General features: G+C 64.9%; 55 protein-coding genes and 1 tRNA gene (2 of these 56 cut by a window edge). 22 read left to right on the top strand and 34 right to left on the bottom strand.

All coding sequences use genetic code 11. The features are described from left to right. Both QRN13_RS02465 and QRN13_RS02460 read right to left on the bottom strand, forming a co-directional pair. Positions 1-619 carry the 5' portion of a crotonase/enoyl-CoA hydratase family protein gene (locus QRN13_RS02465; RefSeq protein ID WP_284876714.1) on the bottom strand. 179 nt of this gene lie to the left of the window's left edge, so 619 of the gene's 798 nt are visible here — the first part of the coding sequence; it begins with the start codon at positions 617-619; its stop codon lies beyond the left edge, outside the window. 116 nt (positions 620-735) lie between these two features. Continuing rightward, positions 736-888, bottom strand: coding sequence for a hypothetical protein (locus QRN13_RS02460; RefSeq protein ID WP_017505113.1), 153 nt, complete (start codon positions 886-888; stop codon positions 736-738). 156 nt (positions 889-1,044) lie between these two features. Here QRN13_RS02460 and QRN13_RS02455 point away from each other — a divergent pair, with 156 nt between their 5' ends. Then, complete coding sequence (locus tag QRN13_RS02455; RefSeq protein ID WP_205681539.1) at positions 1,045-1,266, top strand: DUF1289 domain-containing protein; 222 nt, start codon at positions 1,045-1,047, stop codon at positions 1,264-1,266. A 75-nt stretch (positions 1,267-1,341) separates the two neighbouring features. Beyond that, the gene (locus tag QRN13_RS02450) at positions 1,342-1,857 is read left to right on the top strand and encodes a retropepsin-like aspartic protease family protein (RefSeq protein WP_284876713.1); all 516 of its coding nucleotides are present in this window, start codon (positions 1,342-1,344) and stop codon (positions 1,855-1,857) included. Here the strand turns inward: QRN13_RS02450 and pgsA are convergent. The 6 genes from pgsA to QRN13_RS02420 are packed head-to-tail and all read right to left on the bottom strand — an operon-like array spanning position 1,854 to position 6,959. After that, entirely contained in the window at positions 1,854-2,498 is a 645-nt protein-coding gene (gene pgsA, locus QRN13_RS02445; protein WP_502868569.1) for a CDP-diacylglycerol--glycerol-3-phosphate 3-phosphatidyltransferase, read from the bottom strand. The genes QRN13_RS02450 and pgsA overlap by 4 nt on opposite strands. A gap of 44 nt (positions 2,499-2,542) precedes the next feature. Beyond that, positions 2,543-3,166, bottom strand: coding sequence for a carbonic anhydrase (locus QRN13_RS02440; RefSeq protein WP_284876711.1), 624 nt, complete (start codon positions 3,164-3,166; stop codon positions 2,543-2,545). Between the two features lie 21 nt (positions 3,167-3,187). Then, the gene (gene uvrC, locus QRN13_RS02435) at positions 3,188-5,068 is read right to left on the bottom strand and encodes an excinuclease ABC subunit UvrC (protein ID WP_284876710.1); all 1,881 of its coding nucleotides are present in this window, start codon (positions 5,066-5,068) and stop codon (positions 3,188-3,190) included. A gap of 16 nt (positions 5,069-5,084) precedes the next feature. Next, positions 5,085-5,531 carry a DMT family transporter gene (locus QRN13_RS02430; RefSeq protein ID WP_284876709.1) on the bottom strand — a complete coding sequence of 149 codons (447 nt, stop codon included), beginning with the start codon at positions 5,529-5,531 and terminating at the stop codon, positions 5,085-5,087. 9 nt (positions 5,532-5,540) lie between these two features. Then, the gene (locus QRN13_RS02425; RefSeq protein ID WP_284876708.1) at positions 5,541-6,425 is read right to left on the bottom strand and encodes an alpha/beta hydrolase; all 885 of its coding nucleotides are present in this window, start codon (positions 6,423-6,425) and stop codon (positions 5,541-5,543) included. A 60-nt stretch (positions 6,426-6,485) separates the two neighbouring features. Further along, entirely contained in the window at positions 6,486-6,959 is a 474-nt protein-coding gene (locus QRN13_RS02420) for an NUDIX domain-containing protein (protein ID WP_284876707.1), read from the bottom strand. 65 nt (positions 6,960-7,024) lie between these two features. Between QRN13_RS02420 and QRN13_RS02415 the strand changes: the two genes are divergently transcribed. The 6 genes from QRN13_RS02415 to QRN13_RS02390 all read left to right on the top strand — a co-directional run bounded on the left by QRN13_RS02415 (position 7,025) and on the right by QRN13_RS02390 (position 10,451). After that, on the top strand, positions 7,025-7,681 hold the full coding sequence (locus QRN13_RS02415; protein WP_284876706.1) for a hypothetical protein: 657 nt from the start codon (positions 7,025-7,027) through the stop codon (positions 7,679-7,681). Positions 7,682-7,802: 121 nt separating this feature from the next. Next, entirely contained in the window at positions 7,803-8,564 is a 762-nt protein-coding gene (locus tag QRN13_RS02410; RefSeq protein ID WP_284876705.1) for an SDR family oxidoreductase, read from the top strand. A 3-nt stretch (positions 8,565-8,567) separates the two neighbouring features. Then, positions 8,568-8,966, top strand: a complete 399-nt coding sequence (folB, locus tag QRN13_RS02405) for a dihydroneopterin aldolase (RefSeq protein WP_265151554.1) — start codon at positions 8,568-8,570, stop codon at positions 8,964-8,966. Positions 8,967-9,048: 82 nt separating this feature from the next. Continuing rightward, positions 9,049-9,720 (top strand): hypothetical protein, encoded by a 672-nt coding sequence (locus QRN13_RS02400; protein WP_284876704.1) that lies wholly within the window; start codon positions 9,049-9,051, stop codon positions 9,718-9,720. Positions 9,721-9,730: 10 nt separating this feature from the next. Beyond that, positions 9,731-10,114 (top strand): hypothetical protein, encoded by a 384-nt coding sequence (locus QRN13_RS02395; protein WP_284876703.1) that lies wholly within the window; start codon positions 9,731-9,733, stop codon positions 10,112-10,114. Positions 10,115-10,166: 52 nt separating this feature from the next. Next, on the top strand, positions 10,167-10,451 hold the full coding sequence (locus QRN13_RS02390) for a GNAT family N-acetyltransferase (protein WP_284876702.1): 285 nt from the start codon (positions 10,167-10,169) through the stop codon (positions 10,449-10,451). A gap of 41 nt (positions 10,452-10,492) precedes the next feature. Here QRN13_RS02390 and QRN13_RS02385 read toward each other — a convergent pair whose 3' ends face one another. The 6 genes from QRN13_RS02385 to msrA all read right to left on the bottom strand — a co-directional run bounded on the left by QRN13_RS02385 (position 10,493) and on the right by msrA (position 18,084). Next, entirely contained in the window at positions 10,493-11,479 is a 987-nt protein-coding gene (locus QRN13_RS02385) for an SDR family oxidoreductase (RefSeq protein WP_284876701.1), read from the bottom strand. A 79-nt stretch (positions 11,480-11,558) separates the two neighbouring features. Continuing rightward, a complete protein-coding gene (locus tag QRN13_RS02380) occupies positions 11,559-11,876 on the bottom strand; it encodes a hypothetical protein (RefSeq protein ID WP_055753103.1) in 318 nt (105 codons plus the stop codon). A gap of 111 nt (positions 11,877-11,987) precedes the next feature. Further along, a complete protein-coding gene (gene mdoH / locus QRN13_RS02375) occupies positions 11,988-13,952 on the bottom strand; it encodes a glucans biosynthesis glucosyltransferase MdoH (protein WP_284876700.1) in 1,965 nt (654 codons plus the stop codon). Between the two features lie 153 nt (positions 13,953-14,105). After that, positions 14,106-15,953 carry an acyltransferase family protein gene (locus QRN13_RS02370; protein ID WP_284876699.1) on the bottom strand — a complete coding sequence of 616 codons (1,848 nt, stop codon included), beginning with the start codon at positions 15,951-15,953 and terminating at the stop codon, positions 14,106-14,108. Positions 15,954-16,039: 86 nt separating this feature from the next. Continuing rightward, on the bottom strand, positions 16,040-17,362 hold the full coding sequence (locus tag QRN13_RS02365) for a VOC family protein (protein ID WP_284876698.1): 1,323 nt from the start codon (positions 17,360-17,362) through the stop codon (positions 16,040-16,042). A 71-nt stretch (positions 17,363-17,433) separates the two neighbouring features. Further along, positions 17,434-18,084 (bottom strand): peptide-methionine (S)-S-oxide reductase MsrA, encoded by a 651-nt coding sequence (msrA, locus tag QRN13_RS02360; protein ID WP_055753107.1) that lies wholly within the window; start codon positions 18,082-18,084, stop codon positions 17,434-17,436. A 139-nt stretch (positions 18,085-18,223) separates the two neighbouring features. On the opposite strand from msrA, the gene QRN13_RS02355 reads away from it, so the two are divergent. After that, positions 18,224-18,313, top strand: a tRNA-Ser gene (locus QRN13_RS02355). Positions 18,314-18,703: 390 nt separating this feature from the next. Here the strand turns inward: QRN13_RS02355 and QRN13_RS02350 are convergent. Genes QRN13_RS02350 through QRN13_RS02340 form a run of 3 tightly spaced genes read right to left on the bottom strand, consistent with a single transcriptional unit; the run spans position 18,704 to position 21,005 of the window. Then, entirely contained in the window at positions 18,704-20,320 is a 1,617-nt protein-coding gene (locus tag QRN13_RS02350; protein WP_284876697.1) for a recombinase family protein, read from the bottom strand. Next, entirely contained in the window at positions 20,320-20,748 is a 429-nt protein-coding gene (locus QRN13_RS02345) for a DUF2924 domain-containing protein (protein WP_284876696.1), read from the bottom strand. The genes QRN13_RS02350 and QRN13_RS02345 overlap by 1 nt, the downstream gene beginning before the upstream one ends. Beyond that, positions 20,745-21,005: a DUF3489 domain-containing protein gene (locus tag QRN13_RS02340; RefSeq protein WP_284876695.1), complete on the bottom strand. Its 261-nt coding sequence runs from the start codon at positions 21,003-21,005 to the stop codon at positions 20,745-20,747. The genes QRN13_RS02345 and QRN13_RS02340 overlap by 4 nt, the downstream gene beginning before the upstream one ends. 293 nt (positions 21,006-21,298) lie before the next feature. Here QRN13_RS02340 and QRN13_RS02335 point away from each other — a divergent pair, with 293 nt between their 5' ends. From QRN13_RS02335 to QRN13_RS02325, 3 genes are read left to right on the top strand one after another with little or no spacing between them, the layout of a single operon-like run. Further along, the gene (locus QRN13_RS02335) at positions 21,299-22,735 is read left to right on the top strand and encodes a site-specific DNA-methyltransferase (protein WP_284876694.1); all 1,437 of its coding nucleotides are present in this window, start codon (positions 21,299-21,301) and stop codon (positions 22,733-22,735) included. A 9-nt stretch (positions 22,736-22,744) separates the two neighbouring features. After that, a complete protein-coding gene (locus tag QRN13_RS02330; protein ID WP_284876693.1) occupies positions 22,745-23,158 on the top strand; it encodes a DUF5681 domain-containing protein in 414 nt (137 codons plus the stop codon). After that, complete coding sequence (locus QRN13_RS02325; RefSeq protein WP_284876692.1) at positions 23,151-24,626, top strand: hypothetical protein; 1,476 nt, start codon at positions 23,151-23,153, stop codon at positions 24,624-24,626. Before QRN13_RS02330 ends, QRN13_RS02325 begins: the two co-directional genes overlap by 8 nt. Before the next feature lie 97 nt (positions 24,627-24,723). On the opposite strand, the gene QRN13_RS02320 is transcribed toward QRN13_RS02325, so the two are convergent. Continuing rightward, positions 24,724-25,317 carry a hypothetical protein gene (locus tag QRN13_RS02320; RefSeq protein WP_284876691.1) on the bottom strand — a complete coding sequence of 198 codons (594 nt, stop codon included), beginning with the start codon at positions 25,315-25,317 and terminating at the stop codon, positions 24,724-24,726. A gap of 140 nt (positions 25,318-25,457) precedes the next feature. On the opposite strand from QRN13_RS02320, the gene QRN13_RS02315 reads away from it, so the two are divergent. Continuing rightward, positions 25,458-25,670, top strand: coding sequence for a helix-turn-helix domain-containing protein (locus QRN13_RS02315; RefSeq protein ID WP_284876690.1), 213 nt, complete (start codon positions 25,458-25,460; stop codon positions 25,668-25,670). Here QRN13_RS02315 and QRN13_RS02310 read toward each other — a convergent pair. Further along, positions 25,654-25,902 carry a hypothetical protein gene (locus QRN13_RS02310; protein WP_284876689.1) on the bottom strand — a complete coding sequence of 83 codons (249 nt, stop codon included), beginning with the start codon at positions 25,900-25,902 and terminating at the stop codon, positions 25,654-25,656. The genes QRN13_RS02315 and QRN13_RS02310 overlap by 17 nt on opposite strands. 146 nt (positions 25,903-26,048) lie before the next feature. Next, complete coding sequence (locus tag QRN13_RS02305) at positions 26,049-26,504, bottom strand: carboxymuconolactone decarboxylase family protein (RefSeq protein WP_174085751.1); 456 nt, start codon at positions 26,502-26,504, stop codon at positions 26,049-26,051. 155 nt (positions 26,505-26,659) lie between these two features. Between QRN13_RS02305 and QRN13_RS02300 the strand changes: the two genes are divergently transcribed. After that, complete coding sequence (locus tag QRN13_RS02300) at positions 26,660-27,526, top strand: sigma-70 family RNA polymerase sigma factor (protein WP_284876688.1); 867 nt, start codon at positions 26,660-26,662, stop codon at positions 27,524-27,526. Between the two features lie 143 nt (positions 27,527-27,669). On the opposite strand, the gene QRN13_RS02295 is transcribed toward QRN13_RS02300, so the two are convergent. Beyond that, positions 27,670-28,302 (bottom strand): response regulator transcription factor, encoded by a 633-nt coding sequence (locus tag QRN13_RS02295; protein ID WP_055753702.1) that lies wholly within the window; start codon positions 28,300-28,302, stop codon positions 27,670-27,672. Positions 28,303-28,505: 203 nt separating this feature from the next. On the opposite strand from QRN13_RS02295, the gene QRN13_RS02290 reads away from it, so the two are divergent. The 5 genes from QRN13_RS02290 (at position 28,506) to QRN13_RS02270 (ending at position 33,714) form a co-directional block, all read left to right on the top strand. Further along, on the top strand, positions 28,506-29,084 hold the full coding sequence (locus QRN13_RS02290; RefSeq protein WP_255366675.1) for a DUF4402 domain-containing protein: 579 nt from the start codon (positions 28,506-28,508) through the stop codon (positions 29,082-29,084). A 112-nt stretch (positions 29,085-29,196) separates the two neighbouring features. After that, positions 29,197-30,009 (top strand): fimbrial biogenesis chaperone, encoded by an 813-nt coding sequence (locus tag QRN13_RS02285; protein ID WP_284876687.1) that lies wholly within the window; start codon positions 29,197-29,199, stop codon positions 30,007-30,009. Between the two features lie 29 nt (positions 30,010-30,038). Continuing rightward, positions 30,039-32,723, top strand: a complete 2,685-nt coding sequence (locus tag QRN13_RS02280; RefSeq protein WP_284876686.1) for a hypothetical protein — start codon at positions 30,039-30,041, stop codon at positions 32,721-32,723. Then, positions 32,720-33,262, top strand: coding sequence for a hypothetical protein (locus QRN13_RS02275; RefSeq protein WP_055753705.1), 543 nt, complete (start codon positions 32,720-32,722; stop codon positions 33,260-33,262). The genes QRN13_RS02280 and QRN13_RS02275 overlap by 4 nt, the downstream gene beginning before the upstream one ends. After that, positions 33,262-33,714 (top strand): DUF4402 domain-containing protein, encoded by a 453-nt coding sequence (locus QRN13_RS02270; protein ID WP_143007388.1) that lies wholly within the window; start codon positions 33,262-33,264, stop codon positions 33,712-33,714. The genes QRN13_RS02275 and QRN13_RS02270 overlap by 1 nt, the downstream gene beginning before the upstream one ends. Position 33,715: 1 nt before the next feature. Here QRN13_RS02270 and QRN13_RS02265 read toward each other — a convergent pair whose 3' ends face one another. The 4 genes from QRN13_RS02265 to QRN13_RS02250 form a co-directional block, all read right to left on the bottom strand. Continuing rightward, positions 33,716-33,982: an Hpt domain-containing protein gene (locus QRN13_RS02265; RefSeq protein ID WP_055753707.1), complete on the bottom strand. Its 267-nt coding sequence runs from the start codon at positions 33,980-33,982 to the stop codon at positions 33,716-33,718. After that, complete coding sequence (locus QRN13_RS02260; protein ID WP_091752138.1) at positions 33,979-34,362, bottom strand: response regulator; 384 nt, start codon at positions 34,360-34,362, stop codon at positions 33,979-33,981. Before QRN13_RS02260 ends, QRN13_RS02265 begins: the two co-directional genes overlap by 4 nt. A gap of 11 nt (positions 34,363-34,373) precedes the next feature. Next, on the bottom strand, positions 34,374-36,845 hold the full coding sequence (locus QRN13_RS02255; RefSeq protein ID WP_284876685.1) for a response regulator: 2,472 nt from the start codon (positions 36,843-36,845) through the stop codon (positions 34,374-34,376). A gap of 481 nt (positions 36,846-37,326) precedes the next feature. Next, a complete protein-coding gene (locus tag QRN13_RS02250; RefSeq protein ID WP_284876684.1) occupies positions 37,327-37,593 on the bottom strand; it encodes a hypothetical protein in 267 nt (88 codons plus the stop codon). Between QRN13_RS02250 and QRN13_RS02245 the strand changes: the two genes are divergently transcribed. Genes QRN13_RS02245 through QRN13_RS02235 form a run of 3 tightly spaced genes read left to right on the top strand, consistent with a single transcriptional unit; the run spans position 37,567 to position 41,915 of the window. Beyond that, positions 37,567-38,046: a hypothetical protein gene (locus QRN13_RS02245; protein ID WP_284876683.1), complete on the top strand. Its 480-nt coding sequence runs from the start codon at positions 37,567-37,569 to the stop codon at positions 38,044-38,046. The genes QRN13_RS02250 and QRN13_RS02245 overlap by 27 nt on opposite strands. Then, a complete protein-coding gene (locus QRN13_RS02240) occupies positions 38,043-40,007 on the top strand; it encodes an AAA family ATPase (protein WP_284876682.1) in 1,965 nt (654 codons plus the stop codon). Before QRN13_RS02245 ends, QRN13_RS02240 begins: the two co-directional genes overlap by 4 nt. Positions 40,008-40,031: 24 nt before the next feature. Further along, positions 40,032-41,915: a hypothetical protein gene (locus QRN13_RS02235; RefSeq protein ID WP_284876681.1), complete on the top strand. Its 1,884-nt coding sequence runs from the start codon at positions 40,032-40,034 to the stop codon at positions 41,913-41,915. A 404-nt stretch (positions 41,916-42,319) separates the two neighbouring features. Here QRN13_RS02235 and QRN13_RS02230 read toward each other — a convergent pair whose 3' ends face one another. From QRN13_RS02230 to QRN13_RS02190, 9 genes are all read right to left on the bottom strand, one after another. After that, positions 42,320-42,916, bottom strand: a complete 597-nt coding sequence (locus QRN13_RS02230; RefSeq protein WP_284876680.1) for a Shedu anti-phage system protein SduA domain-containing protein — start codon at positions 42,914-42,916, stop codon at positions 42,320-42,322. 2 nt (positions 42,917-42,918) lie between these two features. After that, positions 42,919-44,214 (bottom strand): Fic family protein, encoded by a 1,296-nt coding sequence (locus QRN13_RS02225; protein WP_284876679.1) that lies wholly within the window; start codon positions 44,212-44,214, stop codon positions 42,919-42,921. Between the two features lie 127 nt (positions 44,215-44,341). Next, complete coding sequence (locus tag QRN13_RS02220; protein WP_284876678.1) at positions 44,342-45,523, bottom strand: reverse transcriptase family protein; 1,182 nt, start codon at positions 45,521-45,523, stop codon at positions 44,342-44,344. A 176-nt stretch (positions 45,524-45,699) separates the two neighbouring features. Next, positions 45,700-46,950 (bottom strand): phosphoribosyltransferase-like protein, encoded by a 1,251-nt coding sequence (locus QRN13_RS02215; protein ID WP_284876677.1) that lies wholly within the window; start codon positions 46,948-46,950, stop codon positions 45,700-45,702. A gap of 216 nt (positions 46,951-47,166) precedes the next feature. Then, positions 47,167-49,302, bottom strand: a complete 2,136-nt coding sequence (locus QRN13_RS02210; RefSeq protein ID WP_284876676.1) for a nuclease-related domain-containing protein — start codon at positions 49,300-49,302, stop codon at positions 47,167-47,169. A gap of 463 nt (positions 49,303-49,765) precedes the next feature. Beyond that, positions 49,766-50,338 carry a hypothetical protein gene (locus tag QRN13_RS02205; protein WP_284876675.1) on the bottom strand — a complete coding sequence of 191 codons (573 nt, stop codon included), beginning with the start codon at positions 50,336-50,338 and terminating at the stop codon, positions 49,766-49,768. Next, entirely contained in the window at positions 50,335-50,919 is a 585-nt protein-coding gene (locus QRN13_RS02200; protein WP_284876674.1) for a PDDEXK-like family protein, read from the bottom strand. The genes QRN13_RS02205 and QRN13_RS02200 overlap by 4 nt, the downstream gene beginning before the upstream one ends. Positions 50,920-51,292: 373 nt before the next feature. Further along, positions 51,293-54,886: an AAA domain-containing protein gene (locus QRN13_RS02195; protein WP_284876673.1), complete on the bottom strand. Its 3,594-nt coding sequence runs from the start codon at positions 54,884-54,886 to the stop codon at positions 51,293-51,295. Positions 54,887-54,977: 91 nt separating this feature from the next. Beyond that, a protein-coding gene (locus QRN13_RS02190) for a protein NO VEIN domain-containing protein (protein WP_284876672.1) crosses the window boundary here: on the bottom strand, positions 54,978-55,320 show its final stretch. It continues 596 nt past the right edge of the window; 343 of the gene's 939 nt are visible here — the last part of the coding sequence; the start codon falls outside the window, past its right edge; the stop codon is at positions 54,978-54,980.

Genomic DNA, 55,320 nt, shown 5'->3' with positions numbered 1-55,320 from the left:
GGGTCGCGACTTGGGCGGCGGCGGCCAGGGCTTCGTCCATCAGGCTGTCGTGCGCGACCACGCGGTTGACCAGCCCCCATTCGGCCGCCGTGGCGGCATCGATGGATCGGGCGGTGAACAGCAGTTCGGCGGCGCGGGCGTAGCCGATGTTGCGCGGCAGCAGCCAGGACCCGCCGTCGCCGGGAATGATGCCCAGCTTCAGGAAGGGCACGCCGAAACTGGCGCGGTCCGAGGCGATACGGATATCGCCCAGCCCCGCGATGTCGCAGCCCAGCCCCATCGCTGGCCCGTTGACGGCGGCGATCAGCGGAACCTCAAGCCCATACAGCGACCGCACGATCCGATGGACGACCCGGCGATAGCGTTCGCGGATTGTCGCGCCCGAGCCCTCGAACAGGTCGCGCCTGTCCCGCATCGCCGTCAGATCGCCGCCGGCCGAGAACGCCCGCCCGGCGCCGGTCAGGACCACGCAGCGGATCGACGGATCGGCGTTGACCCGCTCGCACGCCGCCGCGACCTCGTCGCCGTCGCCCAGATCGGGCAGGGCGTTCAGCCGCGCCTCGCGATCCAGCGTCCAGATCAGGATCGCGCCCCGCTTCTCTTCGGTGATCAGGCCCATGCATCGTCTCCGTCTTCGCGCCCGTCATCGACCGCCAACGCCGCGTCAGGCAAGCCCGGAATTGCAAAAGCCCCGGCGAGACCGGGGCTTCTTCAGGCTGAGGGCCGAGCGGGCCGTCAGCGTTTCTTGATCGTATAGGGTACGAAGTTGGACGGATGGCTGACCACCCGGCCCGAGTTCGACGGCATGTGCCGACTGTTGACTAGCATCCCGCCCCAAAGGGCAAAGGACATCATGGCGTGTTGGAGGTTACGCTCCTTATCGTTCATCTTGGCGTCTCCTTTCGCAGAACGATGAAAAGAGACGCGTCGTACCAATGGGATTCCACCGTCAGTCGTTTCGCGTCATCAGCCGATATAAGACAGTTTCGTGAATTTGCAACCTTATTCGTCAGGAGTCGGAGTGATTTTCGCCGCTGTGTCACAATGAGCGCGACGACCCCGAGCCGGCCCGGACCGCCCAAGGCCATCGCTACGCCCTGCGTCATGGTGTGCGCGGTCGACGGCGAGAGCGGCCTGTGCCTCGGCTGTTTTCGCACCCTGAAGGAGATCGCCGGCTGGCGGGCGTTGAGCGACGCCGAGCGCGCGACGGTCATGGCCGACCTGCCGTCGCGCCGTAGTCAGGTGGATCCGGCCAAGCTGGGCTAGCGCGGTTCGCGGCTTAAGCTTTCGTCAGCCACGTCGTTTCACCCCATCCAAACGCCGCGCCTCTAAGACAGAGGCATGGTTCGCATCGATACCCAGTCTGTCGTCGTCCTCGGCTTCGCTCTCATGGCGTCGTTCGGCACGGCTCTGACGATCCGCCATCTGGAAGGCGACGGCATGGCCCAGGCGGCGACGCCCGTGGTCGAGGCGGCGGTGGGCGCCTCCGGCACCGACGCCCAGGTGGTCAAGGGCGCGGACGGCCACTACTGGGCCGAGGCCAATATCGACGGCAAGGCCGTGCGGGTGCTGGTGGATACGGGCGCCAGCGTGGTCGCCCTGACGCGCGCCGACGCCCTGAGGCTGGGAGTCGATCCCGAACCCGAAGCCTTCACAGGCAAGGTTCAGACCGCATCAGGCGTCGTGCGCGCCGCGCCGGTTCAGCTGAAGTCGATCTCGGTCGCGGGCGCGCGTGTGGACCGGGTCGAGGCCCTGGTGGTCGAGCAGGGGCTGGAATACTCCCTGCTGGGCATGAGCTATCTGGGCCGGCTTTCCGCCTTTTCCGCCACGCCGACCGGGCTGACGCTGCGGCCCTAAAGATCTCGCATCTGGCGACGGGCTTCGCTGAAATACTGCCAGCCGGTCCACAGGGTGATGATGGCGGCGAACCAGATCAGGAAGATGGCGAAGGATTCAAACGCCGGCTGCCAGGCCAGCGGCGATCCGTCGTCGTTCTGCAGGCCCAGGGCGCCCCACAGCAGGGTCAGCTGAAGCGCGGCGAGCGCCACCATCTGCACGGTGGTCTTCCACTTGGCGGCCAGGGTGACCGGCAGTTCGATGCGGCCGGCCATCGTCTCGCGCAGGGCGGAGACGGCGAATTCGCGGAACAGGATCAGGCCGCAGGGCAGGGCGATGCCGGGTAGCGAACCCGAGGCCAGGACGCCCAGGATGGCCCCGGTCACCAACACCTTGTCGGCGATGGGATCGAGAATGGCGCCCCAGCGCGTGGTCGCGTTCCAGCGCCGGGCGAGGTAGCCGTCGACCCAGTCGGTCGAGGCGGCGATGACGAAAATCCAGAAGGCCCAGACGCTGAACCGCCCCTGGGTCTCCGGCGACAGCCAGGCCTCAAGCGCCCCGGGGGCGGCCCCGGCCATCATGGCGAACATCACCACCCCGGCCACCAGACGCAGTCCGGTCAGGATGTTGGGGATGGGGTTGGCGCGGTGGGCGGAGGTCATCGTCATGTCCGTTGCAACGCGCCGGGTGTGACACGGTTCGCCGCTCAATCCAACGGTTCGAACCGGGGCTTGTCGGTCAGGGCCGTAAGCGCGCCCTCGGCGATGCCGAAATGCAGGCCGCTGAGCTGAAGCTCGCCCTTGGCTTCGCGCTCGGCGATCCAGGGGAAGGTGCGCAGGTTCCGGATCGACAGCCGCACGATGGCCTCTTCGGCTGCGCGCTCCAGCTGGTCGGGGGCGACGGTTTCGGCGACGTGCTGGACGACAGGCGCGCCTTGGGCGATCCAGGGGGCGACAAAGTCGGCGACGATTTCTGGGGCGCCGTTGATCATGGCGTTGACCCCGCCGCAGTGGGCGTGGCCCATGACCACGATCCGCTTGACGCCCAGCACCTTGACCCCGAACTCCAACGCCGCCGACACGCCGTGCAGCTTGCCGTCCGGCTCATAGGGCGGGACCAGGTTGGCGACGTTGCGCACGACGAACAGTTCGCCCGGCTTGGCGTCGAAGATCAGGGCCGGATCGGCGCGGCTGTCGGAACAGGCCACGATCAGGGTGTGTGGTTTCTGGCCCTTGGTCGCCAGGCTCTCGTACTCGGCGCGGGCCGTAGGCCAGTGCTCGGCGCGGAAGCGGCGATAGCCGGCGGTCAGTTCGTCTTCGATGTCGCTCATGGTCGGTGTCTTAGCTCCGGCTCAGCTTTTACGGAAGAAGGCGTGGATGCGCTCGGCGAGGGGTTGGTTGATGCCGTCGACCTTGACCAGGTCGGCCAAGGAGGCGCGGCTGACGCCCTTGGCCGAGCCGAAGGCGTGCAGCAGGGCCTTCTTGCGGCCGGGGCCGACGCCTTCGATCTCGTCCAGCGGGTTCTTCTTGATGTCCATCGAGCGGCGCTTGGCGTGGGCGCCGTTGGCGAAACGGTGGGCCTCGTCGCGCAGGCGCTGCAGATAGTAGAGGGCTGGCGACTTGAGCGGCAGCATGAAGGGCGCCTTGCCGGGCATGAAGAACTTCTCCATGCCGGCGTCGCGATCCGGGCCCTTGGCCACGCCGACGACGGCGATGTCGTCCAGCCCGCCCAGGTCGGCCATGACCGCCAGCACCTCGGCCAACTGTCCCGCGCCGCCGTCGATCAGCAGCAGGTCGGGGCGGACGACGTCTTCGCCCTTGGCCTCGCCTTCTTCTTCATCCTTGATCAGGCGCGAGAAACGACGGCGCATCACCTCGCGCATCATGCCGTAGTCGTCGCCGGGCGTCAGATCCTCGCCCCGGATGTTGAACTTGCGATACTGCGACTTCTGGAAGCCCTCGGGGCCGGCGACGACCATGCCGCCGACCGCATTTGTCCCTTGAATGTGGGCGTTGTCGTAGATCTCGATCCGCTCGGGTCGGCTCTCCAGTCCGAAGGCCTCGCAAACCTCGTCCAGAATCTTGCCCTGCGCCGAGCTTTCGGCCAGGCGGCGGCCCAGAGCCTCGCGCGCATTGGTCAGGGCGTGGTCGACCAGCGCCAGCTTCTCGCCGCGCATCGGGCGGACGATCTCGACCTTGCGATCCGCCTTCATCGAAAAGGCCTCTTCCAGCAGCTCCAGCTCGTGCGGGCGGACGTTGGACAGGATCAGGCGCGGGATCGGCTTGTCCTCGTAGAACTGGCCCAGGAAGGCGGCCAAAATCTCAGGATCGGTGTCGGTCTTGTCCACGCGCGGGAAATAGGCGCGGCCGCCCCAGTTCTGGCCGGCGCGATAGAAGAAGACCTGGACGCAGGCCTGGCCGCCGTCGGAATGCAGGGCGAAGACGTCGCCCTCGGCGACGCTGTCGGCGCTGACGGAGTTCTCCATCGCAATGGCCGACAGGGCGCGGATGCGGTCGCGCACGCGGGCGGCCTGTTCGAAGTCCATCTCGTCGGACGCCGCCTGCATCTCCTTGGACAGGCGACTGATGACGGCGCGGGACTTGCCGCGCAGGAACTGTTCGGCCTCGGTGACCAGTTCGCCGTAGTCCTCAAGCGAGATCAAGCCGGTGCAGGGGGCCGAGCAACGCTTGATCTGATGCAGCATGCAGGGACGGGTGCGGGTCTCATAGACACTGTCGGAACAGGAGCGCAGCAGGAAGGCCTTCTGCAGGGTGTTCAGCGTGCGGTTCACCGCCCAGGTCGAGGCGAAGGGGCCGAAATAGTCGCCAGGCGTGGTGTGGGCGCCGCGATGCTTCCTGACCTGGGGCGCGCGGTGGTCGCGGCGGATCATCAATTCGGCGAAGGACTTGTCATCGCGCAGCACCACGTTGAAGCGGGGCTTCAGCTTCTTGATGAAGTTGGATTCCAGCAGCAGGGCTTCGGTCTCGGTGGCGGTGACCACCAGCTCCATCGACCGGGTCTGCGACACCATCAGGCCGATGCGCTGGGTGTGGAAACGCCCTTGCGCATACTGGACGATGCGCTTCTTCAGCGACTTGGCCTTGCCGACATAGAGGCACGAGCCGTCCTCGCCGTACATGCGATAGACGCCCGGCTTGTCCGGCGCCCGGCGCGCCTCGTCGGCGATCAGGGCGGCGGCTTTCAGTTGGGAATTAGGCGTCTCCTCGGTCATCGCGCCCGATATAGGGTCAAGAGCGCCGGACCAGAAGGACGCCGGCCAGAACAAGCCCCACGCCGGCGATGCGGCCGATGTTCAGCGGCTGGCGCGGCACGCCCAGGGCGCCGAAATGATCCAGCGCCAGGCTGAGCAGCAGCTGGCCCCCGACCATCAGGGTGATGGTCATGGCCACGCCCAGGCGCGGCACGCCCCAGGCGGCGGCGACAACGAAACAGGCGCCATAGGCCCCGCCCAGCCAGGCGTACCACGGCAGGGCCCGCGTCGCGGCCATGTCAGGCCGGGTGTGCAGGATCGCCGCCAAGACCCCCAGCACGGTGGTGCCGACCGCAAAGGAGATGAAGGCGGCGTTGACCGGGGAGGCCACGGCGGTCGCCAGCTTGGCGTTGGTGGGCGCCTGAAGCGCGGTGGCGCCGCCGGCCAGGATGACGACGAGGATGGCGAGCAGGGACGGGTTCATGGCCTCTGGCTAGCATGGCGCTCGCCGATTGCTACCCCGGATGAAGCGGGCGGCGCGTTCCCCTTCCGGATCGCCGGCGACGCCGAAGTCGCGCTTGATGGTCATGTGGCTGTCGTCCGGGGCGGCGATGACCTCTGCGCGGCCGCCGACCCGGATCAGGGCCTCAGCCAGGCCGCGGCTCTGGGCTGTCGAATCTTGGCGGCGGGCGACGTGGAGGATGAGGAAGGGCGGATAGGCCACGCCGGCGCGGATAAGCAGAGTAGGCGACAAGGCGGCGGCCTGATCCCCGAACGCCTGATCGTAGGTCCGGCCCAGCCAATGGTCGACCGGGCCGGTCCCGCGCGCGGCTGTGGCGTCATAGCCGGCCCCGTCCAGCAGGATCACCCCCGCCAGATCCGAGGGCTTCGCCCCAACTGCGCCGAGGTATTCGGGATCGATTCCGACCAGCGCGGCCAGATGGGCCCCGGCCGAATGCCCCAGCAGATAGATCGGCCGTCCGGGCAGGCGGCGCTTCAGATCGGCGACAGCGGCGGCGACATCCAGGGCCGACTCGCGCGCGCTGACGGCGGGAGCCAGCCGATAGCTGGTCGAGGCCAGAGTCAAGCCGTGCCGCTGGGCATAGTCAGGCAGGGCGGCGACATTGGTCCGTTCGCCCCGTGACCAGCCGCCGCCGTGCACGAACATCAGGATCGGTCCCGTCCCTCCGTCCGCATAGAGATCGTAGGCCTGAAGCGGGTCAGGACCGAAGGTGAAGGTATGGGCGGGCGCGACAACCGGGCCGGAGGGCGCCATGCGACGCTGTCGACGATCGCTGCGGGTTTGGGCGAGGGCGTGGGAGGGGAGGGTGGCGCTGACGGCCAGGCCGATAAGGGCCAGGCGACGCGAGAGAGGCATGGTGCGATCCTTCCGAACAGGCTTGACCGTTCTTCAACGGAGCGAAGGGCGGTTTCCGTCTCACCAGTCCGGATCGACCGGGGCGCCGTCGAAGATTTCGGCCAGACGCGCGCGACAGCCCCGGTTCACATCGTCGGGCAGGGCGGAGGGCGAGAACCAAGCGATCTCGGCGATCTCGCCGTGGCTGGTGCGCTCGCCTACATCGAAGGCGTCGATGCAGAAGACGGCGACGTGATCGCCGGGAAAGAACCGCTCGTTGGAGTGGATCGAGATCAGGCGCGGAGCCCCGCGCGCGACCAGACCGGCCTCTTCGCGCAGTTCGCGCACCACGGCGGCGTGCGTCGTCTCGCCCCGATCCACCCCGCCGCCCGGCAACCACCAGCCCTTGAGATAGGTGTGCCGCACCATCAGCACCCGCCCCTGCGCATCCACCGCCACCGCCCGCACGCCCAACGTCTTGCCCCGCGTCAGCCGCGACCAGGCGAAGAAGAGGGGACGGGTGAAAGGTTCGACGTGGATGCGCCAGTTGCTCATGGCCCGACCGTGCCAGAGTCAATGCTGGACCTAAACCTAAACCAAACATCCCGGCGAAGGATGTTATGCTGATCAAGAGCGGAGGGGATTGGATGCGTTTGTCGGCTGTGATCTTGTCGGTGCTGCTGTCTTTGTGGCCCCTCACCTCGGCGAGCGCTCAGGACGCAACGATGGATGCCGACCAGTCCCAGCGCGAAGAAAGTTTCAAGGCTGATCTGATCGCCCGCTTGACGGCGGCAGGCGTTCAGGAGAGCGACATCATGGTCACCTATCGGGACGATTTGCAGGACTATGAAATCCTGATCGGAGGCGGGACGCTGACAGACGAGGGTATAGCGCACATAAGGACCGCGACGCGGATGGCCGGCATCGTCACCTTTGAAGACAGCGAAAACGCGGCGCGCCTGCACGCGCAGGAGGCGGTCGAAGGTCGAGCCTTGATGCGGAATATGGGCGCCGAATTGAGGGCGAGTACGCCAGGTCTGCCCGTGTACGATCCAGGCGCCATGTCGCTGGCGGATTTCGCGACGGCATTGGAAACATACGCCGGCTTCCAGCCCCGGCAGGTGCTTTCTGTGCGTGAGAATGAAACGCTCCGGATCGGCCCCGTGATAGGGCCGATAGATTCCGATCGATCGAGAAAACTCTTCAATGCGATTACGGCCACGCTATTTGATCATGAGGAAGTAAACGTCGTGCTGGTCGGTGAGGACGGAGCTTGAACCCCATCCCATCCCGCTCTAAGCCAAGACTGACAACAGGAGCATTCCATGCTGGCTCTCGGCATCATCTTCGGCTTCATCGCCGTTCTGGCGGCGTTCAACGTGTTCGAGTTCGGTCGGGTTGACTGAGGCGGCTGCTTGCTCTGAGAGGGGCGTCGCCCTGGTCACGGGCGGGGCGCGGCGGATCGGGCGGGCAATCTGTCTGAAGCTGGCCCAGGCCGGCTTCGACGTGGCGATCCATCATCATGCGTCGGGCGACGACGCCCGGACCCTGGCCGACGAGATCGCGGGCCTGGGTCGGCGCGCATGCCTGTTGCAGGCGGACCTGACGGACGAGCCCAAGGTGCGGGCGCTGATCCCCGCGGCGGTCGAGGCGCTGGGGCCGGTCAGCGTGCTGGTCAACAACGCCTCGGTGTTCGAAGACGACCGGATCGGCGTGCTGACGCGCGACAGCTGGGACCTGCATCTCGACACCAATCTGAGGGCGCCGATCGTGCTGACCGAGGCGTTCGCCGCCCAGGCGGTCGAGGGGGCCATCGTCAATCTATTGGACCAGAAGGTGCTGAAGCCGGATCCGCGCTTCTTCTCCTACAGCCTGTCGCGCAACGGCCTGTGGTGGGCGACGCAGACCCTGGCCCAGGCGTTGGCGCCCGGCATCCGGGTCAATGGGGTGGGGCCGGGGCCGACGCTGCCGTCCATCCACCAGACGCCCGAAGAGTTCGCCGCCGAGGCGCGCGCCACCCTGCTGGAAACGCCCGGCAGCCCCGAGGCGGTGGCCGAGGCGGTGCTGTGGCTGATTGACGCCCGGATGGTCACGGGCCAGATGATCGCCGTCGACGGGGGCCAGCATCTGGCCTGGCGCACCCCCGACATCCAGGAGTAGCGCGTGGTTTCCTCTCCTTTGGCGACGCCGGCTCCGGCGGACGATGCGCTGCGTTTCGAGCGGCTGAGCGTGTTCGTGCGCGGGCTGGAGGTCGAGGCCGGGATTGGGGTCTATGACCACGAGCAGGGGCGGCTGCAGCGGCTGGTGATCGATGTGACGCTGGAGCTGGCGCCGCGTCCGATCGAACGGCTGGGCGACACCATCAACTATGAGACCGTGGCGGACGCCGCGCGCGCCATCGCCGCAGAGGGGCATGTGGGGCTGGTGGAGACCTTCGCCGAACGGCTGGCGCGGGCGTGCCTGGAGGATAACCGCGTGCAGCGGGCCACGGTGCGTATCGAAAAGCCGGGCGCCCTGGCGGCGGTCGCGGCGCCGGGCTGCGAGATCGTGCTGGGGCGGTAAGGGCGGTTGCTTCGCGCCGCGCCGACCGCCATTGTCATCGGCAGATTCCAGCCGGGCGTCCGGCGTGACAGAAGCGTTGTTCATGGCCGAGCCCGGCGATCCGAAAGACCCAGCAGCGCCCCGCGATCACGACCACGATCATGACGCCGAGGTCGGCTTCGTCTCGCCCGCGTCGCTGGCGGGCCGTGCGCGTGAGCGCCAGCCGGAGCCGTTTACCGCCGAGGAGCGCGAACCAGACCTGTTCGACCCGCCCGAGCCGGGGCCTTTCGACCGGTCTGGCCCGACGACCCGGCCGACGGCGCCGTTTCCGCCCCGCTCCGAGCCGACGCCTGTCGAGGCCGAGCCGGCGCCGGCCGTGCGCGCGGTGCGCCAGCGTCTAACGGCCGAGGCCGCGCCCAAACTTCAGGATTCAGGCCGCGAAGCCCCGGTCGTGCCGATGCGGCTGTATGCGATCTATGTGCTGATCCTATTGGCGGTGCCGACGCTGGGCGTGTCGTGCTTGGTCGCCCTGCTGGCGGTGATGCGGCGCGACGGGGCGACGGATCAGCTTGAGCACAGCCACGCCGTCTATCAGCAGCGCACCATCGTGGGCGCCGTCGGGGCGGCGGTCGTCGGTGCCCTTCTGATCGTGGTCAACATCGGCGTGCTGGTGCTGTTTGCCCTAGCGATCTGGGTTCTGGCGCGCGGCGCGTTCGGGGTGCTGAAACTGAAGAGCGGGCAGGCCGTTCCTCACCCCCGCAGCCTGTTGTTCTGAAGGACCGACGATGACGAATGAACCCAATTTCATCGCCGGACAGCCGTCCGAGGGCAAGGTCGGGGCGCTGATCGCCTGGGCCCTGTTCATCCTGTCGATCCCCAGCGCCAATGTGCTGGTTCTGATCGGGCTGGTGGTGTCTTATGTGACGCGCGGGACGGCGACGGGCTTGGCGCGCCAGCATATCGAGGCGCAGATCCGGCTGTTCTGGTCGGTCTTCTGGTGGACCATCGCGGCCTGGGTCGGGATCTTCGTCAGCGCCCTGGCGTCGGTGGTGCTGATCGGCATTCCGTTCCTGCTGCTGTTCCTGCTGGTCTGGTTCCTGCTGAGTGTCTGGTTCACGATCAAGAGCGTGATCGGCCTGCTGAACCTGCTGAACGACAAGCCGATCTGAAACTCGGAACGTCCCGACGGTCTTGGCTGTTGATCCGTCAAAGGAGAACCCGATGGGACAGTTCAAGGACGTCGAAGGCGACAACCGGTTCGAACAGGCGTTCGACGACGACAAGGGCGCGGGCCTGGTCTGGGCCGACTATACCGTCAAGGGCGACGCGCGGATCATTCTGCATGTCGAGGCCGAGCCGTCGCTGCGCGGATCAGGCGCGGCGGGGCGGTTCATGCAGTCGCTGGCCGACCATGCGCGCCAGACGGGGCTGAAGCTGTTTCCGCGCTGCAGCTACGCCGTCGCTTGGCACAAGCGGCACCCAGATTACGACGACGTGCTAGCCTAGGCGATGCCGCCGCCCTGCGACCGCAGAGCGGCGGTTTCGGTTCAGCCGCCGGCGTAACCGCCGATGATCGGCAGGATCTCGCCGGTGATGAAGCTGGACATCTGGGGCGAGGCCAGAAAGACGTAGGCGGGCGCAATCTCTTCGGGCTGCGCCGGGCGTTTCATCACCGTGTCGGCGCCGAATTTCGAGGTCGCCTCGGCGTCCTTGTCGGCGGGATTCAGCGGGGTCCAGACCGGGCCGGGCGCAACCACGTTCACGCGAATGCCGCGCGGGGCCAGATGCGTGCCCAACGAACGGGCATAGGCGTGGATGCCGCCCTTGGTCAGCGAATAGTCGAGCAGGTCCTTATTGCCCATAAGACCAGTGACCGAGCCGGTCATGACGATGGCGCCGCCGGCCTTCATGTGCGGGACCGCCGCCTTGGTCATGTTGAAATAGCCGTAGAGGTTGGTCTTCAACGTGCGGTCGAAATGCTCGTAGGTCAGGTCCTCGAAGGCGGGGACGTGCTCCTGGAAGGCGGCGTTCGGGACCAGGACATCCAGGCGTCCGAAGGCGTCGAGCGTGGCCTTGACCGCCATCTCGGCGAAGGCGGGATCGGAGACATCGCCCTTCAACACCACGGCGCGGCGACCCTCGGCCTCGACGGCGGCCTTGGTGGTTTCGGCGTCGGCGTCCTCGTCCAGATGGCAGATGACGACGTCGCAGCCCTCGCGCGCGAACAGGACAGCGACCGAACGGCCGATGCCGGAATCGGCGCCGGTGATCAGGGCGGCGAACCCGTCCAGCTTGCCCGACCCCTGCCAGAAGGGCGCATCATAGAGGGGCGCGGGATCCAGCGCCGCCTCGTCGCCCGGCTTGGTCTGATGCTGTTTGGGGAAGGGCGGTTCGGGGTAGGGGCGGGCGCCGGCCTGCATCGCGCCGGACGGCTTGTCATCGCCGGACGCCTTGTCCTTTGCGTCGATGTCGCGCTGGATGGCGCGTTCCTGATCGGCGATGTCTTCGGCGCGCGCGTGGGTCCGGTCGTCCATGGGGTCGTCTCCTGAAGATGGGGTCCTCAGGAAAGCGGACGGGCGGGCGGGTCGTTCCGACGGCCCAGCTTCGGTTTTTTCAGCCGACGCGGTGGACGATGGTCTTGATGGTCTCGGCCTTGGTCGGCAGATCGGCGGCGAGACGCGAGGCGATCTCGCGGGCGCCGACCGGATAGGCGTCGCCGCCGTCGGCGATGGCCTTGGCCTTGGCGGCGGCTTCGAGCAGCAGACGCTCCAGACCTTCGATTTCTTCCAACGCCAGGGCGTGGGCTTCCAGCTGAAGGCGTTTGACGCGGTCGGCGGTGGTTTCGGGCGCTTTCATCAGGTCGTAGATCTCGGCCTCGGCCGCGACGAGCCGCAGGTCAGGCTTGGCGTCGGAACCGGTGGATTTGGCCATGGAATCACGTCTCCCGCAAACGACAGGACCCTAGGGTGAGGCCGATCGAGATTGCCGTCGAGCGTTGCTGTAACGGTTGTGGCGACACTGTGGCCGCCACGCATCGGTCGATTACCGCTCGGGCGCGCGCGCCGGGACCATCGCAGGCGCGGCGACGGGGGCCAGGACGCCGCCGGCGACGGCACGCAGCGGCGAGCGCGGCGTGTGCAGGACGGCTGGCGAAACGCTGACGCCGTCCTGAACCGGGGTGACCAGATAGCCCTTGGCGGCCAGCTTGTCGCCCGAGCTGACGCGCGAGGTCCAGACGGTGATCGGGGCGGCCAGCAGCAGCGGCAGGACGATCGGGGCGAACCAGGTGGCCAGGTCGGGACGAACCGCCAGCGGAATCAGGAAGCCGACGCCGGCGATCATCTGCCAGCGCATGGCGCGGAAAGCGTCCGACCAGGCCAGGCCGTCGGCCTCGCGCTGCTGGGTCGACCAGCCGGTGTCGTGGCCCGAGACGATCTGGATGAAGGCCTTGGTGTTGGCGACCATCAGGATGGGGGCCAGGATGGCCGACAGGGCGATCTCGGCCGCCATGCCCTTGGCGATGGCGCGACGGCCGCCGAAGGCGCGCAGCTCGGCCGGACGGCTGAGGACCAGGGCGGCGCCCATGAACTTGGGTCCGATCAGCAGCACGCCGGACAGGAAAGAGGCCAGCATGAAGGGCGTGAACTGGGGGTTCAGGATGTAGAAGAAGCTGGTCCAGTCGACCGGATAGAACATCTGGATGAACAGTCCGACCATCAGCGACGCCAGCCACAGCGGCGACGACAGATAGGCCATGCAGCCCATCAGCAGCTGAAGGCGGCTCATCGGCGACAGGCCCTTGGCCGTGATCAGGCCCAGGTGCTGCAGGTTGCCCTGGAACCAGCGGTGGTCGCGGCGGATGAAGTCGGTGATCGACGGCGGGGTCTCTTCCCACGATCCGTCCAGCGAGGCGGTGACGTGGACGGCCCAGCCGGCGCGGCGCATCAGGGCGGCCTCGACGACGTCATGGCTCATGATGTGACCGCCGAAGGGTTTGCGGCCCTTCAGGTGCGGCAGGCCGCAGCAGGCGGCGAAGGCGCGCGTGCGGATGATGGCGTTGTGGCCCCAGTAGCTGGATTCCGAACCGGTCCAGTAGGCCAGACCGGCAGCGGCGACGCGGCCGTACAGACGCACCGAATACTGCGACACGCGCGCGAAGATGGTGCGGGCCTTAATGATGACCGGGGCGGTCTGTATTAGGCCGACGCCGGGATTGCGTTCCATGGCGTCGACCATGCGCAGCAGGGTTTCGCCAGCCATGGTGCTGTCGGCGTCCAGGACGATCATGTTCTCATAGGCGCCGCCGAAACGACGGACCCATTCGGCCAGGTTGCCGGCCTTGCGTTCGGCGTTGTCGGTGCGGCGACGGTAGAAGGCCTTGGAGTTAGCGGCCATGCGGAACGCCTGGAACACCGAACGCTCGGCGGCGGCGGCGTCTTCCTTGGTCGAATCGCTGAGCACGAAGATGTCGAAGGCCGACGAGGCGCCCAGACGCGCCAGGCAGGAATCGATCTGGGACAGGCGCGCGAAGGACGAACGGGCGTCCTCGTTGTACAGCGGCATCAGCAGGGCCGTGCGGGTGCGCGGCATCGGCGGATGCGGCGAGAAGGCGAGGTCCGCCTGATCCTTGCCGCGCAGCATGACGAACAGGCCCATCAGGCCGCTGACGAACCAGCAGGAGATGGCGGTGATCAGGACCATGAACAGGCTGAAGGCCAGGATCTCGGTGCCGTCCCAACCCTTGCGGGCATACAGGTAGAAGGGCGTGATGGCCGACAGGCCGGTCAGGACGATGGTGCCGGCCAGCAGGGCCAGGCGGCGCGTCGCGACCGTGCGCGGCGAGGTCGCGGGCGTCAGGTCGGCGACGGCGTCGGGCGCGGACAGGGACTGAACCGGCATGGCCAGCGGCGCCTCGTCGGGCAGCCACGACCAGCTAGGCGTTTGCGCGCCGTGGATCGTCGTCTCGATTTCAGCCTGTTCGACAGGCCGGATCGCCAGCTTGTTCATGCCGCTCTGGACGCCCCCGAGTGAACCGGATGTCGTCCCGAGGGCTGGGGACGACGCGGAGTGCTGCACTGCAACACGACCTGCATAATCGATCACATTCGCGCGATTTTCAATCACGCAATGTTGATGAAACCAAAAAATATGGGGGTGAAGTCAGGCCGGAACGTCGAACGAGGCGGGAGCCGGGCGGCCGTGCGGCGACTCCGTGGCGACCGAAAGCAGTTTACGGTCCAGGACCCAGGCTGCAACCCCCACCCAGCAGACCAGTACGATGGCGTAGAGCCGCTCCCACCAGCCGACGTTGGCGTCATTGACCGTGCCGGGGAAGACGAGGTGCTTGGTCAGGACCGTCAGGATCGCCATGACGACGAAGGTGACGACGAGGAAGAGCTTCAGGCGCGGCAAGTCGCGGCGTTTGGCCAAGCCCCACAGCAGCAGCATCGGCGCCAGCTGGATGCCCAGGGCCAGATTGATGATCATGTGGCGCGGATCGGGCCAGGGCCACAGGGTCGAAGCCGACATGCCGCCGCCAGCCAGGATGAAGACGATGGCGATGACCCAGGCCGCGACCCGCGCGCCAGTCAGGGCGTAGATGGCCAGGCCGAAGCCGATCCCCGCCAGCCCGGCCATGACGCCGGCGACGAAGACCCCGCCGTTGAAGATAATCGGCGCCTTGGCCGTCGCCCCGCCCAGTTCGCTGAGATACTGGGTCGCATTGTTGAAGCCGGGGTAGGCCAGGATGGCCACGACGACGACCGTCAGGGCCAGAAGCGGCGCGGCGACGCCCACGCCCAACAAGCGCCGACGGCGGTGATAGCGAAGCTGCGGCTTCAGCAGGGCCTGGAGGTCCAGCGGCCAGGGCCTGCTGTCCAGCGGCTTCAGCCCCCACAGCGGGCGAATGGCCGGGATGCGACGCACGACCTCATAGATCGCCAGGCTGCCGACGAAGGTGATGGCGATCAGGGAAAGCAGTTCGACCGGCGCCGGCAGGTTCGCCAGGCGGATGATCCAGACGGCCGCGACCAGCACCGTCTGGTGCGCCAGATAGAGGGGAAAGGTCGCCTGCGTCAGATAGTTGAGTGCAGGGCCGCCCCGGTCGCGCAGATGGCGATAGCCGAAGCCCAGGATGGCGACGATCACCGCCCATTGGTCGACGCCGTAAACGGCGGCCTTGGGCACGCCCCAGAAGGCGCGCGCGCCGGGATGCCAGACCTGGACCATCATGATCGGCAGGGCGACGGCCGCCAGGGCCAAGGCGATCCAGCGATACCGCTCCATCGTGCGCCACAAGCTTTCACGCCCCACGATGCTGAAGCCGAACAGGAACGCGACCAGCGACAGGGCGTGATTGTACCAGTCGTTGTGCAGGGTGTTGGTCAGGCCGAACCAGGGGAAGATCAGCAGCCGAATGGCGAACAGGTAGAGGATCGGCAGAACCAGGAGGCGTGGGCCTGTCAGCGCCCTTTCCAGCCCATTGCTCAGGCGGTCGATCAAGCCGGGCTGGCGCCACAGGACGACGGCGACCAGGCTGTAGACCGCGATATAGACGATGAACCACAGATGGTTGACCGGCACGCCGTCGGCGAGACCGCTCCAGCCGAACTCATGGCCCAGCCAGGCGACGAAGCCGGCGACGCCGCCGGGCCAGCCGCCCTTGTCCATCGACTCGATCCAGGACTGGATCGGCACCAGAACCAGGGCGCCGAAGATCAGGGGCGGGACCAGTCGTTCGAAACGGGCGCGGGCGACCTCGCGCGGGGTGCGCCGGAAGGTCATGAACCGCAGCGCGGCGCCCGACACCAGAAACAGCAGGGTCAGCCGCCAGGGATTGGTGACCAGGATCGCCTCGCGCATCCACTCGAAGGTGTGGGCGCTGTGGATGTGCCAGTCATAAACCCCGTAAACCAGGCCGACATGATACAGGATCAGCAGGCCGAAGGCGCCGACCCGGATCCAGTCGAGATCGTAACGGCGCTGGGTCGGGGAAGCGGACGGGTTCACGGCCGCGTCTATGATCCGCGTCTGCGCATCAGGCAAGACGCCGGATGGACGCGGGGCGCCGCCAGCCCCGCATCCAGTTGAACGGACTAGACCGTCTCCGTCAGGCCCAAGGCCTTCAGCGTCGCTGTGATCGAGGCCTCCTGTTCGGCGCGGTACAGGGCCATCTCGTCTTGGACGGGGCGACCCAGCGCCTGTTCGAAATCGGCCTTGGCGGGATCGACGGCATAGGCGGTTTCGCGGGCCTCCGAGCCCAGGTTGGACTGGAAGATGCCTGCGGCGCTGACCGGCAGGAAGTCTTCGTAGGTGATGGGCTCGGCGACCACGTGGCCCGCCGCGATCAGGGCGTCCAGATCGGCGGTTCCCGCCCGGCCGGTCAGCCCCTCAGGCGTCGCGCGATAACGGAACCAGGCGAGGTCTGCGCGGCGCAGGGCGTCCCAGTCGTCGGGCAGGGCGGAGAAATCCTTCTTCGCCAGGGCCTCGTCATACAGGGCGCGACCGGCGGGGGTCAGGGCGCAGCCGCGCTGTTCGATCTCGCCGAAGCGGGCGGTGTGGGCGCCCGCCGTGGGGCCGTCGGCGCCGGGGAAGGTGATCGCCTCTTGTAACGCCTTGAAGCTGGTCTGGCGCAGCAGGATCGGACAGGCGCGGGCGGGCGGACCCTCGATGGTTTCCTTCGGCCTGATGCCGCGTGCGGGCATGGCGGCCTGGGCCGCGTCGATATCCAGCGTGCGTGGCGTCAGGTGGTTGATGTGCGGCCCCTTGAAGCTGACCACATCCGCGATCAGACGGTGGGCGGCGACCAGCCGTTCGTAGGTTTCGGCGCTGACGGTCGCCTGGGCGTGCCAGCGGAAGGTCTCCAGCAGTTCAGAAACGAACCGGTCGGCCTGCGCCTCGTGCAGACCGCCGGCGGCCTGCGCCGTTTCGATCAATTCACGTGCGCCGGGGGTGAAGATGTCGCGGCGGGCCAGTGTCTCGGCCGCCTCCGCGCGCAGCGCTTGGTCCTCGATCAACTCCAGCCGCAACAGCGAGGTGAAGACCCGGAACGGATTGCGCGCCAGGGCCGCCGGATCGACGGGGCGGAAGGCGGTCGAATGCACCGGCACCCCGGCGGGGGCCAAGTTGTAATAGCTGACCGGCTCCATCCCCATGACCGCAAAGGCGCGCGCGATCGTGGCCAGTTCATCGCCCGTGCCGACGCGGATAGCGCCGTGGCGCTCTTCCGACAGACGCGCCAGTTCGCCGGACGCCGCCAGCCGGTCGGCTCCGCTCGCATCCGCCTTCAACGCCTGCGCATTGATGTCCGCCACCAGCGTCAGCAGGTCGCCGTATTGCGGCACCTCGGCCCGGTACATGGCGGATAGGGCGGCCGAAAACCGGCTGCGGATCTCGTCAGGATGGACGAAGGCGGACATGAGCGCTCCCATTTTTCGCCGATCCATAGGCCGACTGGCCGCCGGTTGAAACCCGGCGGCCGTCGCAGGGGTCAGGCGTCGACGCCGACCCCGATGGGGCAGACCACGCCGGTCCCGCCGATGCCGCAGTATCCAGCCGGGTTCTTGGCCAAATAGCCCTGGTGATAACCCTCGGCGTAGAAATAGTCGCCCGCCGGTTCGATCTCGGTGGTGATCGTCCCGCGGCCCGACTTGGTCAGGGCGGTCTGATAGGCGTCGCGTGACGCCTCGGCTTCGGCCTGCTGATCGGCGTTCAGTGTATAGATGGCCGAGCGATAGGTGGTGCCGATGTCGTTGCCCTGGCGCATGCCCTGGGTCGGGTCGTGGTTCTCCCAGAAGGCCTTCAGCAGTTCGGCGTAGGTGATGACGCTCGGGTCGAACACGACCTTCACCACCTCGGTATGACCCGTCCGGCCGGTGCAGGTCTCCTCATAGGTCGGGTTGGGCGTGATGCCGCCGGAATAGCCGGCCGAGGTCACCCAGACGCCCGGCAACTGCCAGAAGATGCGCTCCACGCCCCAGAAACAGCCCATGCCGAAGATGGCGGTCTGGAAACCGTCGGGATAGGGCCCTTTCAGCGGGTTGCCGCTGACATAGTGGTTCACATCGGTGTCCAGCGGCTCGGCGCGGCCGGGCAGGGCGGTCTCGGGCGTGGGCATTTCGGCAGTCTTCTTGAACAGCATTTGGGGCTCCCTCATCGGAAAATGACGTTGAAGTCCATATGGGGATGCGAGAGGCGCTTGCCGAGGGGGCGAGGGTGTTCTATCAGGCCCGCCTCCCGCCGGATCGACCTCCGGCGGCGCGCAAGACGCAGCGTGAAACGGACAGGTGGCGGAGTGGTCGATCGCGCACGCTTGGAAAGCGTGTGTAGGTGAAAGCCTACCGAGGGTTCGAATCCCTCTCTGTCCGCCACGCCGTCCTCCGCTAAACGACAAGTCTGCGAGAGCAGGGAAATACCCCCGACATTCCGGCGCGTTACCGCTTGGGCTTTGCCCAGAGCGCGTCTCTGCGCGCCTTTAGCCCTCCCCAAAACCGCATCAACCTGACGCCAGTCTCCAGTTTCGAGAGGCCAGTCCGTTTTCGGCCGTTGCCTGTTTACAGGGAAATACAGGGAAATCCGGCGAGAATCTCTTGTTCAGCCGAAGTTCCAACTAACGCCCGAAGCCCGGCGTGCCGGGCTTCATACGATGAGAAAGGGCGAAATTCCCTTGGGAGATAACAGGGAAAATAATCGCCCGGAACAGGGAGCTTCTTTCTGGGATCAGGGAATTAAATCGACCTGATCAGGGATCGCCTCACGCGTCAGGCGGCGAACATCGCCCGCTGCTCATCCCAGTCGAGCGGCAGGCCACGATGCATGATGGCGTAGAGGGAGAGGGCCTCGGGCGCTGTCCCTTCGAGGACGGCCTGTTTCAGATCCGGCGCCAAGAACGCCACCCGAAGCATCCGCGAGGCGTAGGACTGGTTGAGCTTTTCCTCGTCCGCGATCGTGTCGAGGGTCGTGCCCTCGCCACCGATCAAACGCCGCTTCCAAGCCTCCGCTCGCACAAGCGCCGAGCTCAGGGCGGGATCGATAGATTGGCGGGTGATAGCCGGTCCACCGCCCGGACCGACCATGGCGATGCCGCCGCCTCGATTGAAACGGAGCGAAAGGCGCAAGAGCGGAGCGTTTCCGTCTCGCTCCAGCTGCCCGAGCCTGAGCTTGCCCTGGCTGGTGACGACGTTCGCGTCGCAACGTGTCTGGTCCAGCCGCACGACCAGTTCATGCCGATGAATCTCCACACGATCTATCAAGTCCCGCACCTTGAGCCAGTCTTCGCTATCGGTGGCGTTGGCAAGAAGCGGGGCGATCGCATCGCGGACCATGGTCTCGATGACGGGGGCAGGGACGCGCTTGTGCACGCCGGCTTCGTCAGGACGGCCGCGTTGAGCCACGCACGACACGTAGTAGCGATAGGTTGCTCCACCCTTTCGCGAGGCGCTGACCGGCGACATCAAATGTCCGGCGCTGTCGTAGACCAGGCCAGTAAGAGGCGCGCCGCGATGCGGCGGTCGGGCCTTGCCGGGCTGCCGACGTCGTACGCTTAGGTCTAGAAGCGCCTGGGCGGCCTCAAAAGTCTCCCGGTCAATGATCCCAGGATGCTGCCCAGGATACACGGCGTCCTTATGAGGGATGTCGCCCACGTAGACCGGGTTACGCAGCATCTGGTAAAGCACGCCGCGAACGAGCGGCACGCCGCCCTGGGCTTCACCCGCTCTGTTGATCCACCGCTTTGAAGTCACGCCGCGCGCCTTCAGCTCGGCGACGAGCTTGTTGACCGATTTGATCTCGAGGTAGCGGGCGAACATCCATCGCACCTCCTCCGCCTCGGCGAGATTGATCGTGAGCGTTCGTCCGTCGGGATCGTAGCCGAACACCGGCCGGCCACCCATCCAAAGGCCCTTCTTCTTGGAGGCCGCGATCTTGTCGCGGATGCGCTCGCCGGTGACCTCGCGCTCAAACTGGGCGAAGGACAGCAGGACATTGAGCGTCAGCCGGCCCATTGAGGTCGTGGTGTTAAAGGCCTGGGTGACGCTGACGAAGCTTGAGCCTGTCCGATCAAGCACGTCCACGATCTTTGAGAAGTCGGCGAGGGATCGGGTGAGGCGGTCGACTTTGTAGACGACGACCACGTCAATCTTCTTGGCCTCGATGTCATTCATCAGGCGCCGCAGCGCCGGGCGATCCAGGTTGCCGCCGGAGTAGCCGCCGTCGTCGTAGACTTCAGGCAGCAGCGTCCAGCCTTCGCCCGCCTGTGACATGACGTAGGCGGCGCAGGCGTCGCGCTGAGCGTGGAGGGAGTTGTAATCCTGCTCCAGCCCTTCTTCGGTGCTCTTGCGCGTATAGATGGCGCAGCGGATCGTCCGGCTCGGCTGCATTAGGCGGCCTCCTCGCGCAGGCCGAAGAAGCGGGGCCCGTTCCAGCGCGAGCCTGTGATCTGGCGGGCGATCGGCGACAGGCTGGTGAAGGTCTGGCCGTTCCAGACATAGGCGCCGTCGATTACATCGACCTGATGGCGCTCGCCCTTCCATTCACGCTCTAGACGAGAGCCCGGTTTGAAGGCGGCAGTCCGAACCGTCGGCTTGTAGCCCGGTCGGTGACGGCTGGCGGTCTTACACAGCCGACGGTCTAGGTCGTGGTTCGAACCATGAGCGCGCAACTGAAGACGCTCGGCGAGAAGATAGCGCAGGACATTGGCGGATCGGAGGGGCGGCGGCCCCTCCTCAAACTGGTCGCACCAGATGGTGCGCAGAGCATCGATCTTTTGCGCTTCAAGTGTGGCGATGAGTGCTTTGATCTCGCTCATCGGGCGGCGCCCTCTTGCGATAGACTCCAGCGGCGAACGCCGTCGATGCGGTTTCTGGCGATCTTGAGCCCGCGCTTGCGCAGTGCGCCCGCCATGGCGCCGCGCACCGAATGCGGCTGCCAGCCCGTGGCGTCCATCATCTGCTTCATTGTCGCGCCGTCGGAGGCTTTGAGTAGCCTGGAGAGAAGGTCCAGCTTTGACACGCGCGGCGCCGTGTCCGTGGTCACGGCTGTGAGGGTGGTGGTGGTTTTGGTCATGGCATCCTCGGTTCAACAGGGGCGACTTGCTTCCTACTGAGCCGAGCCCGGCTGGCCGGGCGGAACACGATCAGTAGCGCTCTGGTCGCAGCGCTAGTCCAGTTGATTGAAGTCGAAAAATCTTCCGGCAGGAGGCCTTGTCGGCTTCATTCCTCACACCCACCTTTTCGTAACGAGCTGGCAGCACATGGGTCTCGACCCGCAGAGCACTCAGCGACTTTCCCCTAACCCCCGGCGTCCGCCGCACGTGCTTTTGCACGCGCTTGCGGCTGCCTAACGGAAGGAGAGCCGTCATGGTCTCTGCAAAACCCGCGCGCCTCGGCGCACCCGAACTGCCATTCGACCTCCAACTTGTCATCGAGCATCTGCCCATCGCAGATTTGGCTGCTGGCGGCCGCAAGCTGCGCCTGCACAAGAAGCAGGACATCACCGCCCTAGCCAACGCCATTCGTACGTTCGGCTTCCTTGCTCCGGTGATCATCGACCGGAACAATAAGATCGTCTCCGGCAATGGCCGCATCGAAGCGGCACGCCAACTGGGCATGACGCACGTGCCCTGCATCCGAGCCTCTCATCTGGACGCTGCCAAACTGAAGGCGTTTCGGATCGCCGAGAACCAACTCAGCCAGTTGGCGGGCTGGGACACTGAAGCGCTGGGCCTGGAGTTGAAAGAACTGTCCAACCTGAACCTAGACTTCAGCCTGGAAGTGACTGGGTTCTCCGCGGCCAAGATCGACTCGCTCATCCTCGAAGGCGACCGAGGGGGCGAGAACGCTGATGTGTCGCCCGATCGTCCGACGTCACCCGTGAGCCGGCTGGGCGATCTTTGGCTCCTGGGTGATCACCGTCTTTATTGCGGGGATGCTACGGATCCGGGGAGCTTCGACGTTCTGCTTCAAGGCGAACAGGTTCGGACCGTCTTCACGGACCCGCCCTACAACGTCGCGGTCGACGGGCACATTACCGGATCGGGCCATCATGGGGAGTTCGTGATGGCGTCGGGCGAGATGACCGACGACGAGTTCACCGCTTTTTCGGTCAAGGCGATGGCGAGAGCGAGCGACCATCTGGTGGCGGGCGGACTGCTCTATTGGTGTATGGATCACCGCCACATAGCGAACACAATTGCCGCAGCGTCCGCGACCCAAATGGAGATGCTCAACCTCATCGTCTGGGACAAGGTTACGGGCGGCATGGGCAGCTTCTACCGCTCGCGCCACGAGCTCATCTTCCTCTTTCGCAAGGCGGGTGGCTCGCATCTGAATCGGGTTGAACTTGGCAAGCACGGCCGGAACCGGGCGAACGTCTGGGCTTACGAAGGCGTCAATGGGTTCGGCGCCAAGAAGGCAAAGGCCCGAGAGATGCATCCGACGGTCAAGCCAATGGCGATGGTGCGAGACGCACTATTGGATAGCTCGGCCAGAGGGGATGTCGTGCTGGACTTGTTTAGCGGCAGCGCGACTACGATTATCGCCGCAGAACAGAGCCGGCGGCAGGGCAGGGCGACCGAGCTCGATCCGGGGTATGTGGATGTCGGCGTCATCCGTTGGCAAGACTATACCGGTTTCGAAGCGCGCTTAGCCTCAAGCGGCAAGACCTTCCGAGAAGTCCGCGCCGAACGGCAGCAGACGGCGCTGACCCTCGCAGTATCTAACCCGGACATGCCTGCCAAAACTGCAGTCCTGCCTGCTGCACGGGTCCGGACGCGCGTTCGCGCGGCCGCGGCGTAGGGGTGAGTTATGTCAGACTCATCATCGCCAAAAGGGGTCGGCTACGGCCGGCCCCCCGTCGCTACGCAGTTCAAGCCGGGCCAGTCGGGCAACCCCAAGGGGCGTCCGAAGGGCTCAAAAAATATGCTGAACCTTTTGCTGGAAGAGCTTGATCAGAAGGTGACTGTCACTTCAGACGGACGAACCCAGCGCATGTCAAAGCGTCGGGTCGCAGTGCGTCAGCAAGTCGATCGCGCCGTGAAAGGCGATCCGAAGGCCTTCGCCGCATTGATGAAGCTAGAGAGCCAAGGCTTCGGTGGAGACGAGGTCGATACGCCAGGGAAGCATCACGCATCGAGCGAGATCCCGTTGGATGTCTATGACGATATCCTGGCGGGCTTGCGTGCCGGCAGCTCGGTAAGCGAGGAGCCGGGTCATGATTAGCGCTCTCGCCAAGCAGGCTGCGCTTCACACCTTCGCCCGTGAGAACTTCGAAGCCTTCCTGTATCTCGTCTTCCACCATTTGAATCCCGGCGTGCGGCTTTCATCGGGCTGGTACATCCAGGCCATGGTCCAGGCGCTCATGGACGTTGAAGCGGGCCACGACCGCCGTCTTCAGATTACTGTGCCGCCTCGGCATCTGAAATCTGAGATGGTGTCGATCGCCTATCCCGCTTGGTTGATGGGGCGACAGCCTGAGACCCGCATCATCTGCGCCAGCTACAGCCAAGACCTCGCTGACAACCTGGCTCGCAAGTTCCGCAAGGTGGTGGAGTCCAACTGGTACGCCGATGTCTTTCCGAGCATGGCGGCGTCGATCGTCCGGAGCACGACATCAGAACTTACCACCCGCCAGGGAGGCTATCGGTTCGCCACCGCCGTCGGTGGAACGGTCACCGGCATCGGCGCCGATGTCATAGTCATCGATGACCTGATGAAGGCCAGCGACGCCGGGTATCCAGAAGCCCGAGCGAAGGCCAAGCGGTTCGTCGATGAGACCCTTTTGAGCCGGCTCGACAATAAAATGACGGGCGCCGTCGTTGCGATCCAACAAAGGCTCCACGAAGACGACGTGTCCGCCCACCTGTCTTCCAAAGAAACCTATCGCCACCTAAATCTGCCGGCCATCGCGATCCGGGATGAAGTGTTTCCTCTGCCGCGGGGCCGCCGTCACGCGCGCCGCATAGGCGATGTCCTTAACCCGTCGCGGGAACCTCAAGACGCCCTCGACCGCATGCGAAGCGAGATGGGTGATCGGGTCTTTCAGGCTCAGTATCAGCAGAACCCCACGCCTTTAGAAGGCGACTATCTTCGCTGGGAGAAGGTTCAGTTCTACGGTGAAAAGCCTCTGCGAGACCGGTTGCAGAAGGTCGTTCACAGCTGGGACGCGGCTTCGTCGTGCGACCCGATTGCTGACTACTCTGTTGGAACGGTCTGGGGTCATGACGGAGCGGCTTGGCTGCTCCTGGACGTGATCCGCGTGAAGCTAGCCTACCCGGATCTCCTGGCGCGCGTGCGGGCCGAAAGGCGGTCCTGGAGCGCCGATGTTATTCTGGTCGAAAATAGCTCAATCGGCCCGGCCCTGATAGCGGATCTTCGACGGGACCAACTCGGGCAAGGAGCCGATCAGGTCCACTTCAGTCCGGGCTGCCGTGTCGTCCCGATCAACGCGCGCCTGCCGAAGGCCGAACGCTACTTTGCCTCGGTAGATCGCCTCTACACAGGCCTCGGCAAGCTGCCGCGAGAGGCGCCTTGGCTCGACGGGTTGCGCAGCGAGCTTCAGACCTTCCCTATGGCCAAGCATGATGACCAGGTTGATAGCGTCAGCCAGTTCTTGAATTGGGCCGTAGGCCGCAAGGGTGTGAGCCTTCTTCGTCCAGGTGAAAGACGAGAAAGCCCGCGGCGCCGCTAGGATTGCATATGGGCCGCCCGACTGGGCGGCCCATATGTCGGTTGGGGTTGAGGACGCGCCGAAGCCACGAGCGCGGTGCGTAACATTCCTCCTGGACCTAGCCAGCTGCTGGTGTGCTTGCCAGCTCCGCAGCAGGCGCGGCTGGAGCCGCGGGCAGGGAGCCAAGCCCCACAAACCAAATGAGGGTCCACGCCGCTCCGAGGGCGCGTGCGCGACCTGTGTGACCACGTCGCAGAAGGGGCCAGAAGAAGATGAAGGGCAGCAAGGCTAACCCTATGACAAGGCCTGGGCCTACGGTGCGAGGGCCCTCGTGCGGCATGCGTTTCCTTTTGGGCTCTTTGGCTTTCGCTGGGCGTGTCTCCACCTGCTTTTTGATGTCGAGATAGTTGCCCTTCGTGGCGATGCCTCGGAGCGTCTCGCCCTCAAGCGTGTGGAGCTCAAAGGCGACCTTCATTCCGCCTCCGACCATGGATCCGATGGCGACGCCCAGGGGCCCGGCCAGGATCAGTCCCCACGCCGCCCCCTTCAGCGTGCCGGATGTGGTGCTATCGACGGAGATCGCGTCAACGCCCGTCGCCCCTAACGTTCGAATCTTCCCCTTTGCGTCCGCGAACGTGACCTTTGAATAGTAGCACGACGCCGACGTCGTCTCGATCCCGAGGTCGTCGAGTATGATTTTGAACCCTGCCACTGCCACTCCCAGCACGCTGTTGATGACTCATCCTATGAGTCTCGTTGTGTCGTCTGGTCGCTCCTGCGCCCCGGTCTAGTCAACCGAAATGAGACTCATCGTCTGTCGTCTGATCGGCATCACCGGCAGCATTTGGCGGGATGGATATCCGTCGGAAGCTCGGAGCTCGCGTGCAGCGGCTGCGCCAGGATCAAGGTTGGTCGCAGGAGGAGTTGGCTGAGCGGGCCGGCTTGCACCGGACTTACGTGTCTGGCGTCGAACGCGGGGTCAGGAACCCGACAGTGACGGTCTTAGAGAAGCTCGCTAGGGGCTTGGGAGTGTCGATGCCTGATCTGGTCAGCTTTGGCGGGTAGCAGGCACGCTGCGGCGCTCCAGGACCTCCATGGCGTCGACGAGCTTGGAGAAGTCGGAGGCCACGGTCTGTAAGATCTGTCCGGCTATCGACGCCCGCAGGATTCCAACATCCGTGCACATGATATCTGCTCTCTCGATCAAGTGCGATGCGAGCACGCCGAGCCGCAGCTTGGCCTCCAACGCATCTTCCGGATCAAGAACTGGGGCGGGCGGGTCGTAATCTTCAAACATGACTGTGACTACCGCTCCCGTCGGCCGGGAAGTCCAGTCCTTGCGTGGGGGAGGGCTGTTATGCGCCAGAAGCAGACATTGGCCCGGAGCCGGATTTCGGACTTCCGAAGGTCGCGGCGCCCCCGCCGGAGGCGCCGCCAACGTGATCAGGGTTGTGCCTTCACCGGCAAGCGGAAGGGTGCGCCGAGCCGATTGAACGCATTCATTGCGGCGATCGCGATGGTGAGATCCACCAAATCCTTCGCCTCGAACGCTGCGCTGGCCGCGGCATAGGCCTCGTCCGACGCGTGTGTCTCGCTCACGCGGGTGACTTCCTCAGCCCAGGCGAGCGCCGCCCGGTACGTCGCGGTGAAAAGATGCGGAACTTCTTCCCAAACAGGCACCAGGGCGACCTTGTCGATCGGCATCGTCTTCAGAAGATCCCGGGTGTGGAGGTCGATACAGTGAGCGCAGCCATTGATCTGCGACACCCGCAGGAACACGAGGTGGATCAACTCTTCCGGAAGGTTGGTCCCAGTCATAAGGTAGTGATGGACGCCGTAGAGCGCCTTCGCGCCCTCCGGGGCCACAGAGTGCCAGGTCAGGCGGGTCAACGTCGTCATGGGAAGGTCTCCATTGTCTGCGCCGTCCATCGGCGCGGTGACGACTTGACGAGGCAGCCCGGCGGCATGTGACATCCGGACGTCCTCACGGCGGACATGTCACACCGCCGGCCGTTCGATCGTCATCGTTCGACAACCACCAGGAACGCTGCGCGATGACGCCGACGGACTCGAAAACCGAAATCTTCGAAGCGGAACGCCCGCGTCTGCTTCGTCTCGCGTACCGGATGCTCGGCTCGCTCAGCGAGGGCGAAGATGTCGTCCAGGATGGCTGGCTCCGGTGGACAGGCGTCAGCCTGAGTGTCGACGCGCCCGCTGCCTATCTCACGCGCATCATCTCCCGCCTTTGCCTCGACCGCCTGAAATCAGCCCGGGCGCGGCGAGAGACCTACGTCGGACCCTGGCTCCCCGACCCCTTGGTGGCGGCGCTCGATCCGATAGAGACGATCGCTGACGACGTCACGGTGACCCTTATGCTGGCCATGGAGCGTCTGTCACCGCTCGAACGCGCGGCCTTCCTCCTGCACGACATCTTCGAGGTGCCGCTCAAGGACGTCGCCACCACGCTTGATCGCGAGCCGGCCGCGGTCCGGCAGCTGGCGTCCCGCGCCCGCAGAAACGTGAAGACCGAGCGCAGCCGCTATTCGCTCGGCGCCGCGGAAGCTGACCGGATCGCGCGCGCCTTCTTCGAGGCCGCGCACGGCGGCGACACGGCGAGCTTGGCGGGGCTCCTCGCTCGGGATGTCGAGATCCACGCTGACGGCGGCGGCAAGGTGTCGGCGTTCCGCAACATCGTGCGCGGCATCGACAACGTCCTCCGGCTGTTCAGCCATGTTTCAAGCAATCCGGAACAGCGACCGACCATGGTCCGCACCGCCAGCATCGACGGCCTGCCCGGCTACATCAGCTACAACCCGGACGGGCGCCTCCAGACGACCGCGTTGGATCTTGTGGAAGGACGGATCCGCGCGATCTACATCGTCCGCAATCCAGATAAGCTGACGCACGTCACGGCAGGCTAGCCGCTCAGAGGCTCAAACGCGCCATGAGCGGGCATTGGCCTCGCGGCCAGAATAAGACCTTCGGCTAGTCCAGTGTTTTGAGTGGGGCGCCGTGATCTGCAAAGCGCGTGTAGGCGATTGTCGCACCGTCGCTGTCAGTATCCTCAACCAGTATTCCGGAGAAAAGGTGCGGACGCGAGAACGGCCTGGCTCCGATTGTTGACCTCAAGCTTTTTGAAAATGGCGGAGACATGCTGCTTCACAGTGCCTTCAGTCAGATTCATGTCCCCTGCGATTTCCTTGTTGAGCTTGCCCTCGGCGAGGGCGCGAAGCACGCGTAACTGAGCTGCCGAGAGACGCGCGACGCGGCGATGGAAATCAACGGCGACTGGATCGGGCGGCGTTGCGTGGGGAAATCGTTCCTCGCCGCGCATGATGTCGCCAACGGCATTGACCAGGGTCTCGACTGGGGCGGCCTTGGACAAATAGGCCTTGACGCCGAAAGCGCGAGCCATGGCGACCGAGTGGGCGTCGATGCGCGCCGACACCATAGCGAAATCGGCGTCCGGCAGGAGCTGTTGTAGCCGAAGCAAGGCGTCAAACCCGGTCGCGTCGGGCAGGATCAGATCCAGCATTACCAGTTTGATCCGGCTGCCCAACTGTCTGGCGCAGGCCTCGGCCTCCGCAGCGGACAAGACGCGGGCGACATCCAGGTGCGCATAGGCCGATCGGATGGACAGCTCCAACGCTTGGCCCACCAGGGGGTGATCATCGACGATAAGAACAGTCCAGCGCATCGCTCCAGCGCCTCCAAAGCTAAGCCTTAAGTTGTCTCGCCTCATGTAAGGATTGCCTAGGACACCTTAATGAGGCGTTTCCCATACAACTCAGGCCAGTATGCAAAGCTTGCTAAGGAAAATCGCATCAGCGCTATAACTTTGGTTATGTTTGAGCCGTTTTGCACGTCCGGCTTGTGGACTCCGCTGCAGATCGGGCTGATTTGGCGCTCCAACAACGACGCCTGTCCGGCGCCGCCTCGCAGTTGGAGCTGATGATGAACAAGTCGCTGATCGCCGCCGCCGCCCTCGTCCTGACCGCCATCGCCTCGCCCGCGCTGGCCCAATCCGCATCGACCACAGGGTCGGGATCGATCACCGTGATCCGCCCCCTGACCATCACTAAGACCGCCGACCTGAAGTTCGGCACTGTCGTTCGTCCCGGCACGGGTTCGGGCACGGTCGTGGTCAGCTCCGCCGGCGCCCGGTCGGTCACGGGCGGCGTTGTCGGCCTGAACTCGGGCGATACGCCCGCCGCCGCGGCCTTCTCGGTCGCCGGTGAAGGCGGACAGTCGGTGTCGGTAACCATCCCCGCGACCTTCTCGATGGCCAATGGCACGGACACCCTGACGGTGACGACCTCGAACAGCCTGACGGGTTCGGCCGCCAGCCAGACCCTGTCCAATGCTCTGGGATCGGCCGGTTCGCTCGCCTTCAGCGTCGGCGGCTCGGTCCCCGTCGCCTCCACCACGGCAACGGGCGCCTACACCGGCACCTTCACCGTCTCGGCGGCGTACAACTAGGGCCATGTATCCGCTCCAGGTCGACCACGAAACGCCGTCGACGCTTAACGAAGCGGAAGGCTTGAAGGACCATGGTCCTTTCGTGCCGCAGTTGCGCGGGATCGGAGTGAAGATGGTTCGATACCTTTTGCCGGTCATCGCCTTCCTGGCCATCGCCGATCCGGTCATCGCCCAGGTTGGGGCCGACCTGAACATCTCGCCCAAGCGCGTGGTGTTCGGGCCCGGCGAGCGCAGCGCCACAGTCTATGTGTTCAATCAGGGCGACCAACCTGCGACCTATTCCGTCGAAATGGTCGACCGGGTGATGACGGCGGACGGCCAGATCGTCGCCGCCGCAGATCGGCCCGATGCGACGGTCGATTCCGCGCTTGATCTCGTCCAGTACACGCCCCGCCGCATCACGCTTCAACCGCGTGAAAGCCAGGCCATCCGGGTACGCGCCCGTCCCGGTGCCGAAGGCGAACACCGCAGCCATCTGACCGTCACCGCCCTGCCGTCCGAGAACGCCGGCTTCACCGTCGATCAGGCGGCGGCCGGCGGCGGCGACGTGACCCTGCAGGTCGTGGCTTTGTTCAGCGTCAGCATACCGGTCATCGTCCGCGACGGCCCGGTCGATGCGCGCGCGGCTATCGATCGCGTGGCGGTCAAGAAGGGCGGCGATCAGACCCTGCTCTCGCTCGATCTGGTCCGTAACGGCGCTAGTTCCGTCTATGGCGACGTGGAGGTCTTCGTGGAGGACGCCGCGGGCCGCCGTCCTCTGACCGCCGTTCGCGGCGTGGCCGTCTATCCCGAGGTCGCGCGTCGCACTGTCGTCGTCGCCCTGCCCGATGGCATCACGGCCGGCCAGAGCCTGGCCATTGTCTATCGCGACGACGATGCGGCAAAGGGCGAGGTGCTGGCGACGACGACGCTGATCGCCCCGTGATGGCGGCGCGCTCCACAGGCGCGGCTCTGATGGCCCTGGCCACCTCGGGCATCGCCTGGAGCGCCGCGGCGCAGGACAATCTGGTCCGCAATCTGGTCATTGCGGCCGATCCTCAGCCGTTCAGCGCCGACGATCTGCTGTGGATGCAGGTGGACGCCGGCGGCGTGGCCCTGACCGACTCCATGAACGTCTATGCGTCCCGTTCCGGCGTGTTCTTGCCGTTGGGCGAGTTCGCGCGCGTACTCGATCTCGCCGTCGGCGTCTTTCCGGCGCAGCGCCGGGCCGAAGGCTGGCTGCTGGACCCTACAAATCGCATCACGGTCGATTTGACGACGCGCGAGGCGGTCGTCGCCGGGCGCACGATCCGGTTCGCCGTCGATCACGCGGCGATCTACGACGACGATCTCTATGTGCGCGTCGATCTGATCGAACAGCTGTTGCCTGTGAAACTGAAGGCCGACCCCAGCGCCCAGAAACTGACGGTCACCACGACGCGCGCCCTGCCGTTCGAGCAGCGCGCCGAACGCGCCCGGCGTCAAGCCGCCTCCGGCGCTATGGACACTGACGACGGCGTCGTGCGCCAGCCGACCCCCTATCGGATCGCGAGCCCTCCGGCCTTCGATGTCAACATCGGCGGTCAGATCACGCGCGACGGTCAGGACAACGCCGGACGCTACGACGTGCGGGTGGCCGGGGACCTCCTCTACGCCGGGTTCGAGGGCTATGTCGGCTCCGACGACGACGGCGCGATCAGCAATATTCGCGTTGCCCTGACCCGCAAGGATCCGTATGGCCGCGCCCTCGGACCATTGGGCGGCACTCGCGCCAGCCTGGGGGATGTGTTCTCGCCTTCCATGCCCATCGGCGCATCGGGCGTCGCTGGACGCGGCGTCTATTATTCGTCGGCGCCGTTGGAAAATCTCGACCTCGCCACCCCTTTGAACCTTCGAGGCGAACTGGCCTTGGGCGAAGAGGTCGAACTGTACGTCAACGAGGTGCTGCAGCGCTCGCAGACCTCGGCGGTTCAGGGACGCTACGAGTTTCTGGACGTGCCGCTGGCCTTTGGCCTCAACACCATTCGCCTGGTCTTCTATGGATCCCAGGGTCAGATTCGCGAGGTCGTGCGCCGCATCAACTTCGGCTCGGGCCAGATCGAGCCGGGTCGATTCGTCATGCGCTTCAGCGCCATCGAACAAGGGATGACCGTCTTTGACGTCGGCGAGCGCTTGGGCGGGCCCGAGGTCGGATCGCTGCGTCTGGTCGCCACGCTCGACTACGGTTTGACGTCCGGTCTCACGCTCAGCGCCGGCGCCGGTCGCTACGATCCGACCGGCCGCGACAGCCGCACCCTGACGACCGCCGGCGTTCGCAGCTCGCTCGGCCCCATCGCCGCCCAGATCGACGCCGCCCTGGACGACCAAGGCGGCCGGGGCGTTTCCGTCGGCATGGCGACCCGCGCCCATGGCGTGTCCTTGTTAGGTCGGCATTCCGAGTACGGCGCCGGCTTCATCGACGAGACGCGCCAGCTCGGCGTGCTGGACCAGGCGCCCCTCTCGCGCGCCACCGACTTTCGCGCCGATGGACAGTGGACGGCGCCCGGCGGCCTGATCGTGCCGATCTCGTTGAATGCGCGCCGTCTCAGCCGCGTCGACGGTGTCAACCTGACCACCGCCGAACTGCGCGCCTCCGCCCCCTTCGGTCGCTACTACGCCTCGGCCAACGTCGCCTACGAAGCCGAAAATGTCAGCGTGCTCGAGCGGCGCCGCTGGCTGGGCGGATTCGATGTGAACACCCTGATCTCGGCGCGGCTGCAAACGCGCGCGGGCCTGACCTATGAGGTATCGCCGAACCCCAGCCTCGAGACCGCCTACGTCACCGCCGATTGGCAGTTGAGCCCGACCGCCGCCTTGCGTTTTGGCGCCATTCGCGCCCTCGGGCCCCAGGCCTCGACCGCCGTCCAGGCCTCTCACCTGTGGCGGGCGCCCAGGTTCGATCTGGCCCTGAACGTCGCCTATGAGACGCGGCATCAGGACTGGCGCATCGGTCTGCAGCTAGGCTTCGGCTTCGGCTACGACCCCGGCCGCGAACGCTACCGGATCACCCGACCGGGCGTGGCAGGCGGCGGGTCGGTCGTCATCAACGCCTGGGTGGACGAGAACGGCGACGGCAGGCGTCAGATCGACGAAGCCGGCGTGCCCGGCGTGGTCGCCGATACGAATGCTGGGGGCGTGACGACCGACGCCGATGGGCGTGTCTACGCCACCGGCCTGGGCGACGTGCCGACGGCGCGTGTGCGGCTGACGACCGAGGGCGTCGACGATCCGTTCCTGTTGGGCGGCCCGACCGACATCCAGATCGTTCCGCGCCCCGGCCAGACGGCGCAGATCGACTATCCGATGCAGCGCAGCGCCGAGGTGCAGTTGCTTGCCCTGCTGGCGCGCGGGTCCGCCGCACCCCGCCCTCTTGCCGCCTTGGCCATCGAGCTCGTTCCGCAGGCCGGCGGCGCCCCCGTTCCAGGCCGCAGCGATCATGCCGGAGTATTGTTCGTCGAAAGCCTGCGTCCCGGCGCCTACGATCTTCGTCTCGACGCCGCCCAGGCGCAGGCCTTAGGCGTGTCGCTGATCGAGGGTGTTCGGGTGATCGTTCCGCCGCACGGCGGTTTCGTTGACGCCGGACGCGTGGTGGTCCGCATCACTGGCGAGGCGCAGCAATGAACCGGTTCGCTCTTTCTATCTTGATCGCGACCAGTCTGGTGTTCGCCGCGCCTCGGCAAGCCATCGCCGACGCTTCGGTGACGCGCTCTCCCGCGACCGCGCCGACCTTGGGCACCACTATTCGCGGCACGTCGGCGACCACCTTCAGCATTTCCACAGCCGGCGTCGTGACCCGGACCAGCGGAAACGCCATTCGACTGTCGTCCAGCTCGGTGACGACGCCAACCCTGTCGATCAATTGCGGCCTGCTGAACCTGTCAGGCCTGTGCGCCGTTCGCTACATTCGCGTCACCATCACGCCCGTGACGGGCAGCGGCCCTGCCTCCATTTCTCGTCTGCGCGTCGGCTCGCTGAGCGGAGCGACCTACAGAACCGGATCGCCGCCAGCGGACGCAGCCAGCCTGACGTTCGACCTGAATCCGATCGGGCTGCTGAGCACGGCGACCCTGCGTCTCGGCATGGACGTGGTGCTGGCCGCCAACCCTGCAAGCGGATCGTACGCCTTCGATTACATCGTCACGGTTCAACTGGTGACATGATGATCCCGCGCGCGCTGTCGCTCACCGCCCTGCTTCTTGCCTGCGCTTTTCCAGTCCTCGCCCAGGAGCCGGCCCGCGCGACGCTCAGCGTCGAGCGAAGCCTCAGCATCGCCTCCGTTCGACCGATCCAGCTGTCGCCGGACGATCCTGTCGCCACCTTGTCCATGCGCGCCGACATCCAGCCCAACGCCCCCGCCGTGATCAGCGTGACGGGCGATCCGGGGCGGGTCTATCGCATCCGCGTGCCCGACACTCTGACGTCCGTCGAAGGCGTCGCCTTGGTCGAAGGCCTGCGGATCTGGAGCGAAAATACGGGCGACATCTCTTCCAGCCGCACTTCTCGCATGGATTTCGAGGGTCGCGACCTGCTGCGCGTCTCGGGCCGTCTGCGTCCCGCAGCGGGCGCAACAGAGCCGATCGCCGCCCTGCCGCTCAGCGTTGATTACGAATAGATCAGTCCAAGGCCTCAAGCCTCGCGACCAACCGATCCGCCTCTTCAGCGTCCAGTCCCCGCCCTGCGGCAAAGGCCTCATCGATCGCTAGCGCCGCCTCGGCCAAATCAGAGAAGCCGAACATTCCGGCCGATCCTGCCAGACCATGCGCGATCCACTCGACCTGGCCGATGTCGCCCGCTGCAAGGCTTTGAATCAAGGCTGCCCGATCCCGCGCCGCCCTCTGCCGAAACTCGATACGCAAGTTGGCAAGGGGATCGCTCGTCATGCCGCATCAGCCGAAAGGATGTCGCGCAACTGACGGGCCAGCGTCATGGGATCGAACGGCTTGACTAGCACTCCGATGGCACCCAGTGCCTTGAGACGCTCGACTTCATCACTTTGCGCCCTCGCGGTCATGAAGATGACGGGCGTCGTCGCCAGGCCCTCCATCTCACGAAGTCGTGCAAGAACACGAGGGCCATCCATGCCCGGCATCATCACGTCCAGCAGGATCAAGTCCGGGCGTGCGCCCTCCGAGAGCCGTGTCAGCGCCTCGGCCCCCGACGCCACGCTCGTAAGGGTCAGATCGGCATCGAGCTCCAAGGCGATTGCCGCCACCTCGCGGATGTCCGGCTCGTCGTCCACGTGCATCACGGTCAGGGTCATGGGCTCTCCTCTCAGTGATCTTGCGGCGTAAACGTCAGCCGCCGGACCGTGTGCGCCAGATCGGCCAGCGACGCTGATGACTTGACCAGAACGGCCTCGACCCGTTCGCTCAACGCGCCATCCATGTCCTGAGCGGAATAGACAACGACCGGGACGCCCGACCTCCCTGACCCGAGTTCGGGCAACAACTCCAGCCCGGACCCATCCGGCAAACCGAGGTCGAGGATTACCAAATCTGGCTTCATCTGCGTCAGAACTTGCCGCGCCTGCGACAGGCTGACAGCGCTGGTGATCGCAGCGATGCCGCTCAAGGTCTCGGCGGTGACCTGCAGAATGTCGGGGTCGTCGTCGACGTGCAGGATGATCGGCGCCCGGCGACCCAATCGTTCGAGCACCGCCGAGATAGCGGCGCGCAGTCGACCTTGATCGAAAGGTTTCTCCAGCCAGTCGATGACCTCAAGCGATCTTCCCCGGGCCCGTCCTCGCGCCACATCGGCCGAGACGACGACCACGGGAGTTTCCAGAGTCTCGGGCCGTTCCCGCAACGCTCGGATAAGGCCGATGCCGTCCGTGTCCGGAAGCTGAAGATCCACCAGGATGGCGGCGAAGGTTTCGCTTTCAACGGCTTCCAATGCTGCTGTCGCGCTGGTTGCGATCACCGCATCGAATCCATCCTGCGCCAACATGATGCGCAACACCTCCGCCGCGTCGGGATCGTCCTCCACGATAAGGAGGCGAGGTCCGTCGCTCGTCTGCGCCATGCTGTTATCGAGCGTCATCGGCAGGTCGAGATGGAAGGTAGCTCCGTCCCCAGGCGCCGACTCGAACCACAACCGCCCACCATGCCGTTCGGCAATTTCCTTGGCGATCGCCAGGCCAAGGCCTGTTCCTCCCTTCTGGCGCGTATCCGACCCGTCCGCCTGGGCGAATTTGGTAAAGATCCGCGCGCGGAATGCCTCGGGTACGCCAGGACCATAATCGCGCACGCTCAGACGCACGATGCGCGCCTCTGGGATCACAACAACCTCGACCGTGCCATTGGATGGCGAGAATTTCGCGGCATTTGACAGGAGATTGACCACCACCTGAACCAGGCGATCCCCGTCCCCCAAGACCGGAGCCGATGGGCCGTCGGCCAACTCCAGCGACACGCCCAGTTCGTCAGCATAACCGCGTACCGCGTCTAGCGACCGCACGGCGACATCGCGCAGATCCAGCGGCTGAAGCTGCAGATTGATTTGACCCGACTCCAGCTTCTCCACGTCCAGAATGTCGTTAATCAAGCGCACGAGCCTCAGACTGTTGGAATGGGCGATGCCGATCAAACGACTGGCGCGCTCAGACAGAACGCCGGCTGCCCCGCCCGCTAAAAGGCCGAGGGAACCCGCGATGGAGGTCAAAGGCGTCCTTAACTCGTGGCTGACGGTCGAGACGAACTGCTTCTTCAACTCCTCCACCCGCCGTCGATCCGTGATGTCCCGCACCACCGCGACCAGATGTACGCCGGCCGGCAGCGCAAGGGGGCTGAACGCGACATCGACCGGAAAGCCCTCGCCGCTTCGCCGACGCCCGATCATTTCCTGTACCAGCCCACCGGTCGCGTCCGCCCCGCCGGCCCGAATCCGCGCCATCAGACCAGCGTCGTCTCGGTCGGCCGTTTCCAACAAAACCGACACATCTCGCCGCCCCAGCATCTCAGCCGACCAACCGAACATCCGCGCCGCGGCCGCATTCATCGTCTCGATGGTGCCGCTGGGGTTCAGTGTGAGTATCGCATCGATGGCGCTGTCGAAAATCGCTTCTTGCCGCGCCGCCGTGGCCCGAACCTCTGCCAGCAACTTCCGTCTTGTGGCGACGTACCGCACAAGCAATAGCGTCGCCCCGGCCACCACTACGATCAGCGACAGGAACAGGCTCGTCATCATCATCTCGGTCGCGCGGGAACGCGCCTCGACCCGTTGGGTCAAGGCAGCCAGCGCCCGGGCGTCGATCTCAGTCATCCGATCGATAGTGACCCGTATGCGATCCATCGCCGCCTTGCCTTCCCCCTTGGAGACGACGGCAAGGCCGGCTTCGCTACCGCGCTGATCATGGGCGTCCAGGGCTTCCCGGATCGCAGCCAACTTGTCGGCGATCCGGTCTTCGAGGTCCTTGATATTGGCGCTCTGCGCAGCGTCGCTAGCGTAAGCGGCCCTCAACCTGGGAAGCTCGCGATCCAGGCGTCTGATCGCCGTCTGATACGGCGTCAGAAAGTCTGGATTGCCGCTTATGATGTAACCGCGCTGACCCGTCTCGGCGTCCTGCATCAGGGAGAAGACGGTCTGAAGTTCTTCCCGGGCCCGGTAGGAATGGGCGGTCTCCTGGCGCAAAGCGCGCACGCGCTCAAAATCGCGTCGCATTTCCAAGCCGACGAAGGCAAGAACTAGGACCAAAGCACCCACCGCCAGCGCGAGACCCAATCGCTTCAGAACACTGTTGCTCATCATCCCACTCCAACGACCGCGTCCATGCATGCTTACTTCTGCGTGTAACTGCGTCTACCACCATCGTCTAATGTGTAAGCCTTCGACGCAATCGTTCTTGCCAGGCTGCGACCGTCGATTGATTGAGAGTCGAAAGTTGGTCGACGCTTGTGACTTCAATCGGCCGGCATGGTGATCGCAACGAGGAGATCAGTTTTTCTCAGCACAAAGCAGGCGTCACCACCGTCGTTAACAGGCGTCCTTAAGGTTTTGACGCCCAAGAAGCGGACCTTTCCAATGTCTTCTTCGAGTCAAACTCAGACATTGCCGACCGGCGAGACCTCAATGTCGCTTCGTGACTCAAAGCGGTATTTGCGAAGTTCCGTTTTAAGACCGACAGCAGCGCTGGTTCTGACGGCCCGTCAGTCTCCTTGGCCGTCTGTCAGATCGTTTGGACATCAGACAGGAGCGTGAACCGGCGTAGGTATGTTCGCGAGGCGGTCTACGATCTCACGCAAAGGTTGCTGTCCACTTCTGGCGGCAGTAGCGTCGATCTGGGGTAGGGGACGTTGCAGCTTTGGATGCCATATATCTGGATGAGCCAACGCGGCAGTTTCGCGACGCGCTTCGGCTGCTTTTCATCCTCGCCTATGCGGGTGAAGCGGTTGGCGATCAGCCGCCGGAACCCGATGCGGTTCGGGTCATCTGGTCCCAGAAACGACTGCAGAAGATGGACTTCTGGATGCGCAATCCGGACCATCTGGCTCACGCCCTGCTCGACGAATACGAGGCTAGCGAGGACGCCGGGTGGCTGCGTCACGCCAAGGCCATTCTCAACAGCGAGGAGCCGGAGCTGCGTCGTGACGCCATGGCGAAATATCTCTGGGGGGCCTACGAGCCGATCGATACCGGTCTGGCGCCGCTCATCAGCTACGGCCTCGCCGTGACACGTCGGCACCCTGCCAACCGTCGTCGCACCTATTTCCTTCTGGCGAAGGGAGCCGAGCTGGCGGGCCGGATGACCAGGGAGATGACGGAGGCGACCTGGTACGCGGATCGCGCCGGTCTGGTCGGCCGACTTTGCGAAGGCCGCAAGGGCGAGGATCTGGCGCGCATGCAATACCAGAACTCCGAATATGCCAATGCGCCGAACGGCGAGACGATCGCATCAATCGCCGATCAGGTGCGCGCAAGACTCGAAATTCTGGAAGCCGCCCGATGAAGGAAAGACCCACTGACGCTCCGCTCCCGCCGCTTCGCGACGCCATCGCCGAAAAGGCCAAGGTCTCGCCGGCCGCGGTGGACCTCGTCCTGTCCGAAATAGGCGTCGGGGAGGAGCGGCCTACCCGACGCGCGGATACCCTGGCGATCCGGCGCCTTGCGTTCAGCGGTGTCAAGCGCGCGACCAAGTATAAGGATGGTCCCTATCAGTTCACATGGTCCGACCTCGGGCCGGGTCTTTTCGGTATTCTCAGCCCGGACGCCAACCAGATCGGCAAGAGTACGGTGCTCGACGTCATGGTCTGGGCATTGCGGGGGCGGCCGAGATCGTTGAAGCCGGAGGTGCGGGCATGGATCGACGAGGTCGAGCTGGAGTTTACCATCGGAGGCGAGCGCTACTGCGTCAGCTTCACCGACCTCGATGGCGTGGCCCAGGGCAAGCTGGTGCTGCAGGCCCCTGGACCGGCGCGAACGCTTCAAACCTTCAAGGGCGAGGACCATTTCGAGCAGGTGATGGGCGACCTCATGATGGAGCGTTTCGCGCTACAGCCCATCCCAAACGTCAGCCATACGGGGGAGGAAGCCAGCCAGTTCATGCATGCATGGACGGCCTATGTGGCCTCGATGTTTATCGAAGGCTCACACCCCGCCATCTTGGGCGATGTCACCACCGGCGCGCTCTGGTGGCGGATGCTTCAGCTGTTCATGGGCATGCCCTACGCGGCGACTCACATGGCGTTGAGGAACGCGGTCACGCTTGAACAGGCGCAGGCTGAAGGCGCTTCTGTCGCCCGCGGGGCCCAGGCCCGCTACGGTGCTGAGATCAAGCATCTCGAGGGCGAAACGCGGCGGTTGAAGGACCTCCTGAAGCAGGAGGCCGGGATTGCGATCAGCGCCCGGGAGATGGATGAGCTGAGCACGCAGAACGCCATCCTCTTGCGGGAGGCCAGCGACCTGCAGGTAAGGATCGCAGAGCTCGAGATCGCCGCTTCGGCGCTGCGCACTCAGCGCGATGAAGCCAGGGCCACGCAGCGGCGCCTTAAGGAGGGGGCCGCCTCGCGCAAGGTCTTCGCCGGTCTCGATCCGGTCTGCTGTCCGCGGTGCGCGAGCGCCTTCGAGGAGGCGCGCAGTCTGGCCGAAGAGGCTGAGGGTCGGTGTGCGGTCTGTGACCGCTCGACGCTGAACGATGACGCCGAAGCGCTCGAGGAGGCCCTCGAGGCGGCGCGGGAACGCGTCGAGGAGTTGATGGTCGCCGAGAAGGCGGCGCAGTCTAGGCTCGACGAAGCCCGGAAGGAGCTGTCGAGCGTCGTGAAGTCGCGGACGGCGGTCGCGGTCAAGGTCCGTGAGGCGGAAACCCAGGCTTCGGCGATCCGCCGGCGTCGTGAACTTGAGGACGAGGCACTGCGCGTGGCCGGTGCGCTCGACCAGATGAAGATCCTCGCGCGCAAGGGGGTGCCAGAGCACTCGGCGGAGCGGCTCGTGATCCTCAAGGCCGCGGAGCAGATCGCCGAGGCCCGGATGAAAGCGGCCAGCGCCCACGTCATGTCCAAGCTCGGTGACGAGATGGTGCTCATCGCCCAGCGGTTTGGGTTCAAGGGACTGGAGAGCGTCACGGTTCGCGGGAACGGGATACAGGTCAGTATCTCGGGCGTGCCGAGCTACTACAGCAAGCAGACGCCCGGACAGAGACTCCGGCTGAGGATCGCGCTGGTCATCGCCATGATGCGGATGGCACATGATACCGGTTTCGGCCACCATCCCGGGCTTCTGCTCATAGACTCGCCCGGCAGTGAGGAGTTGAGCGAGCTGGACCTGCTGGCCATGGTTTCGGAGATCAACCAGATGGCCGAAGAGACGCCCAACCTGCAGATGTTCGTGGCGTCCGCCCGTGGCAATCTGCTGCAGTCCGCCTTCCACAAGGACAACCTCATCCTCCCGAAGGATGCTGGGACCATGTTCTGAAGGGGCGCGTACGGTGATCGAGCCATGATGGATGTAGCCGAGCGGCTCGCGACTGTTCCAGTGCCGTCGCTCGCCGACCTTGGAGGCGCGGAGGCGGTGAAAGGTCAGCCTCACCTCGCCACGGACCTTCATGCTGACAGACTTGTGGGTGCCATCGTCAGTTCCGGAGCGGTCATCCCCGACCTCTTCCTCATCGTCCTAGACATTCTGAGGCGTAACCGTCATCCGCTCGTTCTGGCCACTGCCAGCCAGCATGTGGCGACGGCGGCGCTGGCACCCGGAGACGCCCGCACTGCCCAGAAGGCGCTGCTCGAACGCACATCCGAGCGGCGGTCGAATTTAGATGCAGACCTCGCCTCAGAGGCGCTCGCGGGCGCCTTTCTGCTTGCGCAGGCGGCCGGCGCGTCTAGGCCGTCCGTCATCGCGGCCTTGGATGACGTTCGGGCCGACGACAAGCCCATGCTCGTCGCTCGTGCGGCGCGGCTGGCGGGACTGGCGTGGCAGTGGTCGCGGTCGCCTGACCTGACCGTCGTTCTGGAACGACTGGCGTTTAGCGACGAGGCTTCCGATCAGGCGCTCTATGAACTGGCGGTGATCGCCCTTGACGATGCCCTCGGACAAACGGAACCCACCGCTCTGGTGTTAGGCCTGGAGGCGGCTTCGGAAGCCTTCAGTCGAGCTTCCGCCGCGGGGCCTGATATGGACGAGGCCGCCGCTCTGGGCCATGCCGTCTCGGCTGTCGCGGGTTACTGCACGGGTCGTAGCCCGACCGAAGTCGAGTCCGACATCGCCTTGACCCGGGCCATCGCCGGGTCGCGTCTGGTGGAGATGGATCGCGCGGCGCTACGCGGATGGCTAAGTCCTTCCTTCGCCAGCGAGACTGCGTGGTACGGCCTCGTCAGCGCCCTAGAGGGCTTGCCCCTCAGGCTGCAGGAGGCGAGCTGGCTCAACGCGGTGCCGGTGCTCCGACAGCTCGGCAGGCTTCGCGAGAGCTTGGCCGCGGGGCCCGCGTCCGATGGCCTCCGTGCCGCGGTGATTGATCGAACGGCCGGCAGCCTGGTCGCTCGCGAGGGGCTCAGGGCTCATGTCCGCGCGTGGGCGGACGATGCGGGCACGCCGCCCGAAGAGCGCGCGAACGCTGAGGCCCTGCTCGAGACCATGGCGCAAGCTGGCGGGGGCGGCCCGGGAAAGCCAAGCGGTGGGACAGGGGAAGCGCCCGACGGTTCACCTGACCTGCTTCAGGCGCTCGCGAGACTCGATGAGCTCGGACACGGGGCCGCGCTCGTCGGGAAGCTTGAACGAGTCTATGTCCAGCTGACCGACGCATTGCGAGGTCATCCAGACTACACTGGAACCGTCCGGTCGGATGTCCGCGTCCTGATCAAGAACATGATCCGCTTCCTCGCCCACTGCCTCGACGTCACCCCGACTGCGGCTGACGGCTTTTTCGACTTTCTCTTCGCATTGAAGGACGAAGTTCCCTTGGAGCGGGAGCTCCAAAAAAGCCTGTGGCATTCACTGTGCCTGAGCGCAGACGGGGTTCCCCAACACCAGATTCATCGCGAAACGCCGGACATCGGTGCGGGCCGTGCCGACATATCCGTCACCCGCCCTGACTGGCGGTGCATTATCGAGATCAAGCGCGAGCTGGTGGATGCGTCCCGGGAAGGCATCCGTAAGTATCTGGGCCAAGCCGCCAGCTATCTGCTCACGGGGCCGAAACTGGGTTTCCTGGTCGTCCTCGACCTGTGTTCGCAGAAGGACTGGTCCCTCACAGTGGAGGACAACTGCTGGGTTGAGCAGGTGCAGGGCGCGGCGGACAGCGCGCCCCGCGCGATCATCGTGTGGCGGATACCCGGTGGTCGGCCGGCGCCGTCGAGCGTGAGAACGCCCACTATGGCCGTCTAGAGGATCGTGCCGTCGGATATCGCGATCCATGACGGGTTAGAACGAGCGAGGGCGGGGCGGGACTACTCTGACGCTTCGCTGCGCCCATCCATCGTTGGGCAGGTCGGCGTGTGGGTGCCTAGCGTTGCATGAAAGTGGCGTAGTCCATCCAGCGTTAATAGCGGGGACGGTCATATTGTCGTTCGCTCACAGCCCTGCGTCGGCTGATCTGCTTGGTTATGCAAAACGATCGTTCGTTTGAGTTGGGCGAGGACAGCGCTTCATTGGGAAGGGGGGGTGAACGTCAGCTTGCCGCAGCGATGCGCATGCCCGCTCATGGCGCGTAAGCGTCGCCCCATAACCGGCTGGGTCTGTTGCTGCTGGCCTGCGAGCACCTGCTTCGACTTCGTCTCATCCGGGCTCTCTTAGATGTCGGGCACCGGGCGGACCGCATCAAGAACACGATCCCAGAGTAGAATTCGAATGCCCTGAGCATGGTAAAGTCTCTCTTGGCGCACTCGCAGCGCCGTAGCCGCCATTTCAACGTCGCGGGGGTATCTTAGATTGCGGAGCATGGATTTTTGTGTGCCGATAATGATGCCGCCCGGACGTATGTCCTTTCGATGTGCCACGCCTAGCCGAGCACGGGTGTTCTCGTTGGCAACGGCTTCGTCAACGTAGTGTAGCAGTTGGTTTTCGGCCTTGATTAGGTCAGCAGAGGGACGACAGCGATGCTTGTTGTCGTCGTACTCAAACAATGGACATTGTGGGGCCTTCAACTCCCAAAGGAAGGCTACCCGCTCGCTCTGACCTGTATCGGTGAGGACGTCGGCGGCGAGGATAAGATCGGCGTCGCCCGCGTAGCTACGTACCTCATAGTGCTGAACAGTGCTGCGTAGTGTTTTCTCGATCAGCAGATGCTCGGCGTGGACCAGGTAGGGGCGGCACTCGAGCTCGCGTCTAACTGTCGGCTCCTTCACTAACGCTTCGAAAACGGCGAACTCCCCGGGCGTCAGGGCCACGGTCAGCGCGCCCCGTCGATGTGACGCGCGACCAACAGGTCGAACACCTCATTCGTCCAGAGATCAGTAATTTCATCGCCGCGCCTGAGCACGTAGAGCGCGCCGTCCAGACGCCAGTCGAACGAAGGCGCGTCCGGCCGCCGCAGTACCACAGCGGGCCGCTCAAGGGTGACCGCAGCGTTCGGCTCGAGCCATAAGCCTCCGGTGTCGGCTACCTCGAACACCCTCTGCCTCACGATCGCGCCGCGTTGTTTCGCGGTGATCGACAGCTGCGCGCGCTCGTGGGGAAGCGCAAGGAGGCCCGGAAAGGGCTGGTGCATAATTGAAAAGAGCGCTTCCGCACGATCAAGCGCCTCGAGCGGGCCGACATGGACTAGCAAGTAATCGCCAACAGACCACGCGCGGTGATCGACCGTAGTGGCTCCGAACAGAGCCTCGCGCGTTGCTGCATCTAGTTGTCCGATGCGTCGGTTGACGATCGCGGCGAGCCGGTTCTCCTCACGTCCCGACAGGGCTGGCAGGCTGAGAAGCTGTCGTTCAAGCAAGAGGGCGAGCAGGCCTTGCAGCGGCACCAAGTCCACGACACCGCTCTGATCGAGGCTTACATCTGCGGCTGTCAAAGCGTCGAAGTAATCGTCGCGCCGTTCCTTTAACTGCTCTAGCAGAGTCGGTGATCCAGGAAGGAGCATGCCTAGCTTGAGGTTAAGAATGAGATAGCTCAAGGCTCGCGCGGTTCGGCCATTGCCGTCGAGGAAGGGGTGAATCCAGTTCAGCCGCCAGAGTGCATAGGCGCTGAGAGCAAAGGCGTCGTCCGTGTCCCAACGGCCTGCAAGCTGGTCACAGAATGCCGCGACGGCTTGGTCAAGGTCGGCAGGTGGCGGCGGCTGATGCGAACTACCTCGCATTTCGACGGGAAGCTGTCGAAAGGTGCCGAAGTGACGGCTGGCCCCGTCGCCTGCAGCGGCGTGCAGGGATTTAATAACATCCCCCGTGATCCGGACGGTTTCGCCAGCTAGGTGACGTTCGACCAAAGTCTGAACCAGGTTGAATTGGCGCACTGCACCGCCAACATCGAAAGGCACGCTCGGGGGCTCATGGCCGATAGTGGTGGCGACCGTTCCGCGCTGGGGCTCCGGGACGCGGGTCACAACCATAGTGACAGTGCCACGATGAAGCGGCAGGCCTTCGACCGCAGTATTTCCTACAACAAGGCTCATACCCTGCTCGCGGCGCTGCCTTGCGGTCATCGTGTGCGCTCGTGCGCGGGCAAGAAGCGTTTCCAGGGATTTCTCAGCCATGCGCCTCGAATAGACCGAACCGCAAGGCTAACGCCAGCGGTAGTCGCGCTTGCTCCGAGGTGCCGAATGTCGGCTTTCAGGTAGACACCTAATGTCCGCTTGTGACGCTTAGGGGCGGTCGGTCGGGTCAGGTGAAGGGATCGCCCGCCACGCCCGAGCCTTCTATCTGTCGCGGCTGGACCGGCGGCCAGTCCACCGCCTCGAAGGCTTCCAGAAGCCGGTGTCCATAGGCCGGTTCCACCTGCTGGGCCCAGCCGATCAGCCCCCGGACGTGATGGTAGAGGCTCGACATCCCTGTCTTGCGTGTGAGCGCGTGTTTGGCCGGGCCGAAAGCGGGATCGCCGAGGTAGTGCAGGTGGAGGCGCAGATTATCCCGGAACGCCTGGGACAGACGCGGCGTTGGGCCGTCGACCAGAAGCCCCAGGACGATCCGCCGCGATCCCGGCCCCCGGATGACCGTCTTGCGCTGGTTCGGCCTAAACGTCGCTTCGTTCAGGATCCGGCACACCTCGCGCTGTAGGGCGCGCATCTCGACCAGCGTCCGGTCGGCGGTGCTGGAGAAGGCGAGATCGTCGGCGTAGCGCGAGTACCGGAAGCCGCGCTCGGCGGCGAGCGCGGCCAGGGTGGCGTCCGTGCGCGCCATCGCCAGATTCGCCAACATGGGGCTCGTCGGGGCGCCTTGCGGCAGCATGCCCTCGAACCCGGATGCGTAGACCGCGATCGGTTCGGTGCGCGCGGCGGGATTGGCGCCCGGACCCCGATCCACGGCGATCGTGCAAAGCCGGGCGAACTCGAAGGCCAAAAGCTTCTGGAAGCCGATGCGGGTGAAGATCGCCGCGACCTCGCGCTCGCGGACGGAATGGAAGAAGTCCTCGATGTCGACCTTGAGCAGCCACCGGGTGTTCGGATGTTGCTCGGCGGCCTGGACGGGCGAGGAGTCCGGGTGGAAAGCGTAGCTGGCGGGATGGGCCTCGGTGAAGCGCAGCACATGTTCGACGAGCCAGCGCTGGGCTTTCATCAGGCTCTTTGGCGGGATGGAGATCATCCTCAGCCCGGTCCGTCCCGGGATCCGCTTTTTGAGGTAGACGAAACGGTAGGGCGGATAGGACTGGCGGCCGACCGCTCCACGCAGGAACCCGTAGGGGAGGTCGGTCAGGGCCGCGAAATGTCTCAGCGTCAGGACCGGCGTGATGCGCGCGTCCGTGGCCCGCAACCGCGCCATGGCCGCCAGGGCATGGTCCAGCGTCGTCGGATCGACGCCCAGCTTCCGGCCGCCGGAGGCATATCGTTGAGGGCCCGGCGCCGCCATCTACTTCGACCCACCCGGGTGGGTGGGACAGCAAGTCTCGTCCAAGACCCCGCCAGCCGCGAGTTGCTGTCTCGCGCAGCGCGAAGGCCCTGCTCCGATGTGCGGACGCCGGAAATCCCGCGCCCCGGGTCCCCAAGGGGCCCGTCGCCGCTTGCGCGGCGCATACCTAAACGACCTCACCGGGCCCTCAACTGGGTGGGATAGTAGTCGGGTTGCGCGGGGGTTGGAAGAACCACCACCCGGGCCCTGCGCCTCTGCAGCCGCCGCAGCTCGCGCACGCCCAGGACGGTGAGGGCGTTGCGGGCGTCGGTCCAGCGGGCGACTTGGGTGAAGCCGAGGATACGGTCGACGTCGGCGATCGGCAGCCGCGTTCGCGCCGAGGTGTTGGCCGTCGTCCTAGCCCCCTCCTGAAGGGCGGTGAGAACCAGCATGGTCTCGATCCAGCGGCGGTTGGCGGAGCCGGCCAAGAAGCGTTCTGCGGCGCGGACCTGAAGCCTGTCCTGCGCCAAGCCGGCCAAGCGGTCCGCGTCGTCCCCCGGGAAAAGCTGGTCGGCGGCCAGGACGCTGCGGTTGGAGAACAGTGGACGCCAGCCGCCCCTCGGGCTGTGGAGGACTGGGGGCGCATTGTTGGGCATGCCGTGGGCGAAGGCGATGAGGGCGCCGCCCCATCCATAACCCAGTGGAGAGGGATGGCCAGTCGGATGGGCCGAGCACAGGTCGCGGATCGCGCGGTACTCCGCCCCGGCGAAGGCCGTCGTCAGGGTCGGGCAGGCCTGGACGACGCGAACGTCCGGCTTCGACCGGTGGGTGCGCACATGCCTGATGCCCAGTTCGGTCCCGGAATAGGCGACGACCGAGAAACGGATGCGGCCCCCGGAGTGCCAACTCCGCACCGTCGCGACCCGCCAGAAGGCATCGATCATCGTCCAGACCCGGTCGCCCGATCCGATGAAGTCGGTGACGATGACGATGTGGCTGGCGCGCTTCGAACGCAGCTTGGCCGGTCCCGGGTGATTGAGGGCGAGCGTATTGTTGAGGCGTCCGTAGCCGGTGATGAAGGCGGCGATCAGGCCTTCGCTTCCGACTTGGGGTTCGTCTGGGTCGATGGCGGGCACGCCCGCGCCGGTCGCCCGACCAGTCGCCGTGCCGGGAAAATAGGGCAGGGCCTGCTTCGTCGTCCAGCCGAGGTCGGGATCCTTGATGTCCTGCGTCTTCACCGCCCGTTCGGCGTAGAGGGCGATGGGCCGGTCCCGGAGCGCCGGGTCGCGGTCCGCCAACAGGCCGTCGAGGAGGCCGCGCAGGCCGCGGTGCAGGGCGTCGTGGCTGATCAACATGACGGCATCGGCGAGCTTGGCCGCCACAGGCTGTTCGGCCTCGGAGAACTGGCTGAGCCAGTCGTGGGCGAACTCTGAGGCGGACAGGATCATGGGGGGAGTAGCGCATGACGGCCGCCGTCGAGGCAAGTGCCGATCTTAACAGGGATCGCGGCCCGGCCGGGTGACTGGTGGGTTGAGGCCGGGCCGCGAGGACCCGCCGCTGAGCGTCGGGCTCGCCACATTCGCGCCATGACGAACAGGTCGATCACGGCGGGCGGAATGGTCATGGCCGGCGTCCCGTTTCGTCATGCCTCACTGCCCCCGCTTTCATTGCCAAGGCCTTCGGCCGGCCGCCAACGAGGCCTTGCGATCGGCCTTGCGCTGATCCTTGAGGGCCTTCTTCTTCGCTCTGACGAAGCCCTCACGGACCTCGCGTCGCGTCGTGTCGGTCATTTCGGCCAAGGTGTACTGGTCCTGGGGGCGGCGGGTGTGTTCGGTCGTGACGACGGTCGTGGTTGTGTCGAGGGGGAAGCGGAAGGCGGCGGAGCGGGTGTGATGGCGCAGGATGCGCAGCTGGACCGGGTTTTCCAGCTGCTCCATCAGGTCGGCCGGTGTGGGCTCGCTTCCCGACCAGATCGGAACGTCGACGAGGTCGTACAGACGTTTGCGGCCGCCGCCGATCGGCAGGGCCGCCTTGGCGGTGATGGCGGGGCTGTTGAAGAAGCGCAGCAGGGCGCCGGCGTCTTGGAAATAGACGCCCTCGTGACGCCCCTCCCGGGCATAGGTCAGGTTGTTGAGCACCACCGGGACGATCGTCACCGGACCCACCGGGCGCCCGAAGGCTTCGGAGACCAGTTCGGGGCGGGCCTCGAGCGCCGAGGCAAGGCGTCTAACTTGGCGGGCGTGGCGCAGGTTCTCGCCCAAGAAATGCCGCGCCTGGACGGGGCTGCCGTCAGAGACGCTGCGGTTCTTGCATTCGAACACGAACAGATGGTCGCTCCACAGCAGCAGGACGTCGTACTGATAGGTCTGGCCGTCTATGCCAGTCTCCCAGGCGATGGCCTCGAAGCCATGCCGGCTCCCGGCCCGCTGCAGGCGTTGAAGCAGCAGGTCCTCGAAGGCGGGGCCCTTTTTCTCGAACACCACTTTCTTGCGGGCAAAGATCGACCGCAGGCCCCCGACGATATTGCTGCCGATCGCCGCGGGCGAGAACAACAGCAGACGCCCGTCCTGCAGCCGCACTAGGGGGGCATCATAGAGATCGCTGCTCGACTTGCGGAACAGGGCTTCGCCAATGAAGAGGATCGCGCCTTCGCGGCTGAGCCCGCCCTGGACGAGGGCGGCGACCAGATCGCCCTCGGTGAACAAGGGCAGGCGGGGAGGGTCGTGGGGCAGCGGAGCGGCCTCGCGTTGCTCGCCGAGGATGGCGAGGACCGCGAACCCGCGGATCCACTCGATGATCCTCAGGCCCGCGATCTGTTCGAGGTCATCGATGATGGCATAGCCGAGGAACTCGCTCATCGCCCCGACGGCGAAGGCCTCCACAACGTTGAGGACGGCGTCCGGTGCCAAGGGCGGCGAGGCGGCCAGGGGACGGATGGCGTTGCGGATGTCGGGGCGGCGGTCATACTCAAGAAGGTTCTGGTCGTATTGATCGTTACGCCGGGTCTGGCAGGCCCAATCGATCCAGTCGTCGGCGGGGAGGGGAGCGTGAAACGCGTCGCGGCCGCCCTCCGAAATCAGGGTCATGGGGCAGTCCAGAAAGCGGGCCGTCTGCTCGAACACGCGCCAGTTGTCCCAGGCCAGGGCCGTGCGGTCGTTGAAGGCCATGGCCTCAAGGCTTTCGAGGGTCACCGCCGTCGGCACCGGCAACACGATCACCTCGCCGTCCAGCCAGCTTTGGGTGATCGCCTCCATCTGGAGCGTGGCACCGGCGATGGTGATCAAGGAGTCGTTCAGGGTGTCGGGCGCCAAGCGACGCCCGTTGGGCGCGCGCAGGGTCATGCCCTGGGCGACGACATAGGGGGCTGCGGTCAGGGAGGCGAACGTCTCGCGCATCAGACTGTCCGACTGGCTGGCGGCGCGCCAAAGGGCGTTGGTCACGCGCTCCGCCGGCGACAGGGTCGTGCAGGATGAGGCCGCCAGGGCCGTCAGGATGCGCTGGTAACCCAGTCCGGCGAGCTCCAGCTGGCCTTTGGCCTCCTCCATGGCGGCCCGTGCCTTGTCGGAGCCGTGGGCGGCGAAGGCTGCGACCATAGCGGAGAGGAAGGCGGCCTTTCTGGCAGCCCTCGGGTCGCCCGGCCGCATGACCATAAGGGCGGTGCTTCGCATGATCATCCGGGCTAGTTTGAGGGCCTCCTCCTCGCGTCCGTCGCGCAGGACGCCGGTCAAGATCGTGACGTCCATGGCGGTGATGGCACCCTGCAGGGCCTGTTCGTTGAGGCGGATCGGGGTGTCGGTCATCAGGGAGCTCTGAACGCGGGTGAAAAGATGCGCGCCACGTCAGGGGATTCGGGAAGGTCCCAAGGAATCGGCGCGGGGCTGAGAAAAAAGCGGCAGGCTGAAACGCAGCCCACCTAGCGTCGATCGTGCGGCTATGGTCGGGTCGCTCGCATGACAGACCTTGGTGGTTGCGACCTTGCCGTAACGGCCAATGAGGTTTGATCGCCAGCGTTAGGGAAAATGGTTGGTCGCGTCGACCAGCCGACTATCTGTGCATTGGAGAATGTCCACTAACGCTTCGAATGTCTCTTCTGCAGTAACACCAACGTCCGCTCGGGGCGCATTGCTGACGCTCTGAAACTCGAGAGGTCAGGGCCGTTTGCGCCTAAGCGCCATCCGTGGAAACCGGACTAAGAGCAGAGGTCTAGCTTGGTTGTAACTTCCCATGCCCAGCTCAAGTGATCCGCCACCAGATCTTGAGCATCTAGATGGCGCCGAGCTGTTTGAGAATGGCGGTAAAGACGGGTTCAGCCGCTTTACCGCGATCCAGGGCCGCGCGCACGGGATCTGTCGCTGCGCGGAAGTCACCCGACTCAACCGCCTCGACCATCTGTGTGAGATCCGGCGAACAGGGCGTGTAGAAATCACCGTAGGGCGTCATGACGAACCCAAACTCCCGCAGAGCTTCGGCGTGTTGGCGGGCCACAGCCTTCCAGGGATTACGTAGACCCTTATAGCCGAACCATAGGCACACATTGCCCTTCGCTCCGGTCAGTTGGACTAACTCGAAATAGAGATCGAGCTCGTCATCATTGGCTCCGAACCCGAGCCCAAACCAAGCTTGCTTCTCACCATCTGTCTCCCATGCTTCTGGGCGAGCAATCAGGTCTCCATCAGTGTCGAACTCTCCAACCCACCCGCAATCCTGGCTCCACGATTCCATGGCCTCGGCATGGGCTGCCCATATGCGCATCTCAATGGGTTCGACCCTGTTCGCAGCGCTATCCAGATCAAGGATATTTTCCACGATTAAACGATCTAATTCTGGAGAGCTCATGAACCGCGATATCCTTCGACGTGTTGGGCAAAATGAAGAGCGGACTGGCGCACAAGCGGGGACACAGCCTGATTTGCCGCCAGCCGAAATGTCCGCGCTAGTCGACGCCAAGAAAGCCAGAGGCAGGGTCCTGACGGCAGCTTTGCCGGATGGGGCGCCAGATAGATAAGAGCGGCGTGGCTTTTGCCATTCAGCTTCGCCGATTGCTCGACCGCTGCGAGATACCGTTCCAACTGAACGGGTTGAAGCCCGGCGTAGACTTTGATCTCGGCGAACACTAGCAGGTCGTCACCTTCGAGAACGATGTCCACTCGGTCCGCAGCGTTGGCTAGGGGGCAAACCTCGGTGGCGCTCCGCCTGAGCGTATCCAACGTAAAGCCGAGCTTGTTGCCTCCCGCGGCATCCCAAAAGGCTTTAGCAAACAGATTCCCCGCTCCGTGCGAGGCTGCCGGGTTCAAGAACCAGGCGAGGACTGCAGAGGTTCTCACCTCGTCTGCGCCTATGCCGCTGACTGCCCATAGATTGAACGACGGTGCAGAGCGTCGATAGTTTTGAAGTGCGGGCCCGAGCGCCTCAAACATCCGCTTCAAACGAGGGGAGTCAAGCTCCCGTAAAGGCGGTCTACATGTTGTGTCGCGTGTCCCATGGAGGCTTCGCCAGTCTTCAAAAAATTGAGCTAGGCGCAGGGTGATTGGCGGTGGCTGCAGAGCTCGGCTCCGCACAAAGAAGCGGGTAAGATTTTCAACGAGGTCTGCATCTGTCGCAATCATCGCCAGCTACCCTCGATTGAAATTCTGCCCTGTTCCTGCCTCTGGCCGTCCAAGCCGTCAATAGTGCAAACGCTGTGGAGCAGCGGCATGGCTCAACCGTTTGCAAATCATCTGAGGGGTTGGGCCGCGATTTCCCTCGTCGCGGCGATGGACTTGGCCAAGTGCGTTCACGAAGCTCGATTGCTTATCTGCGAGGCTGAAGCGAGTTTGCTAAATCCTTCGCGTGTCCTACGCCGCGCCATGCTCCGTGAGAACCGACAACATAGAGGCGTTGCTTGGCTCGGGAGACCGCCACATTAAGAATGTTTGGCGTCCCCGCCGCCCAAGCCCTTGCGCCATTCTGCGAGGCCTTTGGCGCGCCTAGGACAAGGATTACGGCTTCTGCTTCCCGGCCTTGAACAGTATGAATCGTACCCACGCGATCCTTCAGCCACTCGTCAACGTCGACGCCGAATTGCCTAAACAGCTCGCGTTCCACTTTCAGCCGTGTGCGCAGTTCTTGAGCCACAATCCGGAAGGGCGTGATGACAAATACGTCTGGATTTCGATGGCCCACATCGGCGATCTCGCGGAGCAAAGAGACGACCTGTTCGCCCTCCTCGGCGCTCCATTTCGAATCCGCATCGCCATCCACATTATGCCAGCTCGACGGGCCGAGAATGTCGCCGATAGTGCTTGGCTTGGGGCCTGGTGCGTGAACCATTTGACCGTCATAGGCGATGCGATTGGATATCCCGAACATAGGTTCCTGACACCGACGATGGACTAGGAGTGGAATGCCAACCTGACGCGGGCCCACGTCCGACTTAAACGCGGCCTGGAAGGGAGACACGCGGTCAGCCACGGTCTGGGTTGAAGCCTCGGGCGCAGTCCAGGACGTCCGATGAATTTTGAAGAAGTCAGCGATCTCAACGCTCAGTCGCTCGGGCAGCGTGACCACCGGCGGGATCTGAAGCGGGTCGCCGACGATGATCGCACGCCGTGCGCGCATGACCGCGCCGACGGCAGCCTGCGGCAAGGCCTGGCCCGCCTCGTCGACGAGCAGCCAGCCGATGCTGTCCGGCGGCAGGTCGCCGAGCATCCGCTCGACCGAAGCGAAGGTAGTCGAAAGAACGGGGGTGACCATGAACAGGGTCGACCATAGTTCTCCGAGCAGCGCCCGCTTGGCGGGATCTTGTGGCGAGCCTCCCGAGAAGACGTCCATGAGGATGGATAGATTGTGCAGCACCTTCTGGGCCGCGGCGTCGATGAAGGCCTTGTGGACGGCAATCGCCGCAATGAAGAGGTCTTCGCGTTTGCGCTGAAGCGTCTTCGGCAGCCATGGGGATTCCAAGTTGGAAGCCTCGTGGCCAAGGTCAAAGAAGACGTCATCGACAATGTGCTGCCCGAGCATTGGGCGATAAGCGTCGAGCTGACCTTGGAGCAGCACGACCTGTTCCTGAGGTTCGATTAAGGTGCGCTCGGCGCGTGCAATCTCCAAGGTGAGAGCCGCGATCCGATTGGCACAATCGGCCGACGCCGTCTCAGCCTGGCGATGTTCGATCTTCGCCCGTTCGGCCGCCTCAAGCAAAGGTGCGTTCTCAGCATTCCAAGTGACGCGAGCATCCCGCCGAAACAGCCAGGCGAAGAAACCAGGGCGTCGTTTGCGATGCTGTTTGACTGCGTCATCGGCCTGTTTTGCGGCAAGGTTCGCAATATTGAGATCCGCTTCCTCCAACGCCTGTTCTGACTGAACGGATTGAAGACGATCAGCAAGCGTCGCCCGTTCAGCGATACGTTCTGCAAGCTCTCTTTTCGCAACGGCGAGCCTGAGCGCAAGTTGACGCAGGGCCTCCAATCCAGCCAACTCGTCCTGGATCTCGTGATGTAGCGTCATCAGCTTTTGGCGAACACGTCGCCAGTTCGCTCCGACCTCGTGCGGTGATGGCGGAGCCTCGTCGATAACCACCGAAGGTGTCTCGCGGGCAATTATCTTGTCCGTTTCCGGATCCTTGATCTCGCGGACGACAGAGTCGCCCTTGGCCGCTTTCAGATAGATCCGGAAACCATGGTCATCATCCCACCAGAATGATTTGGAGAAGGCAGCGCGGTTCTTGGCATTGCCCAGAACGGCGGCGATGAGCCCCCAGGTCTTGAGAGGTTCAACGTCAGTTCGGACCTCGGCATCGGCGCCTTCCTCGGCCTCCGGTGGTCGATAGACAAAGTCGCTGATGGACTTGAAGTAGCTCAACTCATCCGGCCGGCCGATCGCCTTGGCTGCAGGCAGCTCTCGGCTGACGTTCTCGACGGCCTTGTTGTTGCTGGAGGCGACGAGGATCTCGTGGCCTCGCAAGCTGGGATCCAGCTTGTACAAGTGGAAATAGCCGGCCCCGCCGAACGTCCAGCGCTCGCCCGACGCCGTGAAGGCTTCCTGCGGATCATCAAACGCCGCCATCGCCATAGCGCGATCCAGAACGGTCGCGGCCACGATGTCACGAAGGAGGGTTGTCTTGCCGGTGCCGGGCGGACCGTTAACGGCGATCATGCCTGAGCCTTTAGCCAGTTCTGACCGGACCAGGTTCACCGCCGCTTGCTGAAGCAGTACGAGGGCATGACCGCCAGGGCTGGGCCAACACGCCGCCGGCATTTTCGAGGGCGCAACGGCGTCTTCCACGGCGTAGCGGTCGTTCAGAAGATCGAAGACGCGATCGGGGCGCTCAATGCCCAGGTATTGGCGCAGTGTTTTTGGCGCGGTCTGCTTGCGGCAGTGGACAGAGGCCTTGGCAAGATCGCCCATGAAGAAGGAGTTGAGCAGCGAGGCTTCAGGCGGGTTTTTGGCCTTGAAATAATGGTAGACGCGCAGCGCAAAACTGGGTGGTTCAACCAGGTGATCCGCCAGCGCAAAACGCTCGACCAGATAGGCGTGTGCGCGTGCGATCGCTTCGCGGTCCACGGGCAACGGCTTACCGGCCTTGTCGGTACGCCTTAGGATCTCGTCGAGCGCTTGGATGATTTTGGGCTCGAGGCTGGGCCAGCTGCCCAGGGCTTCCAGCTTCAACTGGATTGTGAGTGGCAAGGCCCAGCCGAAGCTGGACACGGCGATGCCGTTGTCTTCGACCAGCACGCCATTTCGATCCACGAGCACGGCGCCGATTGCGGCCTTTTCTCTGGCGCGAGTTCTCAGTTCCTCATCGGAGCCGAAGGCTTTGACGAGGTCGGCGGTCGCCTTCTCCATCGGGATCGCGCCGAGCATGATCTGATAATAGAGTTGATGTTTCGGCCGAGACTTCTCGCCTCGCTCCCAGGGCAAGGGGCCGCTGCCCAGCTCCGCCACGCTACCGTACTGACCGACCTTCAGATCGTAGGGGCGCTTGTAGGTCTGGGGCGATAGGGCCTCCAGCGCGGTCCATGCGCCGAGGACGCCCGAAGGCGTGTTAGGCTCGGTCGGGCGAACCGGCACAAACGTCTCCTCTAGATCTTCGGCCCAGGCGTTGGCTGCGGCCGCAATCTGCTCCGACCTGTCGGGTTTTGCCGGCTCAGGTTGAGGCTCGGGACGCGGCGCTGAAGGCTTACGCGTTGCTGCCTTGGGCTTGTCGGTCGCGGGCCGGCTCATAGAAGCCGCCGGGCTCAACAGGAATTCCTGCGCGCTCAAACGCAGCTTTGCGGCACGGTCCGTCTTTCGGAAGCTTAGCTCGTGCTCGATTTGGCCAACCACCATCGGCTCGGCCTTGGACTTGGCGAACAATTGTTCGAGTTGGACAATCGAGTGCTGGACGTAGGGACGCTTATTGGAGGGCACGAAGGAAGCCTTTGGTGGGGGGCGAAGACGGCGTCGCGAGCATCGGAAGGCGTTAAAATGGTTCGAGGGCGGCGAGTGTTTTCACGCCCCGTCAGCTTTTCGAGCTGAAGGTCACGGCGATTAGACTGGCGCGTGCGCTCCAGTCGCCCGAAATCAGTTTTGCGGCAGGGTTCTGCACCATCTGCACCTTGGGGTGGGCCGTCTCGCAGTTCGCCACCAGGCAGAGCCAATAGTCGTCGCCATGAACCTCGGCGGCGGCAAGCTCATTGGCGGTTAGCTCGACGCCAGTGAAGGCGGCGCCGACCGTGCCCTTAACCTCGACCCGCTGCAGTACGCCCGCCGCATTGATAAAATCGATGTCCCAGCCCGGCGTCTCTCCTTGGGCAGCCCGGTGGACACAATCTCTGCACCCGACGATCTGTGTCTGCAAATAG

Origin of the sequence: Brevundimonas sp. MEB006b, assembly GCF_030209705.1 — a bacterium.
GTDB lineage: Bacteria > Pseudomonadota > Alphaproteobacteria > Caulobacterales > Caulobacteraceae > Brevundimonas.
Note: the sequence above shows the minus strand (reverse complement) of the source record. Positions and strands in the feature narration are given on the sequence as shown.

Bases quoted from the DNA above. Each gene is read 5' to 3' on its own strand.
- QRN13_RS02265 (WP_055753707.1), bottom strand. From the start codon at position 33,982: ATGACGAGCGATCCCCTTGCCAACTTGCGTATCGAGTTTCGGCAGAGG.
- QRN13_RS02235 (WP_284876681.1), top strand. From the start codon at position 40,032: ATGATGGATGTAGCCGAGCGGCTCGCGACTGTTCCAGTGCCGTCGCTC.
- QRN13_RS02305 (WP_174085751.1), bottom strand. From the start codon at position 26,504: ATGACGACGTTGACCCGCCTGACCTGGCACTCTGTGGCCCCGGAGGGC.
- QRN13_RS02245 (WP_284876683.1), top strand. From the start codon at position 37,567: ATGCGCAATCCGGACCATCTGGCTCACGCCCTGCTCGACGAATACGAG.
- QRN13_RS02285 (WP_284876687.1), top strand. From the start codon at position 29,197: ATGGTTCGATACCTTTTGCCGGTCATCGCCTTCCTGGCCATCGCCGAT.
- QRN13_RS02345 (WP_284876696.1), bottom strand. From the start codon at position 20,748: ATGAGCGAGATCAAAGCACTCATCGCCACACTTGAAGCGCAAAAGATC.
- QRN13_RS02205 (WP_284876675.1), bottom strand. From the start codon at position 50,338: ATGAGCTCTCCAGAATTAGATCGTTTAATCGTGGAAAATATCCTTGAT.
- QRN13_RS02450 (WP_284876713.1), top strand. From the start codon at position 1,342: ATGGTTCGCATCGATACCCAGTCTGTCGTCGTCCTCGGCTTCGCTCTC.
- QRN13_RS02210 (WP_284876676.1), bottom strand. From the start codon at position 49,302: ATGACCGACACCCCGATCCGCCTCAACGAACAGGCCCTGCAGGGTGCC.
- QRN13_RS02275 (WP_055753705.1), top strand. From the start codon at position 32,720: ATGAACCGGTTCGCTCTTTCTATCTTGATCGCGACCAGTCTGGTGTTC.
- QRN13_RS02335 (WP_284876694.1), top strand. From the start codon at position 21,299: ATGGTCTCTGCAAAACCCGCGCGCCTCGGCGCACCCGAACTGCCATTC.
- QRN13_RS02220 (WP_284876678.1), bottom strand. From the start codon at position 45,523: ATGGCGGCGCCGGGCCCTCAACGATATGCCTCCGGCGGCCGGAAGCTG.
- QRN13_RS02240 (WP_284876682.1), top strand. From the start codon at position 38,043: ATGAAGGAAAGACCCACTGACGCTCCGCTCCCGCCGCTTCGCGACGCC.
- QRN13_RS02300 (WP_284876688.1), top strand. From the start codon at position 26,660: ATGACGCCGACGGACTCGAAAACCGAAATCTTCGAAGCGGAACGCCCG.
- QRN13_RS02440 (WP_284876711.1), bottom strand. From the start codon at position 3,166: ATGAGCGACATCGAAGACGAACTGACCGCCGGCTATCGCCGCTTCCGC.
- QRN13_RS02270 (WP_143007388.1), top strand. From the start codon at position 33,262: ATGATCCCGCGCGCGCTGTCGCTCACCGCCCTGCTTCTTGCCTGCGCT.
- QRN13_RS02340 (WP_284876695.1), bottom strand. From the start codon at position 21,005: ATGACCAAAACCACCACCACCCTCACAGCCGTGACCACGGACACGGCG.
- QRN13_RS02325 (WP_284876692.1), top strand. From the start codon at position 23,151: ATGATTAGCGCTCTCGCCAAGCAGGCTGCGCTTCACACCTTCGCCCGT.
- uvrC (WP_284876710.1), bottom strand. From the start codon at position 5,068: ATGACCGAGGAGACGCCTAATTCCCAACTGAAAGCCGCCGCCCTGATC.
- QRN13_RS02330 (WP_284876693.1), top strand. From the start codon at position 22,745: ATGTCAGACTCATCATCGCCAAAAGGGGTCGGCTACGGCCGGCCCCCC.
- QRN13_RS02295 (WP_055753702.1), bottom strand. From the start codon at position 28,302: ATGCGCTGGACTGTTCTTATCGTCGATGATCACCCCCTGGTGGGCCAA.
- QRN13_RS02395 (WP_284876703.1), top strand. From the start codon at position 9,731: ATGACGAATGAACCCAATTTCATCGCCGGACAGCCGTCCGAGGGCAAG.
- QRN13_RS02315 (WP_284876690.1), top strand. From the start codon at position 25,458: ATGGATATCCGTCGGAAGCTCGGAGCTCGCGTGCAGCGGCTGCGCCAG.
- QRN13_RS02390 (WP_284876702.1), top strand. From the start codon at position 10,167: ATGGGACAGTTCAAGGACGTCGAAGGCGACAACCGGTTCGAACAGGCG.
- QRN13_RS02200 (WP_284876674.1), bottom strand. From the start codon at position 50,919: ATGTTTGAGGCGCTCGGGCCCGCACTTCAAAACTATCGACGCTCTGCA.
- QRN13_RS02385 (WP_284876701.1), bottom strand. From the start codon at position 11,479: ATGGACGACCGGACCCACGCGCGCGCCGAAGACATCGCCGATCAGGAA.
- mdoH (WP_284876700.1), bottom strand. From the start codon at position 13,952: ATGAACAAGCTGGCGATCCGGCCTGTCGAACAGGCTGAAATCGAGACG.
- QRN13_RS02225 (WP_284876679.1), bottom strand. From the start codon at position 44,214: ATGGCTGAGAAATCCCTGGAAACGCTTCTTGCCCGCGCACGAGCGCAC.
- QRN13_RS02430 (WP_284876709.1), bottom strand. From the start codon at position 5,531: ATGAACCCGTCCCTGCTCGCCATCCTCGTCGTCATCCTGGCCGGCGGC.
- QRN13_RS02455 (WP_205681539.1), top strand. From the start codon at position 1,045: ATGAGCGCGACGACCCCGAGCCGGCCCGGACCGCCCAAGGCCATCGCT.
- QRN13_RS02255 (WP_284876685.1), bottom strand. From the start codon at position 36,845: ATGAGCAACAGTGTTCTGAAGCGATTGGGTCTCGCGCTGGCGGTGGGT.
- QRN13_RS02420 (WP_284876707.1), bottom strand. From the start codon at position 6,959: ATGAGCAACTGGCGCATCCACGTCGAACCTTTCACCCGTCCCCTCTTC.
- QRN13_RS02380 (WP_055753103.1), bottom strand. From the start codon at position 11,876: ATGGCCAAATCCACCGGTTCCGACGCCAAGCCTGACCTGCGGCTCGTC.
- QRN13_RS02425 (WP_284876708.1), bottom strand. From the start codon at position 6,425: ATGCCTCTCTCGCGTCGCCTGGCCCTTATCGGCCTGGCCGTCAGCGCC.
- QRN13_RS02260 (WP_091752138.1), bottom strand. From the start codon at position 34,362: ATGACCCTGACCGTGATGCACGTGGACGACGAGCCGGACATCCGCGAG.
- msrA (WP_055753107.1), bottom strand. From the start codon at position 18,084: ATGCTGTTCAAGAAGACTGCCGAAATGCCCACGCCCGAGACCGCCCTG.
- pgsA (WP_502868569.1), bottom strand. From the start codon at position 2,498: ATGACCTCCGCCCACCGCGCCAACCCCATCCCCAACATCCTGACCGGA.
- QRN13_RS02350 (WP_284876697.1), bottom strand. From the start codon at position 20,320: ATGCAGCCGAGCCGGACGATCCGCTGCGCCATCTATACGCGCAAGAGC.
- QRN13_RS02400 (WP_284876704.1), top strand. From the start codon at position 9,049: ATGGCCGAGCCCGGCGATCCGAAAGACCCAGCAGCGCCCCGCGATCAC.
- QRN13_RS02280 (WP_284876686.1), top strand. From the start codon at position 30,039: ATGGCCCTGGCCACCTCGGGCATCGCCTGGAGCGCCGCGGCGCAGGAC.
- QRN13_RS02415 (WP_284876706.1), top strand. From the start codon at position 7,025: ATGCTGATCAAGAGCGGAGGGGATTGGATGCGTTTGTCGGCTGTGATC.
- QRN13_RS02215 (WP_284876677.1), bottom strand. From the start codon at position 46,950: ATGATCCTGTCCGCCTCAGAGTTCGCCCACGACTGGCTCAGCCAGTTC.
- QRN13_RS02460 (WP_017505113.1), bottom strand. From the start codon at position 888: ATGAACGATAAGGAGCGTAACCTCCAACACGCCATGATGTCCTTTGCC.
- QRN13_RS02310 (WP_284876689.1), bottom strand. From the start codon at position 25,902: ATGTTTGAAGATTACGACCCGCCCGCCCCAGTTCTTGATCCGGAAGAT.
- QRN13_RS02365 (WP_284876698.1), bottom strand. From the start codon at position 17,362: ATGTCCGCCTTCGTCCATCCTGACGAGATCCGCAGCCGGTTTTCGGCC.